Annotated in this window: 35 protein-coding genes and 1 pseudogene; 16 read left to right on the plus strand and 20 right to left on the minus strand. The window is 74.0% G+C overall.

All coding sequences use genetic code 11. The annotated features are described in order from the left end of the window. Window positions 1-164: 164 nt before the first annotated feature. From J5O08_RS20960 to J5O08_RS11335, 5 genes and pseudogenes are all read right to left on the minus strand, one after another. Window positions 165-296, minus strand: a pseudogene (locus tag J5O08_RS20960) (DivIVA domain-containing protein); the annotation flags it as partial. Between the two features lie 231 nt (window positions 297-527). Then, window positions 528-2,129 carry a flotillin family protein gene (locus J5O08_RS11320; protein ID WP_218706972.1) on the minus strand — a complete coding sequence of 534 codons (1,602 nt, stop codon included), beginning with the start codon at window positions 2,127-2,129 and terminating at the stop codon, window positions 528-530. 191 nt (window positions 2,130-2,320) lie between these two features. Beyond that, window positions 2,321-2,716 (minus strand): DUF779 domain-containing protein, encoded by a 396-nt coding sequence (locus J5O08_RS11325; RefSeq protein ID WP_217616511.1) that lies wholly within the window; start codon window positions 2,714-2,716, stop codon window positions 2,321-2,323. 53 nt (window positions 2,717-2,769) lie between these two features. Next, window positions 2,770-4,293: an aldehyde dehydrogenase family protein gene (locus J5O08_RS11330; protein WP_218706973.1), complete on the minus strand. Its 1,524-nt coding sequence runs from the start codon at window positions 4,291-4,293 to the stop codon at window positions 2,770-2,772. Window positions 4,294-4,446: 153 nt separating this feature from the next. Then, the gene (locus J5O08_RS11335) at window positions 4,447-5,805 is read right to left on the minus strand and encodes a transcriptional regulator (RefSeq protein ID WP_308281565.1); all 1,359 of its coding nucleotides are present in this window, start codon (window positions 5,803-5,805) and stop codon (window positions 4,447-4,449) included. A 330-nt stretch (window positions 5,806-6,135) separates the two neighbouring features. Here J5O08_RS11335 and J5O08_RS21630 point away from each other — a divergent pair, with 330 nt between their 5' ends. Both J5O08_RS21630 and J5O08_RS11345 read left to right on the plus strand, forming a co-directional pair. After that, the gene (locus tag J5O08_RS21630; protein ID WP_218706974.1) at window positions 6,136-7,281 is read left to right on the plus strand and encodes a GNAT family N-acetyltransferase; all 1,146 of its coding nucleotides are present in this window, start codon (window positions 6,136-6,138) and stop codon (window positions 7,279-7,281) included. Window positions 7,282-7,331: 50 nt separating this feature from the next. After that, entirely contained in the window at window positions 7,332-7,760 is a 429-nt protein-coding gene (locus J5O08_RS11345) for a hypothetical protein (protein ID WP_218706975.1), read from the plus strand. Between the two features lie 22 nt (window positions 7,761-7,782). Here J5O08_RS11345 and J5O08_RS11350 read toward each other — a convergent pair whose 3' ends face one another. Then, window positions 7,783-8,910 carry a helix-turn-helix transcriptional regulator gene (locus tag J5O08_RS11350; RefSeq protein WP_218706976.1) on the minus strand — a complete coding sequence of 376 codons (1,128 nt, stop codon included), beginning with the start codon at window positions 8,908-8,910 and terminating at the stop codon, window positions 7,783-7,785. A 137-nt stretch (window positions 8,911-9,047) separates the two neighbouring features. On the opposite strand from J5O08_RS11350, the gene J5O08_RS11355 reads away from it, so the two are divergent. Beyond that, complete coding sequence (locus J5O08_RS11355) at window positions 9,048-10,442, plus strand: FAD-binding oxidoreductase (protein ID WP_218706977.1); 1,395 nt, start codon at window positions 9,048-9,050, stop codon at window positions 10,440-10,442. Between the two features lie 68 nt (window positions 10,443-10,510). On the opposite strand, the gene J5O08_RS11360 is transcribed toward J5O08_RS11355, so the two are convergent. Beyond that, the gene (locus J5O08_RS11360; RefSeq protein ID WP_308281567.1) at window positions 10,511-10,933 is read right to left on the minus strand and encodes a DoxX family protein; all 423 of its coding nucleotides are present in this window, start codon (window positions 10,931-10,933) and stop codon (window positions 10,511-10,513) included. Window positions 10,934-10,986: 53 nt separating this feature from the next. On the opposite strand from J5O08_RS11360, the gene J5O08_RS11365 reads away from it, so the two are divergent. Next, window positions 10,987-11,256, plus strand: a complete 270-nt coding sequence (locus J5O08_RS11365; RefSeq protein ID WP_218706978.1) for an acylphosphatase — start codon at window positions 10,987-10,989, stop codon at window positions 11,254-11,256. Window positions 11,257-11,387: 131 nt separating this feature from the next. Here the strand turns inward: J5O08_RS11365 and J5O08_RS11370 are convergent, their stop codons facing one another. Further along, a complete protein-coding gene (locus J5O08_RS11370; protein ID WP_218706979.1) occupies window positions 11,388-12,419 on the minus strand; it encodes an NAD(P)-dependent alcohol dehydrogenase in 1,032 nt (343 codons plus the stop codon). A 146-nt stretch (window positions 12,420-12,565) separates the two neighbouring features. Here J5O08_RS11370 and J5O08_RS11375 point away from each other — a divergent pair, with 146 nt between their 5' ends. The 3 genes from J5O08_RS11375 (at window position 12,566) to J5O08_RS11385 (ending at window position 15,637) form a co-directional block, all read left to right on the plus strand. Further along, window positions 12,566-13,300 carry an alpha/beta fold hydrolase gene (locus tag J5O08_RS11375; RefSeq protein WP_218706980.1) on the plus strand — a complete coding sequence of 245 codons (735 nt, stop codon included), beginning with the start codon at window positions 12,566-12,568 and terminating at the stop codon, window positions 13,298-13,300. 277 nt (window positions 13,301-13,577) lie between these two features. After that, window positions 13,578-14,291, plus strand: a complete 714-nt coding sequence (locus J5O08_RS11380) for a LytTR family DNA-binding domain-containing protein (protein WP_210417376.1) — start codon at window positions 13,578-13,580, stop codon at window positions 14,289-14,291. A gap of 2 nt (window positions 14,292-14,293) precedes the next feature. Further along, the gene (locus J5O08_RS11385; RefSeq protein ID WP_218706981.1) at window positions 14,294-15,637 is read left to right on the plus strand and encodes an ATP-binding protein; all 1,344 of its coding nucleotides are present in this window, start codon (window positions 14,294-14,296) and stop codon (window positions 15,635-15,637) included. Between the two features lie 22 nt (window positions 15,638-15,659). Here J5O08_RS11385 and glf read toward each other — a convergent pair whose 3' ends face one another. Beyond that, window positions 15,660-16,844 (minus strand): UDP-galactopyranose mutase, encoded by a 1,185-nt coding sequence (gene glf, locus J5O08_RS11390; protein WP_218706982.1) that lies wholly within the window; start codon window positions 16,842-16,844, stop codon window positions 15,660-15,662. A gap of 478 nt (window positions 16,845-17,322) precedes the next feature. Here glf and J5O08_RS11395 point away from each other — a divergent pair, with 478 nt between their 5' ends. The 6 genes from J5O08_RS11395 (at window position 17,323) to J5O08_RS11420 (ending at window position 27,587) form a co-directional block, all read left to right on the plus strand. Next, window positions 17,323-19,719 carry a glycoside hydrolase family 3 N-terminal domain-containing protein gene (locus J5O08_RS11395; protein WP_218706983.1) on the plus strand — a complete coding sequence of 799 codons (2,397 nt, stop codon included), beginning with the start codon at window positions 17,323-17,325 and terminating at the stop codon, window positions 19,717-19,719. A 90-nt stretch (window positions 19,720-19,809) separates the two neighbouring features. After that, complete coding sequence (locus J5O08_RS11400; RefSeq protein WP_218706985.1) at window positions 19,810-20,235, plus strand: hypothetical protein; 426 nt, start codon at window positions 19,810-19,812, stop codon at window positions 20,233-20,235. Window positions 20,236-20,398: 163 nt separating this feature from the next. Next, window positions 20,399-23,392 carry a glycoside hydrolase family 3 C-terminal domain-containing protein gene (locus J5O08_RS11405; protein WP_308281568.1) on the plus strand — a complete coding sequence of 998 codons (2,994 nt, stop codon included), beginning with the start codon at window positions 20,399-20,401 and terminating at the stop codon, window positions 23,390-23,392. 112 nt (window positions 23,393-23,504) lie between these two features. Next, window positions 23,505-25,907: a glycoside hydrolase family 3 C-terminal domain-containing protein gene (locus J5O08_RS11410; protein WP_218706986.1), complete on the plus strand. Its 2,403-nt coding sequence runs from the start codon at window positions 23,505-23,507 to the stop codon at window positions 25,905-25,907. 25 nt (window positions 25,908-25,932) lie between these two features. Then, window positions 25,933-26,571: a hypothetical protein gene (locus tag J5O08_RS11415; protein WP_147794472.1), complete on the plus strand. Its 639-nt coding sequence runs from the start codon at window positions 25,933-25,935 to the stop codon at window positions 26,569-26,571. Then, window positions 26,568-27,587: a glycosyltransferase family 2 protein gene (locus J5O08_RS11420; RefSeq protein WP_218706988.1), complete on the plus strand. Its 1,020-nt coding sequence runs from the start codon at window positions 26,568-26,570 to the stop codon at window positions 27,585-27,587. Before J5O08_RS11415 ends, J5O08_RS11420 begins: the two co-directional genes overlap by 4 nt. A 7-nt stretch (window positions 27,588-27,594) precedes the next feature. Here the strand turns inward: J5O08_RS11420 and J5O08_RS11425 are convergent, their stop codons facing one another. Together J5O08_RS11425 and J5O08_RS11430 are read right to left on the minus strand one after the other, a co-directional pair. Continuing rightward, window positions 27,595-28,308, minus strand: coding sequence for a phosphoribosyltransferase (locus tag J5O08_RS11425; protein ID WP_218706990.1), 714 nt, complete (start codon window positions 28,306-28,308; stop codon window positions 27,595-27,597). Window positions 28,309-28,400: 92 nt separating this feature from the next. Further along, entirely contained in the window at window positions 28,401-29,177 is a 777-nt protein-coding gene (locus J5O08_RS11430) for an SDR family NAD(P)-dependent oxidoreductase (protein ID WP_217616914.1), read from the minus strand. A gap of 154 nt (window positions 29,178-29,331) precedes the next feature. Here J5O08_RS11430 and J5O08_RS11435 point away from each other — a divergent pair, with 154 nt between their 5' ends. Next, window positions 29,332-30,438, plus strand: a complete 1,107-nt coding sequence (locus tag J5O08_RS11435) for a GntR family transcriptional regulator (protein ID WP_218706992.1) — start codon at window positions 29,332-29,334, stop codon at window positions 30,436-30,438. 37 nt (window positions 30,439-30,475) lie between these two features. Here J5O08_RS11435 and J5O08_RS11440 read toward each other — a convergent pair whose 3' ends face one another. From J5O08_RS11440 to J5O08_RS11480, 9 genes are all read right to left on the minus strand, one after another. After that, on the minus strand, window positions 30,476-31,594 hold the full coding sequence (locus tag J5O08_RS11440) for a glycoside hydrolase family 76 protein (protein ID WP_218706994.1): 1,119 nt from the start codon (window positions 31,592-31,594) through the stop codon (window positions 30,476-30,478). An 82-nt stretch (window positions 31,595-31,676) separates the two neighbouring features. Continuing rightward, complete coding sequence (locus tag J5O08_RS11445; protein WP_218706996.1) at window positions 31,677-32,933, minus strand: ABC transporter substrate-binding protein; 1,257 nt, start codon at window positions 32,931-32,933, stop codon at window positions 31,677-31,679. Between the two features lie 61 nt (window positions 32,934-32,994). Beyond that, window positions 32,995-33,930, minus strand: a complete 936-nt coding sequence (locus J5O08_RS11450) for a carbohydrate ABC transporter permease (RefSeq protein WP_218706997.1) — start codon at window positions 33,928-33,930, stop codon at window positions 32,995-32,997. Then, window positions 33,927-34,919 carry a sugar ABC transporter permease gene (locus J5O08_RS11455; RefSeq protein ID WP_308281570.1) on the minus strand — a complete coding sequence of 331 codons (993 nt, stop codon included), beginning with the start codon at window positions 34,917-34,919 and terminating at the stop codon, window positions 33,927-33,929. The genes J5O08_RS11450 and J5O08_RS11455 overlap by 4 nt, the downstream gene beginning before the upstream one ends. After that, on the minus strand, window positions 34,916-36,238 hold the full coding sequence (locus tag J5O08_RS11460) for a glycoside hydrolase family 125 protein (protein ID WP_308281571.1): 1,323 nt from the start codon (window positions 36,236-36,238) through the stop codon (window positions 34,916-34,918). Before J5O08_RS11460 ends, J5O08_RS11455 begins: the two co-directional genes overlap by 4 nt. Window positions 36,239-36,690: 452 nt before the next feature. Further along, window positions 36,691-37,020 (minus strand): hypothetical protein, encoded by a 330-nt coding sequence (locus J5O08_RS11465; RefSeq protein WP_218706999.1) that lies wholly within the window; start codon window positions 37,018-37,020, stop codon window positions 36,691-36,693. Further along, window positions 37,001-37,642 (minus strand): signal peptidase I, encoded by a 642-nt coding sequence (locus J5O08_RS11470; protein ID WP_217616906.1) that lies wholly within the window; start codon window positions 37,640-37,642, stop codon window positions 37,001-37,003. Before J5O08_RS11470 ends, J5O08_RS11465 begins: the two co-directional genes overlap by 20 nt. Before the next feature lie 118 nt (window positions 37,643-37,760). Next, window positions 37,761-38,402 (minus strand): hypothetical protein, encoded by a 642-nt coding sequence (locus J5O08_RS11475; protein WP_218707000.1) that lies wholly within the window; start codon window positions 38,400-38,402, stop codon window positions 37,761-37,763. A gap of 83 nt (window positions 38,403-38,485) precedes the next feature. Then, entirely contained in the window at window positions 38,486-40,498 is a 2,013-nt protein-coding gene (locus J5O08_RS11480; protein ID WP_308281572.1) for an EAL domain-containing protein, read from the minus strand. A gap of 226 nt (window positions 40,499-40,724) precedes the next feature. Between J5O08_RS11480 and J5O08_RS11485 the strand changes: the two genes are divergently transcribed. Then, on the plus strand, window positions 40,725-41,393 hold the full coding sequence (locus J5O08_RS11485) for a PilZ domain-containing protein (RefSeq protein ID WP_218707001.1): 669 nt from the start codon (window positions 40,725-40,727) through the stop codon (window positions 41,391-41,393). A 76-nt stretch (window positions 41,394-41,469) separates the two neighbouring features. After that, window positions 41,470-42,745, plus strand: a 1,276-nt coding sequence (locus J5O08_RS11490) for a DEAD/DEAH box helicase (protein ID WP_218707002.1), incomplete at its 3' end; no start/stop codon positions are given.

A 42,745-nucleotide genomic window follows, 5' to 3' on the forward strand; every position in this document is an offset into this window, starting at 1 on the left:
GGCCCGTCGACCCGCGTCGAGTGGAGCGTTCTGCCCGACACGCCCCGGGCGTGTCGGGCAGAACGCTCCACCGAACCCCGGTCCCGGCGCGCGACGACGAACCGCCCGCCCCCGGGGTGCCGGGTGCGGGCGGTCGGCGCCGTGCGGGGTGGTCAGGCGCGGGCGCGGAGCGCGACGACCACCTCGTCGAGCAGGTCGTCGATCGCGTCCTGGTCGTAGCCCTCGCGGAACTTCGTCGCCTGGAACCGCTGGTTCAGCACGTCCTCCGGCGCGAGCGACCCGCCGGCCCCGTCCAGCGCGGCCGCGGCGCGCTCGGCGAACTCCTCGACCTCGCCCTGGTCGTAGCCCTCGCGGAACTTCGTCACCGGGGTCGCCGCGAGCCGGGCGCGCAGCTGCGCACCGGTGAGCTCGGCCCCCCGGCGCGGGGCTCCACCCCGGCTGCCGGCCGCGGTCCCCGACGTCGCCGAGAGCATCGGCGCGTCGGGGCCGCGGAGCAGCTTCGTCAGCCAGGACATCCCCGCGCCCCGTCAGTCCGCAGCGCCGTCGGCGCCAGCGGCAGGCCGGTCCGCCGGGGCGTGCACCGGGGCGACGGTCGCGTGGCTCTGGGCCGGGACGGCGTGCCCCGCCGCCGGGGCCGAGCCGCCGCCGAGCCCGCGGACCAGGTCGAGCAGGTCGATCCCCGTCTGCGCCTTGAGCATCGTCGCCAGCTCCTGCACGCCCGTCGACACCTGGCCGGGCAGCCGCGAGGCGCCGTCCTTGTCGATGATCGTGATGTCGTCGATCTTCCCGAGCGCGTCGGCGTACGGCTGGGCCACCTTCGGCAGCGCGTCGAGCACCATCTGCAGCCGCGCGGACTCCGGGAACGCCTGGTACGCGTCGGACTCCGCCTTGATCGCGGCGGCGCGGGCCTCGCCCTGGGCGCGCTCGGCGGCGGCCTCGGCCTCACCGCGCGCCTGGATCCCGTCGGCCTCGGCCCGGGCGATCGCCAGCGCACCCTCGGCGCGGCGCTGCTGCTCGATCAGCGCGGCCTCGGCGCGGGCGCGGGCGGCGGACGCCTCGGCGTCGGCCTGCGCGGTGGTGCGCTGCGCCTCGGCCTCGGCCTTGCGGATCGCCGAGGTCTTGAACGCCTCGGCCTCCTGCTCCGCGGCGTACTTGCGGGCGTCGGCCTCCTGGGCCGCCTCGTACTTGCGGGCCTCGGCGGGCTTGCGGACCTCGGTCTGCAGCTCCTGCTCGCGCAGGGCAGCGCGGCGCAGCGCCACCTGCTCCTGCTGGACCAGGACCTCCTGCTGCGCCTCGGCCTGCGCGCGCTCCTGCGCGGCGGCGGCGTCGGCCTGGGCGGTCGCGGTCTCCTGGGCGATCGTCGCGTTGCGGAGCGCCAGCGCCTTGTTCGACTCGGCGATCTGCACGGCGGCCTCGTTCGACCGCTCGGTGCTCTCCTGCCGGGCCTGCGCCTCGGCGATCTCGGCGTCACGGGCGACGGCCGCGGCGCGCGGGCGGCCGAGGTTGCGGATGTACTCGCCCGTGTCCTCGACGGTCTGGATCTCGAAGTTCTCCAGGATGAGGCCGCGCTCGGCCAGCATCGGCACCGCGATGTCCTTGACCTCCTTCGAGAACTCCTGGCGCTCGTAGAGGATCGATTCGACGGTCAGCGTGCCGGCGATCGTGCGGAGCACGCCGACGAGGACCTCGGAGGTCTGCTGCTCGATGACCTGCTCCTGGCTGCGGCCCGCGAACCGCTGCGCGGCCGCGCGCACCATGCGCTCGGTGCCGCCGACCTTGACGACCGCGATCGACCGCAACGTCACGCCGACGCCCGACTTCGTGGTGGCGTCCTCGGCGGCGACCGGGAAGCTCTGCGACGCCAGCGACAGCCGCACGACCTGCTCGAAGATCGGCTTGACGAACGTGCCGCCGCCGATCACGACCCGCTGGCCGGACAGGTCGGTGGTCTCGTCGCCCGTCTCCGGGTTGATGACGGGCTTGCCGCTCTTGCGGCCGGTGATGATCAGCGCCTCGTCGGGCGTGGCGATCTTGAACCGGACCTTGGCGTAGATCGCGCCGACGATCGCGACCGCGATCACGACGACGACGACCAGGACGACGATCAGGGCAGTTCCTGCGAGCTCCATGGGACTCCTCGGGCACGGCCGCGAGGGCCGGTCGGTCGGGTGGGCTGCCTCGACCCTAAGGGGACGCACAGCCCGCGGTCAGCCGTTTCGCTGACGCATCACCCCGCCGTCGCCGAGGTCGATGGTTCCGCGCCGGTGCCCGGTGTGTCGCCGCGGCGTGTCGCGCGGAACCGTCGACCTCGCGCCCGCGGCTACGCCGGCCCGACCCGGAGCGCCGCCTCCGCGTCGTCGGCCGCCCACTCCTCGTCCGTCAGCAGCCGGCTGCGGATCAGGAAGCGGACGCCCTCCGGGGCCTCCAGCGAGAAGCCCGCGCCCCGGCCCGGCACCACGTCGATCGTCAGGTGCGTGTGCCGCCAGTACGCGAACTGGCTGCGGCTCATCCACACCGGCACCGCGAAGTCGTCGTCGACCTCGAGGTCGCCCAGGTGCACGTCCGCGTCGCCGGTCAGGAACTCGCCCGCGGGGTAGCACATCGGCGACGACCCGTCGCAGCAGCCCCCGGACTGGTGGAACATCAGCTCCCCGTGCTGGTCCCGGAGCCGGCGCAGCATGTCGGCGGCGGCCGGGGTGTGGTCGACCCTGCTCATCGTGCCTCCCTGCCCGTGGGGCCCCGGGAGTCCGGGGCCCCACGGGGTCCCGGTCAGAAGAACCCGAGCTTCTGGCCCGAGTAGGACACCAGCAGGTTCTTGGTCTGCTGGTAGTGGTCGAGCATCATCTTGTGGTTCTCGCGGCCGACGCCCGAGCCCTTGTAGCCGCCGAACGCCGCCGCCGCGGGGTACGCGTGGTAGCAGTTCGTCCACACGCGGCCGGCCTCGATGTCCCGGCCCGCGCGGTAGGCGATCGCCGACTCCCGGGACCACACGCCCGCGCCCAGGCCGTACAGGGTGTCGTTGGCCGTGTGGATCGCGTCCGAGTAGTCGGAGAACGACGTCACCGCGACGACCGGGCCGAAGATCTCCTCCTGGAAGATCCGCATGGAGTTCTTGCCCTCGAAGATCGTCGGCGTCACGTAGTACCCGCCGGCGAGGTCGCCGTCGAGCTCGGCCCGCGTCCCGCCCGTGAGCACCTTGGCGCCCTCGGCCTTGCCGATGTCGATGTAGGACAGGATCTTCTCGAGCTGGTCGTTGGACGCCTGCGCGCCGATCATCGTCTCGGTGTCGAGCGGGTTGCCCTGCTTGACGGCCTCGGTGCGGGCGATGGCGTCGGCGAGGAACCCGTCGAAGATCGACTCCTGGATGAGCGCGCGCGACGGGCAGGTGCACACCTCGCCCTGGTTGAGGGCGAACATCGTGAAGCCCTCGAGCGCCTTGTCGTAGTAGTCGTCCTTCGCGCGGGCGACGTCCTCGAAGAAGATGTTCGGGCTCTTGCCGCCGAGCTCCAGGGTCACCGGGATGATGTTCTGGCTGGCGTACTGCATGATCAGCCGCCCGGTGGTGGTCTCGCCGGTGAACGCGATCTTCCGGATCCGCGGGCTGGACGCCAGCGGCTTGCCCGCCTCGACGCCGAACCCGTTGACCACGTTGACGACGCCCGGGGGCAGCAGGTCGGCGATCAGCTCCATCAGCAGCAGGATCGACGCGGGGGTCTGCTCGGCCGGCTTCATCACGACGGCGTTCCCCGCGGCCAGCGCGGGCGCGAGCTTCCAGGTCGCCATGAGCAGCGGGAAGTTCCACGGGATGATCTGCCCGACGACGCCCAGCGGCTCGTGGAAGTGGTACGCGATGGTGTCGGCGTCGATCTCGGAGATCGAGCCCTCCTGCGCGCGGACGGCCCCGGCGAAGTACCGGAAGTGGTCCACGGCCAGCGGCAGGTCGGCGGCCAGCGTCTCGCGGACCGGCTTGCCGTTCTCCCAGGTCTCGGCGACCGCCAGCATCTCGAGGTTCTCCTCGATCCGGTCGGCGATCTTGTTGAGGATGACCGCCCGCTCGGTCGCGGACGTCCGGCCCCAGGACCGGGCGGCGCCGTGCGCGGCGTCCAGCGCGCGGTCGATGTCGGCGGCGTCGCCGCGGGCGACCTCGGTGAAGGTGCGGCCCGTCACCGGCGACGGGTTCTCGAAGTAGCGGCCGGACGCGGGGGCGACGAACTCGCCGCCGATCCAGTGGTCGTAGCGCTCGCGGTAGGTGGCGGGGCTGCCGGGCTGCCCCGGCGCTGCGTAGACGGTCATGTGCGCCCTCCGTGCAGGCTGACCGGCCGTCCCGGGGTGGGGTCGCGGCCGGGCGCGCCGCCTCGTTGCGGCGCGTGCCCCGGACGCTAGGTCGGCGACGGTTGCAGGTGCGTTGCACCGCAGGTGGCGCGCCCGGCGCGGGCCCGCGTCCCGTCACCGCCAGGGGTGCCGCGCCGGCCCCGCGCCCAGCCGGCGCACCAGAAGGTCGAGGCGCCCGGCCGCGCGGGCGTGCGCCGCGGAGCCGGGCGGCGTCACGGCGACGAGCCGCTCCCACGCCTGCCAGTCCTCCCCGCCCTCCTCGCGGTCGAGCCAGCGCTCCAGCACGACCGGGTCGGTCGCGTGCAGCACTGCGGCCCGCACGTCGGAGGCCAGGGCGTCCCGCACCTGCTCGACGCCCGGCGCGCGCGACCGGGGCAGCACCGGCCCGGCGTACCGGTCGAGGGCGGCCCGCACATCGCCCGCGACCAGCGCCTCCCGGACGCCCGCGACGTCGGTGCCGAGCGGGTCGGCGAGCCGGTACGGCCGCGACCGGTCGACGAGCGGCCCGGCGACGCGGCGGAGCCGGGACACCTCCGCGCGCACCGCGACGTCCGACATGGCGTCGGGGTGCAGCAGGACGGCGAGCTCGTCGGCGTGCAGCCCGCGCGGATGCTCGGCGAGCAGGAGCAGCAGCTCGGCGTGCCGGAGCGACAGGTCGCGGGCGGGGGCGCCGGGGGTGTGCAGCACGCCGGAGCCGGGGCGGAGCACCTCGAGCCGGGCGGTGGTGGGCGCCGCGGGACCCCCGACCGGCCACCCCGCGACCACTGACGGTCCCGGCCACCCGGTCCCTCCCGCCGGTCCCGGCCCGCGCGCGAGGGCCCGGGCCCGCAGGTCCGCCTCCACGGCCGCGGCGGTGGCCCGCACCAGCGAGAGCATCAGCGCCGACGCCGCCGCGTCCCGACCGGTGACGTCGAGCGCGCCGAGCGCCCGGCCGGCCGGGTCCCGCAGCACCGCGGCGGTGCAGCTCCACGGCTGGACGGCCCGCGTGAAGTGCTCCGCGCCGAGCACCTGGACGTCGTGCCCGGTGGCGAGGGCCGTGCCAGGGGCGTTGGTCCCCGCGTGCGCCTCGTCCCACGCCGCGCCCTCGACGAACCCGACCCCCTCGACCGCCCGCCGCACGCGCGCGTCGCCCGCGACCCAGAGCAGCCGGCCGTCCGCGTCGGTCAGCGCGACCAGGAACCCCTCGGTGACCGCGGCGTCGAGGAGCAGCCCGCGCACCACCGGCAGCGCGTGCTGCAGCGGGTGCTCGGACCGGTAGGACCGCAGGTCGGCGTCGGTGAGCGCCACGGGCGGCGCCGGGCGCTCGGGGTCGACGCCGCTGCGCAGGCTGCGCCGCCACGAGTCGGCGACCACGGCCCGGACCCCGGTGACGGTCCCGGTGCTGAGGAACCGCTCGTGCGCGGCGTGCAGGGCGCGGCCGCCCGCGAGGGACCGCGCGCCCGGGCGGAGCAGGTCAGGTTCCTCGCCCGGCACGGCCCACCCCCTCGACGTCGTCGTCGCGGGGCCAGTGTGGCCCGCACGGCGCGGCGGCGCCAGGTCGTGCGGCGCTGCTCCGACCGGGTGTCCGCCGTTCGGGGGACCGCACTCGCCGCCGGTCCGCAGCCGCCCGCGGCCGCCCGGCCCCGCCGTGCCCGGTGAGCAGCGCGGTCGCGTCCGGCGCCCGTCCCGCGGCCCGCGGCGACGCCGATCCCAGCCGGTCGGTCGCCATTCGGATCACCCGGGAAACCCCCCAAAACGGGACAAACGCGCCCCTACGCTCGCGCTCGGACACGTCAGGACCGGGCGTGCCAGGGGGAGGACATCGTGCGGACCCGGCTGCTCGCGCTCGCCGACGTGACGGACGCGGAGGAGGAGGCCTGGCACCGCCTGGCCGACCACGCCGCCGAGCCGAACGTCTACCTCGACCCGCGGTTCCTGCTGCCGGCGCGCGACCGCGGGCGGGCGGCGGCGGACCTCCGGCTGCTCGTCGTCGACGACGGCCCCGAGTGGCTGGCGGCGCTCGCGGTGACGACCAAGCCGTTCGCGCCGCGGCTCCCGCTGCGCGCGGCGACGACGGGCGGGGCGTTCATGACCGGCCACGCCGACCGGCACCACCCGCTGCTCCGCGCCGGGCGCGAGGTCGAGTCGCTCCGCGCGCTGCTCCGCGGGGCGCGGTCGGCGGGGCTCCCGGGGCTGCTCCAGCTGCAGCACCTGCCGCTGGGCGGGGCGGTCGAGCGGGCGCTCGCCGAGATCGCGGCGGCCGACGGCACGCCGGTGCTGGAGCGCCGGCGGGTGGTCGCCGCGTTCGCGCCGCGCGCGGGCGTGGTGGTGCCGGAGGTGCCCGAGGGCCCGGGTCCGCTGGTCGACCCGCCGCTCGCCTGGGAGCACATGGCGACGGACGAGCGCCGGAACATGCGCCGCGGCGTGCGCGGGCTCGCCCGCGAGACCGGCGGCCCGCTGGAGCTGCACGACGTGACGGACGACCCGCGGGCCGACGACGACTTCCTCGCGCTGCAGGCGGCCGGCTGGAAGGGGGACTCCGGGCGGGGCGGTGCCGCGCTGGCGCTGGACCCCGTCGCCGAGCGCTGGTTCCGTGCGGTCGTCGGCGCGTTCCGGCGGGACAAGGACCTCCGGGTCGTCCGGCTCGCCGGCGGCGGGACGACGCTGTGGACCGGGTACGCCCTGCGGTCGGGCTCGGCCTGGTTCGGGTTCCTCGACGCCTACGCCGAGGCGCACCGGCGGTACAGCCCGGGGTCGATCGGGCGGGTGGCGAACATGACCTACCTGCTCGCCACCACCGACGCCCCGTTCTTCGACCCGGCGTTCGACTCCCGGTACGCGACCGGCGCGCGGATCTTCCCGGCGACCCGCACGCACGTCGACGTGCTCGTCGCGACCGGCGGCCCGGCGGCGCGCGGCGTGCTGCGCGCGGTCCCCGCGGCGCGCCGCCTGGGGCTGGTGCCGGACTGACGCCGGGCGCGCCGGCCCGACCGCGGGAGCGCGCGTGGGACGCTGGGCGGGTGAGACTCCGCCGCCCCACGGTCGCCGCCGACCTGCCCGCCGGCTTCCACGCCGCCGAGGCCCGCGCGCTCCAGGTCGCGCTGGTGGGCGTGCTGTCGGCCGTCGAGCGCGCCGCCGACGCGCCGGTGCCGGTCGACGTCGCCTTCGAGGCGGGCCGGGACGACGCGGTCGTCGTGCTGTGCCGGAACCGGGTGGTCGGCTTCGTGCCCGCCGCGTACGCCGACGGGCTGCGGGCGCAGGTGGCGGCGGCCGGCCGCCGCGCGCACCTCGTGGCACCGGGGCGGGTCGTCCGGGACGGCGGGCTGCGGCGGGTGTGGGTCGGCCCCGAGCCCGAGGGCGGGCTGCCGCCGGTGCCCGGCGGCCTGGACACGCTGCCCGAGCCGCAGCCGACGATCCTCGGCGTCCCGCTGCGGCGCGACGGGGTCTGACGCCGCGCCGCACGCGCCGCCCTCACGCCCCGGCGAAGAACCCGCCCGGCGCGATCCGGTCGCTGAGCCGCTGGGCGTAGTGGTCGAAGAACACCCGCGCGACGAGCTCCCGCCGGCTGCCGACGCCCGCCTTCTCGAACACCGCCTTGAGGTGGTCCTGCACCGTCCACGGCGACAGGTGCAGCGCGCGGCTGATCTCCTGCGTGCTCTCGCCCTGCAGCACCCCCGCCACGACCTCCTGCTCCCGGCCGGTCAGCCCGAGCGCGGCGACGACGAGCGGCACGATCTCCGGCGGCCGGGCCTCTTCGATCGTCACGACGACCTGCCGGGGCCGGCCGTCCGGCCCGCTGAGCGGCGCGGCGTGCACGACCAGCCACTCGCCCGCCGGGGTGCGCACCCGCAGGCGCGGGACGGTGCCCAGCCGCCCGGCGGCCAGCGCGCGCGCCGCGGCGGTGATCGCCGCGACGGGGTTGGGCAGCGCGCCCCAGCCGGCACCGCCGAGCTCCGCCAGCCGCACCTCCGCGGCGGGGCTGAGCCGGCTCACGGAGTCGTCCGCCTCGACCACGAGCACCGCGGGCCCGAGGATGGGAGTGGCACGCTCGTCGGCGGCACCCGCCACCACCGCCGTCACCAGGCCGGCGCGCACCCCGAGTGCGATCGCCGGCGCCATCCGCGCGAGGAACGCCGCCTCCGCCGGGCTGAACCCGCCCGCGGCACCGCTGCGGTACAGGGCGACCGCCGCCCACGGGGTGCCGTCGGCCAGCGCGGCGGCGCGCATCTCGTGGTCGAGCGCCCAGTGCGGGACGAACACCTCGCGGTGCCGGCTGCTCCGCCGCGGGTCGCCCCCGGTGTCCTCCGCGAGGATGCCCACGGGGTGCTCCCGCCGCGCGAGCGCGAGGAACAGGTTGACCTCGTCGGTCACGTACTCGTGCCGGAGGAACTCGGCGTCCATCTCGTCGCCGAGGTTCCGCTTGACGGACCCGGTCAGCAGGCCGGTGTCTGGGTCGACCGGGCCGATGCACGCGGCGTCGAACGGCACGGCCGCGCCGAGCAGCTCGGTCGCCTCCACGGCGAACGCGCGCCACCCCAGCCCGGAGCGGGCCAGCGCCTCGAGCCCGCGCTGCACGGGCTCCGTGCGGAGCGTCGTCATGCCCCCGATGGTGCTCCAGTCCGGATCGTCCGGAAAGCCCCATTTTCCCGGCGGGGACCGTGCGTGGGAGGACGGGGTCGCGACCACCCAGGTTCCTGGGATACCGCGGCCGTCCCGGCGCCGGGACGCTCGTCGGCATGGTCACGGAGATCACGGCCCCCGAGCCGCTCGGCACCACGCTCCTCGACGAGCTCCGCGCCGCCGTCACCGGCGCCGTGCTCGATCCCGGCGACCCGGAGTGGGACGTCGCACGCCTGCCGTGGAACCGGCTGGTCGACCAGCAGCCGCTCGCCCTCGTCGTCGCCGCGGACGCGTCCGACGTCGCGGCCACCGTGCGCTGGGCCGCGCGCCACGGCGTCACGGTCAGCGCCCAGCCCAACGGCCACGGCGCGAGCAGGGCCCTCGACGGCACCGTCGTCGTGCGGACCGCCGCCCTCGGCGACATCTGGGTGGACGCGGACGCCCGCGTCGCCCGGGTCGGCGCCGGGGTGAAGTGGGGCGACCTGCAGGCGGCGCTCGACGGCACCGGCCTGACCGCGCTCATCGGCTCCAACCCGGACGTCACGGTCGTCGGCTACAGCCTGAGCGGCGGGCTGTCCTGGTTCAGCCGCGCGTACGGTCCCGGCGCCCAGTCGATCCGCGCGGCCGAGGTCGTCGACGCCTCCGGGGCGCTGCGCTGGGTGCGGTCGGACGACCCCGCGGACGCGGACCTCCTCTGGGCGCTGCGCGGGGGCGGTGGGGAGTTCGCGCTCGTCACCGCGCTCGAGCTGGACCTGCACCCGGCGCCGCGGATCCACGGCGGCCTGCTCGGCTACCCGGCTGAGGCCGCGGGTCCGGTGCTCCGCGCGTTCCTCGAGCTCACGCGGTCCGCGCCGGAGGAGCTGACCGCCTGGTTCACGCTGATGCACCTGCCGGACGCGCCGTTCATCCCGGCGGAGCTGCGGGGGCAGTCGCTCGCGGTCGTCACCGCCACCTACCTGGGCGACGCCGCGGCCTGCGAGCGGCTGCTCGCGCCGCTGCGCGCCGCCGGGCCGGTGCTCCGGGACACCGTCCGGGCGGTGGCGCCGGGGGAGGTGGGGCTGCTCGCGGAGGAGCCCGTCGACCCGGTCCCGGCCGTCCTCGCCGGCACCCGGCTGCACGGCTTCGACGACGACGCGGCCGCCGAGCTGCTCCGTGTCGCCGGCGCGGGCAGCGGCACCCCGCTGCTCCAGGCGCAGCTCCGGCACGTCGGCGGCGCCCTCGCCCGGGAGCGGGTGCCCTCCGCGGCCGGCACCGCCGACGAGCCCTACCTGCTCACCGGCCTCACGATCGTGCCGAGCCCGGACCTGGCGCCGCTGGTGTCCGCGGCGCTCGACCAGCTGTTCACGACGTTCGCGCCGTGGAGCACGGGCACGGCGCCGCTGACGTTCCTCGACCGGGACGAGTCGATCCGGCGGGCCTACCCGGCCGCGACGGTCGACCGGCTGCGGGCGGTCAAGGCCGCGGTCGACCCCGCGGGGATCTTCCGGGGCAACCGCCCGGTCGACGCCTGACGCGCGCGGCGCGCGGGCCGGTCCCCGGCAGGGGGGTGGGCCGGCCCGCGCGCCCGCGCGTCCGGGGGTCAGCGGCCCGCCGACGCCGCCCAGCGGATCAGCGGCCACTGCAGCGGCAGCCGGGCGAGCGTGACGCCCGCCCGCACGGCGGCGCCGCGGCTCCGGTGCCGGGCCAGCCCGCGCACGCCGTCGACGGCCATCTGCACGTTCGCCGGGAACACGGCGGCGAGGAGCGCCGCGCTCGCAAGCCCCGCGACGCGCCGGGTGGCGGGGAGCGCCAGCCCCGCGGCGCACGCGAGCTCCGCGACGCCGGACGCGAGCACGAGGTCGCGCGGGCGGGGGAGCGCGCGCGGCACGGCCGGCTCGAACACGCGGGGCCGCACCAGGTGCACCACGCCCGAGACCAGGAACGCGGCGGCCACGACGCCGGCGCCGCGGGTGAGCGGGCGGGCGGGGGCCGGTGCGGCGGCGGTCGGCAGGCTGCGGGTCACGCGCCCATCCTCGCCGCGTGCGCGCCCGCGGGCACCCGGGCCAGACTGGGGCGATGACCGCACGGCGCTGGGTGGTGCACGGACAGGTGCAGGGGGTCGGCTACCGGGCCTCGATGGCCGCGGAGGCCCGGCGGCTCGGCGTCACCGGCTGGGTGCGGAACCGCGCCGACGGCACCGTCGAGGCGCTGGCCGAGGGGTCCGCCGACGCGGTGGCGGCGCTCGCGGCTTGGGCGCGCGAGGGTCCGCGGTTCGCCGACGTGACGCGCGTGGAGGAGCACGACGCACCCCCGGAGGGGTCGACGGCCTTCACGATCGCCGGCTGACCGCGGCCCGGGGCCTGCCGGCGCCGGCGCCGGCCCCGCCGGTTCGGTGCGTCTCGCCGGGTTCGGTACCCACGAGCACCGAACCGGGCGGGGAGCACCGAACCCGGCGGTGGGCCGGACGAGCGAGGCCGTCAGACGCCCGGGACGATCACCGCGCGCCCGCGGACCTGGCCGGCGTGCAGCCGCTCGTACGCCTCCGGCGCCTGGTCGAGCGTGAACTCCTCGACGTGGATCGTGATCGCGCCGCGCTTCGCGAGCTCGACGACCTCCATCAGCTCCGTGCGCGAGCCCCAGTTGATGGCCCGGCCGTTGACGTCGAGCGGCACCGTCGTCTGGCCGATGCGCACCGCGCCGGACGCCACGCCCACGACCACGACGTCGCCGCCGACGCGCACCATGCCGCCGGCCAGGTCGGCGGTCGGCTGGATGCCGACGAAGTCGAGGACGACGTCGGCGCCGAGCCCGCGGGTCAGGCCCTTGACCGACTCGATCGCGTCCGGGTTCGACAGGAAGGCGTGGTCCGCGCCGACCTCGCGGGCGAACGCGAGCTTGTCCTCGGCGACGTCGAGGACCACGACCGTGCTCTGGGTCAGCGCCTTGAGGATCTGGATCGCGACGTGGCCCAGGCCGCCCGAGCCGATGACGACGGCGGTCGTGCCCGGGGTCAGGCGGGGGAGCGCGGACTTCACGGCGCGGTACGGGGTGAGGCCGGCGTCCGTCAGCGAGACGTTGCGCACCGGGTCCAGGTCACCGAGCGGCACGAGGTGACGGGCGTCGTCGACGACCATGTACTCGGCCATGCCGCCGTCGGTGAAGATGCCGGGCGCGCGCATGCCCTGCTCGCAGTTCTGCTCCTCGCCCGACGCGCACGCGTAGCAGCGGCCGCAGCCCCACGGGCCGTACACCAGGACGCTCTCGCCGACCTCGACGCCGTGCACGCCCGCGCCGACCTGCTCGACGACGCCGGCGACCTCGTGGCCCAGGGTCAGCGGCAGCGGCTTGAACGAGTAGTCCTCCGCGGAGGCGCCCATGATGAACTCGTCCGAGTGGCAGGCGCCGGCGGCGGTGACGCGCAGCAGCACCTCCGACGGGCCGGGGGTGGGCTTGTCGACCTCGACGAGCTCGGGGCGGGCACCGATCGTGCGGTACTGCAGGGCCTTCATGGCAGCGACCTCTTCCTCCGGGACGACCCCCGGGTGCGTGGTAGGTGCATCCACCATACGCTTGAAGTATCAACTACCGAGTGGTCGAGATCCGCGGCACCCCGCGCACCGTCGCGTGTGTCACAGGTCACGTCTACGGTCGGAGCATGAACGTCGTCCTGATCCCGGGTTTCTGGCTCGACGCGTCCTCGTGGGCGCCGGTCTCCGCGGCCCTGGAGGCCGCCGGGCACACCCCGCACCCCGTCACACCGCTGGGCGCCGGCGGCGCGGCGGACGAGGTCGCGGGCATCACGATCGCCGACCAGGCGCGCGCGGTCGCGGAGCTGATCGACGGCATGGACGGCCCGTTCGTGGTCGTCGGCCACAGCGGTGGCGGCGCCGTCGCGCACGCCGTGGCCGACCTGCGGCCCGACCGCGTCGAGCAGGTGGTCTACGTCGACAGCGGCCCGCTCGGCGAGGGCGGCGTCGTCAACGACGAGCTGCCGGTGGTCGACGGCGTCGTGCCGCTGCCGGACTGGGGCGTGTTCGAGGAGGAGGAGCTGGAGGGGCTGACGGACGAGATCCGCGCCGACTTCCGCGCCCGCGCGCTCTCCGTCCCGCCGCTCGTGGCCAACGGCCCGCAGCGCCTGCACGACGAGCGCCGGTACGAGGTCCCCGTCACGGTCATCACCTCGACCATGCCCGAGGCGGTGCTGCGCGACCTCATGGCCAAGGACCACCCGTACGTCCGCGAGCTCGCGCGCATCCGGGACGTGACGGTCGTCGAGCTGCCGACCGGCCACTGGCCCCAGCTCAGCCGCCCGGACGACCTCGCGGCGGCCGTCGTCGCCGCGGTCCAGGGCGAGGCCGACGCCGAGGAGGCCATGGCCGTCTCGACGTGAGTTTGCTATGGCCGACTTTACTAAAGTCGGCCATAGCAAAGTCGGCCACAGCGAACTCGGCGCCAGTCACGGTCGACGGGATCGCCGAGCCGGACCCCTTCGTCTCACCCTCCTGCCAGCGTGGATGACACGTCAGGTGCGCGTCACCTACCATCGGCCGCGACCCGCCGGAGCCGCGGGCCGCGACAGGGGACCGCGGCACGCCACGCCGCTCCGGGACGGGCGGAAGGGCCCGCGTCGCCGCGGGCGTGGCAGGCGGACCCCGGAGAACGGCACCGTGATCAGGATCGGCATCGTCGAGGACGACGCGGCGAGCGCCGCGCTCCTCCTCGACCACCTGCGTCGGTACGAGCGGGACCACGGCGAGCAGTTCGACGTCACCCGGTTCGCCGACGGCGCCCAGGTCGTCGCGGGCTACCGGCCGGTGTTCGACATCCTGCTGCTGGACGTCGAGATGCCCGAGCTCGACGGGTTCAGCGCCGCCGAGAAGATCCGCCAGGTCGACCGGGACGTCGTCATCGTGTTCATCACGAACATGACCCAGTACGCGATCAAGGGCTACGAGGTCGACGCGCTGAGCTACGTCCTCAAGCCGGTGCCGTACTTCGCGTTCTCGCAGGAGATCAAGCGGTCGATCGCGCGGCTGCGCCGCCGGTCGGCCGACTACCTGCTGCTGACCGTCGACGGCGGCCTGGTGCGGGTCGCGACCGACGACATCGTGTTCCTGGAGTCGGCCAAGCACCGCACCACGGTGCACACGGTCGACGGCCGGTACTCGGTGGTCGGCCCGCTGAAGTCGCTGGAGGCGGAGCTCGAGGGCAAGAGCTTCTTCCGCAGCAACAGCGGGTACCTGGTGAACCTGCGGCACGTGCTCGGCGTGCAGGGCAGCAGCGCGCTGATGGTCGGCGGGCACGACCTGCTGATCAGCCGCCCGCGGAAGAAGGCGTTCCTCGCGGCGCTCACCGACTACCTCGGGGCGCGGCACGCGTGATCATGGAGACGCTCCCGGACATCCCGCGGGTCCTCACGGGCATCGCGGAGTGGGCGGCGTGCCTGCTGTACGTCCTGCTGCGCCGCCGGCGGCTCCCGGTCCGCCGCCTCGTGCTCGTCGCCGCGGCCGCGCTCGGGGTGCTGGTCGCGGTCCAGGAGCTCGCGGACCAGCTGCCGCTCGCGCTGTGGTCGCTGGGCATGGCCGCCGCGGTGGCGGCGATGTACACGTTCATCGTCACGGCCGCGCGGGTGTCGGCGCGGGACGCGGGGTACTTCGCCGCCCGCGCGCTAGTGCTCGCGGAGCTGGTCGCGGCGCTGCACTGGCAGATGCACTGCTTCTTCTTCCTGCCCGAGGGCCGGCCCGGGGTCGCCTGGCAGGTGGCGTTCGGCGTGGTCATGTACGTGGCGTCGTTCGTGCTGGTGTACCTGATCGAGACCCGGCACTTCCGCCCCGCCCAGCCGCTCGAGGTGTCGTTCGGCGAGCTCGCCTCGGCGGTGGCGATCGCGCTGGTGACGTTCTTCATGAGCAACATCAGCTTCCTCAACGCGAACACGCCGTTCAGCGGCCGGCTGGGGCTGGAGATCTTCTACATCCGCACGCTGGTGGACCTGTGCGGGTTCGTCGCGCTGTACGCGCAGCAGGGCCAGCGGCTCCAGCTCCGGGCGCGCGCGGACGTCAAGGCCGTCGACGAGATGCTGCGCCGCCAGCACGAGCAGTACCTGCAGTCGAAGCGCAGCATCGAGGTCGTCGACCGGAAGTACCACGACCTCAAGCACCAGATCGCGGTCCTCCGCGCGGAGAGCGACGAGGGCAAGCGGGCGTCCTACCTGGACGACCTGGAGGCCAGCGTGTCCGGGTACGCCGCGCAGGCGCGCACCGGCAACGGGGTGCTCGACGTCATCCTCACGTCCAAGAGCCTGGAGTGCGCCGAGAAGGGCGTCGACCTCACCTACGTCGCGGACGGCGCGACCATCGACTTCATGTCGGCGATGGACGTCTCCGCGGTGTTCGGCAACGCCCTGGACAACGCGATCGACGCGGTGATGGCGGTGCCGGAGCCGGAGAAGCGGCTGGTCAAGGTCGCGCTGTACGCCACCGGTGGCTTCGTGCTCGCGACGTTCGAGAACTACTTCTCGGGGACGCTGCGGACCGAGGACGGCGCCATCGTCACCCGGCGGGCCGACCGCGACCGGCACGGGTACGGGCTGAAGTCGATCCGGCACACGGCGGAGAAGTACGGCGGCTCGATGACCGTGAGCGCGGACGACAGCTGGTTCGCGCTGCGGATCCTGCTGCCGGTCCCGGCGACCAGCCGCACCGACGACCCCGGCGCGCTCGCGCGCTGACGCGCCGCGGGGGCCGCCGGGCTCAGCCCAGCGCCACCCGCGCCGCCAGCGCCGGCGCCGACCGCTCCAGCACGGCCCCGCTCGTCCACAGCGACAGCGCCGACGCGATCGCCATGTGCATGTCGAGGTACAGGTACGACCCGAGCCGCCCGCCGAAGTGCACGTCGGGCTCGTCCTCGGCGAGGTCGCGGTAGGCGCGCAGCCGCTCCCGGTCCTGCGGGGTGGCGACGGGGTAGTACGGCTCGTCGCCGGGCAGGGCGAACCGGGACCGCTCGCGCATGATCACGGTGCGGTCCTGCGCGTGCCGGTCCTCGCGCTCCGGGTGGTAGTGCCGGAACTCGTGCACCCGGGTGTGCGGGACGTCGAGGTCGGCGTAGTTCATGACGCTGGTGCCCTGGAAGTCGCGGACGGGCAGCACCTCGGTCTCCAGGTCGAGCGTGCGCCAGCCGAGCGGCCCGGCGTGCTCGTCGAAGTACCGGTCCACCGGCCCGGTGTAGACCACGGGCACCTGCCCGCGCACGGCGGACCGGCTGAACGGCTGGGACGCGTCGAAGAAGTCGGTGCCCAGCCGCACGTCGATCCGCGGGTGCGCGGCCATCGCCTCGAACCACGGGCCGTAGCCGTGGGCGGGCAGCCCCTCGTAGGTGTCGGCGAAGTACCGGTTCTCGTAGGTGTACCGGACGGGCAGCCGGGCGATGACGGACGCGGGCAGCTCGCGGGGGTCGGTCTGCCACTGCTTCGCGGTGTAGTCGCGGATGAACGCCTCGTACAGCGGCCGCCCGATCAGCGAGATCGCCTTGTCCTCGAGGTTCGTCGGGACGCCGCCCGCCAGACCCTCGGCGGCCTGCTCCGCGACGAGCGCCCGCGCCGCCTCCGGCCCCATCGCGGTGCCGAAGAACTGGTTGAGCGTCCCGAGGTTGATCGGCAGCGGGTACACGGTGCCCGCGTGCGTGGAGTAGACCCGGTGCCGGTAGCCGGTGAACGCGGTGAACCGCCGGACGTAGTCCCAGACCCGCTCGTTCGACGTGTGGAAGATGTGCGACCCGTACCGGTGCACCTCGATGCCGGTCTCCGCGTCGACGCTGCTCCAGGCGTTGCCCCCCAGGTGGTCCCGCCGGTCGATGACGGTGACCGACAGGCCGGCCTCGGCCGCGCGCTCGGCGACCGTCAGGCCGAACAGCCCGGCGCCGACGACGAGCAGGTCCATGCGGGTTCCTCGGGGGACGGGGCCGCGGTGCGGCCGGGTGGCGGGGCGAGCGCCCCGAGTGTAGGGCGCGCGCGAGGGCCCCGTGGCGACGGCCGACGACCCGTGCAGGTTGTGCACCGGAATCGACAGATCGTGCACGTGACGGGGTCGCGGCGCCCGGCGACCGGGTCGGGCCGGCACCCGGCCGACGCCCGGCCCACCGCCCCGGATGCACCCCGTCCCGAGACCGCTCCGTGATCCCCCTGTGACCTTGCTGACCGTTTGTGCTCCCGAACCGACAGTCTTTCGACGCCCCGGTCCCGCGGCCCCGTCGCGCTGGTCGACTGGGGCCCGCGACCGCAGGACGAGGACGTCGAGTCACGGGTCGCGATCGGTTCTCCAGGTGCGCTGTGGCGCGCACACGGGACGCCGGCACCGCCCGACGAGGGCGCGGCGCCGGCGGCGCGCGAGCAGAGCCGCGAGATGACAAGGAAGGTCGATGAAGACAACCATCACGGTGCGACGGCGCAACGGCGGGTACGTCAAGGGTGCGGCGGCGGTGGCGGGTCTCGCCCTGTTCGCCCTCACGGCGTGCTCCCCCTCCTCGTCGGACGAGGACACCCAAGCGGGCGACTCCTTCACCACCCGGGAGGTGACCGACGGCAAGACCGAGTTCGTCGTCGTCACGAACCCGGGCGACGGACCCGTGCTGTCCTACGGCAAGGACAGCGGCGTCGAGCTCCTCACCGAGGAGATCGACGGCAAGGAGTACGCCTTCAAGGACATGAACGGCAACGGCGAGCTCGACGTCTGGGAGGACTGGCGCGAGTCGTCGGAGGACCGCGCGGCGGACCTGGCGCAGCACCTGTCCAAGGAGCAGATCGCCGGCCTCATGCTGTTCAGCTCGCACGAGCGCTCCCCCGCGGACGGCCTGACCGACGCGCAGAAGGAGTACATGTCGGAGTCGCGGCTCCGCAACGTGCTCAACGCGGGCCCGAACGACGTCGAGGCCAACGTCACCTGGTCGAACCAGCTCCAGGAGTACGCCGAGGAGCTGGCGACCGAGGACGAGCCGTACGTCCCCGTGAACTTCTCCTCCGACCCGCGCTCGACGGCGGAGTCCGGCGGCAACTACAACGCGTCCGGCGACATCTCGCGCTGGCCGTCTCACCTGGGCCTGGCCGCGACGTTCGACACCGAGACGATGACGACCTTCGCCGAGGCGGTCTCCGCCGAGTACCGCGCGCTGGGCATCGGCACCGCGCTCAGCCCGCAGATCGACCTGGCGACCGACCCGCGCTGGCTGCGCGTCGACGGCACGTTCGGCGAGAACGTCGAGCTGGCGTCCGCCATGGCGACGGCCTACGTCGACGGCTTCCAGACGACGCCGGGCGAGGACGGCTGGGGCGACGAGTCGGTCAACGCGATGATCAAGCACTGGGCCGGCGACGGCCCGGGCGAGGGCGGTCGCGAGTCGCACACCGAGGCCGGCAAGTACGGCGTCTACCCGGGCGACAACTTCGACGCGCACGCCGAGGTGTTCCTGGGCGCGATGGACGCGGCCGCGGTGATGACCGCCTACTCCATCGCCCTGGACGGCGAGGGCCAGCCGCTCGGCGGCGGCGACCGCATGGGCAGCGCGTACGACTCGTACCGCACCGGCCTGCTGCGGGAGAACTTCACCGGCGTGGTCGTGACCGACTGGGCCGTGACCGCGGGCGGCAGCACCGACCCCGACGCGATGATCGGCACCTCCTGGGGCGCCGACGACATGACCGTCGAGGACCGGCACTACGCGATCCTGAAGAACGGCGTCGACATGTTCGGCGGCAACAACGCGGTCGAGCCCGTGCTCGCGGCGTACGACATGTGGCAGGCCGACTTCGAGGCCGGCGAGAACGACGTCGACGCGCAGACCCGCTTCGAGGAGTCGGGCACCCGGATCCTCAACATGCTGTTCCAGCCGGGCCTGTACGAGAGCGCCTACCTGGACCTGGACGAGTCGACGGACGTCGTCGCGAGCCAGGACAAGATGGACGCCGGCTACCAGGCGCAGCTCGACTCGGTCGTGATGCTGAAGAACGACGCCGACACCATCGCCGCCGCCGAGGCGGGCGACTGGGCCGACAAGACCGTGTACATCCCCCGCAACTTCGACACCGGCCAGGCCGGCCTGTTCGGCCCGGGCGAGTACTCCGAGGGCCCCGGCCTGACGGTCGAGATCGCGGAGGACTACTTCGCGAAGGTCGTCACCGACGAGGCCGTCGAGGACGCGGACGGCAAGGTCACGAGCTACACCGCCCCGGACCTGTCCGACGTGGACCTCGTGCTGGTCGGCATGGACAGCCCGAGCTCGGGCGCCGTGTTCGCCAACTCCGGCCACGACGAGACCACCGGTGAGTGGTACCCGCTCTCCCTGCAGTACCGCCCGTACACCGCGGACGGCGAGAACGTCCGGAAGGTCTCGATCTCCGGCGACCTCCTGGCCGACGGCACGCAGGAGAACCGGTCCTACTTCGGCAACACCTCGCGCACGTCGAACGAGTCGGACCTCGACGCGTTCGAGCGCGCCGTGGCCGCCGTCGAGGCGTCCGGCAAGGACATCCCGGTCATCACCGTCCTCAAGGCCAAGAACCCGACCGTCCCGGCCGAGTTCGAGGCGAAGTCCGACGCGATCCTCGTCGGCTTCGGGGTCAGCGACCAGGCGCTCATCGAGACCGCGATCGGCCTCAACGAGCCCCAGGGCCGCCTGCCGATCGGCTTCCCGGCCTCCATGGACGCGGTCGAGAAGCAGCTGGAGGACGTCCAGGAGGACACCGAGCCGTACGTCGACGCGGCCGGCAACTCCTACGCGTTCGGCTTCGGCCTCAACTACGCGGGCCCGATCGAGGGCTGACGCACCCACCGCCCGCGCAGGCGGCCCCGCCGTCAGGCGGACCCGGCCGCGGGGTGGGCCCGCGGCCAGCACCCACCAAGGAGCACAGAAGTGAAGCGCAACAAGGCCCTGACCTCCGCCCTCGGCGTCGTCGTCGCCCTCACCGGCGTCTTCGGCCTCACCGCCTGCGGCAGCGACGACGGCGGCAGCAGCAGCAGCAACGACTCGTCCTCGGGCGAGCAGGCGGCGTCCGAGTCGGACATCGCGGAGGACCTGGAGAACGCCCGCACCGCCGTCGCCGACGCGCTGGCCGAGGACGACTCCTGGGCCCAGATCATGCTCGCGAGCGACGTCTCGGCGCCGACCGTGAAGTACGGCCTGCTCGTGGTGCCCTACACCTTCTCGGAGGCGGCGTCCCGCATCCAGGGGACCGTCAACATCGACGGCGGCAAGTACACGATCGACGGGGACTCGGCCGAGACCGGCCAGACCTGGCAGATCGACCAGGACGGCACCATCACCGAGGTGACGGAGTAGTCCTCCGCCCGGCCCGTCGGGCCCCGTCACCGGGGCCGGGCGGGCCGGGCGACGCGGCGCGTGACAGTCCGTGCCGCGAAACCGACTGATCGTGCTGCCGTGCCGGACGGCCCCGATCGGCGCACCTAGCCTGATCGCCGGTCAGCACTCGAGGAGGAATGTTGTGAACGCCAGGGCGAAGAACGCCGATCGCGCGAAGAGGCCGATGTCGAACAAGAAGTACCTGTGGATCTGGGTGCCGGTGCTCTCGCTGGTCACCGTGATCGCGGTGGTCGCGAACGTCGCGCTCGTCGTCGCCGGCGGCTGGGTCGCCTCCCAGTTCGGCTCGGGCACGTACGAGTTCACGAACGCCGAGGAGTCGGCCGACTGGGACACCGAGTACTACAGCGCGGACTTCGACAGCATCGACGAGGTCGACGCCGCCGCGAAGGAGCTCGTGGAGGAGATCTCCGGCGCGGGCATCGTCCTGGCGAAGAACGAGGGCGCCGCGCTGCCCCTGGCGGCCGGGTCCAGCGTGACCATGCTCGGCCGCGCGGCCGCGGACCCCGTGTTCGGCGGCTCCGGCTCCGGCTCGGTGGACACCAACTCGGCCGTGAACGCGCGCCAGGGCCTGGAGAACGCCGGCTTCACCGTGAACGACGCCGTGTACGGCGCGATCGAGGCGTACGCCGCCGAGAACCCGCGCGGCTTCATCGAGATGGACCGCCCGGACATCTCCACCTACTTCATCGGCGAGATGCCGGTCGACGGCTACGAGGCTCAGTCCTCGTCCTTCGCCGAGTACTCCGACGCCGCGGTCGTCTACATCGGCCGCCCCGGCGGCGAGGGCGGCGACCTGACCCGCGACATGTCCGACTGGGACGACAACGCGGAGCCCGGCCAGCACCAGCTCGAGCTGAACAAGGACGAGAAGGACCTCATCGAGCTCGCCAAGGCGAGCTTCGACACGGTCGTGGTCGTCGTGAACTCCTCGACCACCATCGAGATGGGCGACCTGCAGGCGGACGCCGGGGTCGACGCGATCCTGCTCGCCGGCTCCCCGGGCGCCACCGGCCTGAACGCCGTCGGCACCATCCTGTCCGGCGAGGTCAACCCGTCCGGCCGCACCGCCGACCTGTGGGCCGCGGACTTCACCGCCGACCCCACCTTCGCGAACTTCGGCGGCTACCTCTACGACAACCTGTCGGTGTCGTACCCGGTGTCCGCGGTCGAGACCGCCACGTCGAACGCGACGGTCACCGACGAGGCGCCGTTCGTGAACTACGCCGAGGGCATCTACTTCGGCTACCGGTACTACGAGACCGCCGCGGCCGAGGGCTTCCTCGACTACGACGAGGCCGTCGTGTACCCCTTCGGCTACGGCCTGTCGTACACCGACTTCGCCTGGACCGTCACCGGCACCGAGACCGGTGACGTGGACGGCACCATCGCCGTGACCGTCGACGTCACCAACACCGGGACCGTCGCGGGCAAGGACGTCGTCGAGCTCTACTACACCGCGCCGTACACCCCGGGCGGCATCGAGAAGTCCGAGGTCGTCCTCGGCGACTTCGCCAAGACCGGCGTCATCGAGCCGGGCGCGAGCGAGTCCGTGACCCTGGAGCTCCCGGTCGAGGACATGGCGTCCTACGACTACGCGGACGCCGCCGCCTACGTGCTCGAGGCCGGCGACTACGCGATCTCGGTCCGCACCGACTCGCACACCGTCGCCGCCGGCACCGAGCCGATCACCTACACCGTCGACTCCGACGTCGTGTACTCCGGCGAGAACCACCGCTCCACCGACCTCGCCGAGGTCACCAACCAGTTCGACGACGTCTCGGCGCAGTTCAGCACCGAGCCCGAGGACGGCAAGATCCTGGCGATGTCCCGCGCGGACTTCGCCGGCACCTTCCCGACCGCGCCGACCGGTGACCAGCTGGTCGCGAGCGACGCCGTGGCCGAGGGCTTCGCCGCCTGGGACGTCGACGCCGAGGCGGACGCCTTCGAGGGCGACATGCCCACGACCGGCGCGAGCACCGACCTGTCGCTGATCGACATGCGCGGTCTGGCGAAGGACGACCCGCAGTGGGACGAGCTGCTCGACTCGCTGAGCGTCGGCGACATGACCGACATGCTGCTCAACGGCGCGTACCAGACCGCCGCCATCGGCTCGATCGGCAAGCCGCAGACCACCGAGCCCGACGGCCCGGCCGGCTTCTCCTCCTTCATCAACTCGTCGATCAACGGCGTGGCCTACCCGTCCGAGTTCCTCATCGCGCAGACGTGGGACGTGGACCTGGGCCGCGCGATGGGCGAGATGCTCGGCAACGAGGCGATGTTCAAGGACATCAACGGCTGGTACGCCCCGGCGGCCAACCTGCACCGCTCGCCGTTCGCGGGCCGCAACTTCGAGTACTACTCGGAGGACCCGTTCCTGTCCGGCCTGATGATGACCTCGGTCGCCAACGGCGCGGCGGAGAAGGGCGTGTACACCACGCTCAAGCACTTCGCGCTGAACGACCAGGAGACCAACCGGGTCAACAACGGCATCGCCACCTGGGCCACCGAGCAGACGATCCGCGAGATCTACCTCAAGCCGTTCGAGATGGCCGTCAAGAACATCTCGATGGAGGTCCCGTACCTCGCCGACGACGAGGGCACGATCGAGACGACCACGGTGGGCTCCACCGCGATCATGAGCTCGTTCAACCGCATCGGCGCCACCTGGGCCGGCGGCTCCGAGGCGCTGATGACGGACGTGCTGCGCGGGGAGTGGGGCTTCGAGGGCTTCGCCATCTCGGACTTCAACCTCTACCCGTACATGAACCCGAACCAGAGCATCAGCGCCGGCACCGACCTGACGCTCACCTTCCAGCCGTCGAAGTCGTTCGGGGACACCTCCTCGGCCAAGGCGGTCACGGACATCCGCGAGGCGACCCACAACATCCTGTTCACGGTCGCGAACTCCAACGCGGTGAACGGGCTGGCGCCGGGGGCCACGGTCTCCTACACCCCGCCCACCTGGGTCTACATCCAGATCGGCGCGTCGATCCTGGTCGGCCTGCTCGTCGTGGCCGGTGCGCTGATGGTCACCCGGCGCGTCCTCCGGCACCGGAAGACCGCCGAGCCGGCGGCGCCCCAGGGCGACGCCGAGCCGGTCTCCGCGGGGCACTGACCCGCTGAGCCGCCCCGCCGGGCCGGCAGTGCCCACCACTGCCGGCCCGGCGACCGGGGCCGCGGCCCCCGGCCCCGGACCACCCCCCCCCCGCACCACCGCCGAGGACGTCATGATCGAGAACCTGACCCTGCTGGAGAAGGCCGCCCTGCTCACCGGCAAGACGGTCTGGGAGACCCACGACCTGCCGCGGCACTCGGTGCGTTCGATCTGGCTGGCGGACGGCCCGCACGGCGTGCGCAAGCAGACCGGCGCCGCGGACCACCTCGGCATCGCCGAGTCGCAGCCGGCGACCTGCTTCCCGACGGCCGCGGCCGTGGCGAACACCTGGGACCCCGAGCTGGCCGAGGAGGTCGGCCGGGCGCTCGGCGCCGAGGCCGCCGCCCAGGACGTCGACGTGCTGCTCGGCCCGGGCCTGAACATCAAGCGGTCCCCGCTGGGCGGGCGCAACTTCGAGTACTTCTCCGAGGACCCGCTGCTGGCCGGGCGGATGGCCGCCGGGTACGTGCGCGGCATCCAGTCCGCCGGCGTCGCCGCCTGCCCCAAGCACTACGCCGCGAACTCCCAGGAGCTGCGCCGGATGGCGTCGGACTCCGTGGTCGACGAGCGGACGCTGCGGGAGATCTACCTGACCGCCTTCGGCATCGTCGTCGAGACCGCGCGGCCGCGGACGATCATGTCGTCCTACAACCTGGTGAACGGCACCTACGCCCACGAGGACCCGTTCCTGCTCGGCACCGTGCTGCGCGACGAGTGGGGCTTCGACGGCGCGGTCATCTCCGACTGGGGCGGCTCGAACGACATCGTCGCCGCGGCGGCCGCGGGCGGGACCCTCGAGATGCCGGCCGCGGGCCTCGACTCCGCGCGGCAGCTCGTCGCGGCCGTGCGGTCCGGCGCGCTCGCCGAGGCCGACCTGGACGCGCGCGCCGCCGAGGTGCTGCGGCTGGTGGCCGACGCCCGCGAGCCCGGCACGGCCCCGGCCGTCGACGACGCCGCGCACCACGCGCTGGCCCGCCGGGTCGCGGCCCGCTCCGCGGTGCTGCTCAAGAACGAGGACGCGATCCTGCCGCTCGCGGCCGGGACCCGGGTCGCCGTGATCGGCGACTTCGCGCGCACCCCGCGCTACCAGGGCGCCGGCTCCTCGGCCGTGAACCCGACCCGCCTGGACTCGGTCCTCGACGTGATCGGCGACTCCGGGCTGGAGATGACGTCGTTCGCGCCCGGCTTCCGGCGCAACGGCACCCCCGACGCCGCGCTGCGCGCCGAGGCCGTCGAGGCGGCCCGCGGCGCCGACGTCGCCCTGCTGTTCCTCGGCCTGGACGAGATCGCCGAGTCCGAGGGCCTGGACCGGTCGACCCTCACGCTGCACGCGGCGCAGACCGAGCTGCTCGAGGCCGTGCACGCCGCGAACCCGCGCACCGTCGTGGTGCTGGCCGCCGGTGGCGTCGTCGAGATGCCGTGGCTCGGCTCCGCGCAGGCGCTGGTGCACGGCTACCTGTCCGGCCAGGCCGGCGCGGGCGCGCTGCTCGACGTGCTGACCGGTGCCGCGAACCCGGCCGGGCGGCTCGCCGAGACCGTGCCGGTGCGGCTGTCCGACACCCCGACCGCGGACACGTTCCCCGGGCAGCAGCGGACCGCCGAGTACCGCGAGGGCCTGTTTGTCGGCTACCGGTACTACACGACCGCGGGCGTCCCGGTGACGTTCCCGTTCGGCTTCGGGCTGTCGTACACCTCGTTCGCGTACTCCGGTCTGACCGCGACGGCCGACGCGGCCACGGTGACCGTGACCAACACGGGCGCCGTCGCGGGCTCGGACGTGGTGCAGGTCTACGTGCGGCGCGAGACGCCGGGCGTGCACCGGCCGGACCGCACGCTCGCCGGGTTCGCCCGGGTCGAGCTCGCCCCGGGGGAGTCGACCACCGTGACCGTCCCCCTGGGCGACGCGGCGTTCCGGCACTTCGACGTGGGCACCGGGGCGTGGCAGGTCGAGCGCGGAACCTGGACCGTGCTCGCCGGTGCGAACGTCGCGGACCTGGCCGAGAAGGCCACCGTCGAGGTGGCGGGGACCGTCCCGCCGGTGGCGGAGGACCCGGTCCCAGTCCGGTACCGCACCGGCGACGTCCGGCACGTGCCCGACGCCGACTTCGCGGCGCTGCTCGGCCGGCCGGTCCCGCCGGCCTCCTGGTCCGGGCCGCTCGGCGTGAACGACGCGCTCGGCCGGATGCAGACCGCGCGCAGCCCGCTCGCGCGCCTGGCGTACCGCGTGCTCGCGCTGCTGCGCGACCGCGCCGACCGCAAGGGCAAGCCCGACCTCAACATCCTGTTCCTGCTCAACATGCCGTTCCGGGCCATCGGGAAGATGACCAACGGCATGGTCAGCGCCGAGATGGTGGACGGCATCGTCCGCATCGTCAACGGCCACTTCTTCGCCGGCGCCGGTGCCACGATCCGCGGGTTCCTCCGCAACCGCCGCGCCAACCGCGAGACCGCGCGCCAGCTGCGCGGCGACGCCTGACCTCCTGGAAGAGAGACCCGCTCGTATGTTCACCCGTCTCAAGGACGCCTGGGGCCGGTTCGCCACCAAGCGGCCGGGCGTCGCCCAGTTCGTCGTCTTCTTCGTGCTGAGCAACGGCATCACCGTGCTGCAGCTCGCGCTCATGCCGCTCATCAAGTGGCTGTTCGGCATGACGTCGCTGGTCGACACCTCGTTCCAGGTCTGGCCGATCGGGTCCAACCCGGACGGCTCGCAGTACTTCGTCTTCGACTACGCCGAGGGCGCCCTCCCGGGCGGCGGTGGCGGCCTGGCATACTTCCTGGCCGTGCAGATCACCCTGCTGATCGCCCAGGTCATCAACTTCTTCGCCCAGCGCAGCATCACGTTCAAGTCGAACTCGTCGGTCGCCAAGGCCGCGACCTGGTACGCCATCGCCTACGTGATCATCACGATCGCCGCGGCCGCGCTGCAGGGCCTGTACAAGGCGCCGATCTACGACCTGTTCATCGACACCTGGGGCCTCGGCGGCACCGGCGAGACGCTGGCCGACTTCGTCACGATGATCATCAACGCGGCGATCTCGTTCTGGGTGTTCTTCCCGATCTTCAAGGTCATCTTCAAGCAGGTCCCCGAGGACGCGGCTCCGGCCGCCGCCGCGGACGCCACGGAGGTCCGCTCGGCGTGAGCACCCCCGTCCTGACCGTCGTCGTCCCCGCGTACAACGCGGAGCCGTACCTCGCGCGCGCCCTCGACTCGCTGGTGGGGTCGGACGGCGTCGAGGTGCTGGTCGTGGACGACGGCTCGACGGACGGGACCGCGGCGCTCGCCCGGCAGTACGAGGCCGCGCACCCCGGCACCGTGCGGCTGATCTCGAAGCCGAACGGCGGCCACGGGTCGGCGATCAACGCCGGCCTGGCCGAGGCGCGCGGCGCGTACCTCAAGGTCGTGGACGCCGACGACTGGGTGGACGGCCCGGCGCTCGCGTCGGTGCTGGCCACCCTGCGCGGGTTCCTCGACGCCGGCCGGCCGGTCGACCTGCTGGTGTCGAACTTTGTGTACGAGAAGGTCGGCAAGCGCACCAAGACCGTCGTGCGCTACCAGGGCGCGCTGCCCGCGGGGCGGGTGCTGCACTGGGGGCAGACCCGGCGGTTCGCCAAGCGGCAGTACCTGATGATGCACGCGCTGACGTACCGGACCGCCGTGCTGCGCGAGGCGGGCCTGGTGCTGCCGGAGCACACGTTCTACGTCGACAACCTGTACGCGCTGGTGCCGCTCGCGCACGTGTCGACGCTGTACTACCTGGACGTCGACCTGTACCGGTACTTCATCGGGCGCTCGGACCAGTCGGTGCAGGAGGCGGTGATGATCCGGCGCATCGACCAGCAGCTGCGGGTCAACCGGCTGATGCTCGAGCACCTGTCGCGGGTGCGGGTCGCCGACCGGCGGCTGCGGGCCTACCGGCTGCACTACGTCGAGATCATCTGCGCCGTCTCGTCGATCCTGCTCATCCGCGCGGGCACGCGCGGGCACCTCGCCGAGAAGGACCGGCTGTGGTCCGAGCTGCGCGCGCAGGACCCGTGGCTGTACCGCAAGGTGCGCTGGTCGGTGCTGGGACAGATCTCCAACCTGCCCGGTCCCGCGGGGCGCCGGGTCTCGGTGCTCGCGTACCGGGTGGCGCAGCGGGCGATCGGGTTCAGCTGACCCGCACCTAGGCCGGCCGCGCCGCGCGGGCCGCCCGGAGCAGGCCCGCCACCTCGTCGTCGCGCGGCGGTGCGAAGTCCGCGTACTCCAGCCCCACCGCCTGGAACCGCGCCGGCGACCGGAGGCACACCAGCTCGTCGGCCTCGGCGGTCAGCACGGCGGCCGTGTCGGGCGGGCACACCGGCAGCGCCACGACGACCTGCCCCGCGCCGCCCCGGCGCAGCGCGGCCACGGCCGCGCGGACCGTCGACCCGGTCGCCGCCCCGTCGTCGACCACGACCACCGCCCGCCCCGCCACGGGCAGCGCGGGCAGGTCGCGCCGGAGGGCCGCCTCGCGCCGCCGCAGCTCGACGAGCTCCGCCGCGCGCACCGCGTCGAGCACCGCCGCCGGCACCCGGGCCGCGCGCAGCACCGGCTCGTGCCGCACCTCCACCACCTCGCCGCCCAGCCCGGCGAGCGCGCCCATCGCGAGCTCCGGCTGCCGCGGCAGGCCGAGCTTGCGCACCACCAGCACGTCGAGCGGCGCCCGGAGCGCCTCGGCGACCGGGACGGCGACGGGCACGCCGCCACGGGGGAGCGCGAGCACGACGACGCCCGGCCACCCGGGCGCGGGCAGGTCACGAGTGGGCCTGGCGGGAGCGGAGGCCCTAGCGGAGGCCGCGAGCCGCCCCGCGAGCGCGGCGCCCGCCTGCGCCCGGTCCGCGAACGGTTCCCGACCCATGGTCCTCCCGACGCTACGCGCCCCGGCGCCCGACCGGTGCGCGCCCGGCCCCGCGCTCGAGCGCCCCGACCTCACGCGCTCGTGCACGGCGGTCAGCGCTGCATGACCGAGCCGCACGTCAGGTCGAGGATCGCGCCGGTGACGGCGCCGGCCCGGTCCGACGCCGCGAAGGCCGCCGCGTCCGCCACCTGCTGGAGCGTCGGCATCCGGCCGAGGGCCGTGCCGTCGGTCATGAACCGCTCCGCCTCCCGTGCCGCCGGGGTCCGCTCGCCCCAGGTCTCCGGCAGCGCGTCCGGGCGCAGGCACACCACCCGGACCCCGTGCCGGCCGACCTCGCCCGCCAGCGAGCGGGTCAGCTCCTCGACCGCCGCGCACGCCACGCCGAACCCGCCGGTCGCGTGGAACCGCCGGTCCCGGCCCGCCAGCGCCGCCGCCGAGGTGGACAGCGTGAGGATCGCCCCCGAGCCCGCCTCCGTCATCCGGCGCGCCGCTGCGGTGGCGGTGCAGAACTGCGAGCGCAGGCCGGTCATCGCGGGCAGCAGGAAGTCGTCGACCGGCATCTCGCGCAGCGGCGTCCCCTGGAGGTCGCCGCGCAGGCTGGTCGCGTTCAGGCTGACGTCCAGCCTGCCGTGCTCGGCGACCACGGCGCCGACGTGCGCGTCCACGGCCTCGGGGTCCGCCGCGTCCACGACGGCGACCTCGACGTGCCCGCCGGCGCGCCGGACGTCGTCGGCGACCGCGTCCAGCGGGTCGCGCCGGCGGCCCACGAGCACCACGTGCGCGCCCTCCCGCGCGAACGTCCGGGCGGTCGCGCCGCCGACCGCGCCGGCCGCCCCGTAGACGACCGCGATCCTGTCCTCGAGCAGCATGCCCACCCCGTCCGTCGGGCGGGGCCGCTCCGTCGCGCCCCCGCTGCGCGCCAGTCTGCCGCGCCCGCACCACGCTGCGCGGCGCGTTGGGGCACGCGCGGCGGCACGCGCCGATAGATTCAATATGATCGAACGACATCGACGGAGGTCACGCGTGGTGCTCTACCGGCAGGTCTACGACGCGCTGCGCGATCGCATCGGGGACGGCACGTACGCGGTGGGCGACCGGCTGCCGTCCGAGGCCGAGCTGTCCCAGGAGTACGCGGTGAGCGCCATCACGGTGAAGCGCGCGCTCGACCTGCTGCGGGCCGACGGCCTGATCGTCCGGCGGCCGCGGCTCGGCACCTTCGTCACGAGCGCGCAGCCGACGACCCCGCAGGCCGCGGGCGCGGTGCCGGCCCGCCCGCTGATCGGGTGCGTGGTGACGAACTTCGACGACACGTTCGGCAGCCGCGTGCTCGAGGGCCTGCTGGCCGGCGCCGGGACCGACGACCACCTCGTGCTCATGCGGTCGTCGGGCGACGTCGACGTGGAGGACGCGAGCATCCGGTCGCTGCTCGACGCGGGCGTCTCGGGCCTCGTGCTGCAGCCGTCGTCGTCGGAGTACATCCCGCCGGCGGCGCTCGAGCTGGTGACGCGCCGATTTCCGCTGGTGATCCTGGACCGCGTGTACGACGGCATCCCGGTGTCGGCGGTGCGCTCGGACAACCTCGCGGGCGCGATCGCCGCGACGGCGCACCTCTTCGAGCTCGGCCACACCAGCGTCGGGTTCGTGAGCGCCGCCAGCCACGTGTCGACGAGCGAGGAGCGGCGCAACGGCTGGGTGCACGCCCACGCCGCGTTCCACCGGACGCTCGACGGCACGGCGGAGCTGCGGGAGATCGGGTCCACCGTGCCCGGCAGCACGGTCACCAAGGACGAGGACGTGGACCGCCTGGTGGAGTTCGTCCGCGCGCACCCGCACGTGACCGGCTACCTGGCGGCCGAGTACAACATCGCGCTCCTGCTGCGCGAGGCGTGCCGGCGGCTGGGGCTGGGCGTGCCGGACGACGTCTCGGTGGTGTGCTTCGACCATCCCGACGCGGCGTTCGACGACGGCCTGTTCCGGTTCACCCACGTGCGCCAGCAGCAGCGGGCGCTCGGCGAGCGCGCGATCGACGGCGTCCGACGGCAGCGCGCGGACCCCCGCACGGTCGACAAGGTGATGCTGCCGACGGAGCTGGTGCCGGGGGAGTCGACGGCGCCCCCGCCGACCCGCTGAGCGGACCGACGGGGGCGTGACGTGGAGCGGCGCGTCGTCAGCCGGCCGCGGCGACCCGGTCCGCGGGCGCACCCGCGGGCTCCGGGTAGCCGGCCTCGACCCGCCAGCGCTGCTCGAGCGCCATGATCGCGCTGAGCGCAGTCGAGTACGGGATCGGCTCGTCGGTCGGGCGGCTCCAGTCGTTACCCGGCCGCAGGACGCCGTCGTGCACGCCGTGCTCGACCAGGGCGTCGGTGCCGGCGCGGACGAACCCCTCGAGGGCGACCCGGTCCGGGGACCCGGCCGGTAGGTGCGGCAGCAGGGCGCCGAGGTAGCGGTAGTACACGCCCTTGAACAGCCCCTCGTCTCCGCCGTCGCCCTCGTCGCGGAACACGGCGCCGTCGCTCAGCTCGGCGACCGCGGTCCGCGCGGTGCGGGTCGCGCGGTCGAGCGCGGTCGCGTCGCCGGTGGCCCGCCACCACTCGACCAGGGCGCCGACGTAGAGACCCTGGTTGTAGGTGAACCGCCACTGCACGTCCACCCGGCCGTCGCCCTCGCGGTTGATGCCGTCCTCGACGAACCCGTCGGGGCCGACCAGCGTGCGCTCCAGCCAGGCGAGCGCCGTGCCCGCGTACTCCCGGAAGTCGCGGGTGCCCGGCGGCAGCGCCCGCTCCAGCCGCAGCGCGAGGATCACCAGCGGGCCGTTGGCCGGGGTGTTCTTGTAGGCGAGCTGCTGCTTGCGCCACGCCAGGCTGGTGCCCTGGTGGTCGTTCCAGCCGTGCTCGACCACGTGGTCCCAGATGGCCAGGGCGTCGTCGCGGTACCGCGGGTCGCCGCCGGCCTCGTGCAGCCGGAGCAGGGCGAGGCCGAACCACAGCATGTCGTCGAAGTAGTCGTTGAACAGCGACCCGCCGTTCCGCTCGACGACGTTGCGCGCGGTCTCGGCGGCGCGGTCGAGCCACGCGGGGTCGCCGGTGCGGGCCCAGGCGTCGACGCGGGCGTCCACCACGTGTGCGAGCCACCAGTAGTTGAAGGTGTCCGGGGTGCCGGTGCCGGCGGGGTGGCTGTTGTGCAGGTGCTGCGGCCAGGGCGCGCCGAACAGCTCGTCCAGGCTCCGCTGGGCGAGGTCGGCGAGGTCGGCGGACCGGCTCTGGCCGGGGTGGTCGGTCGTCGTCATGCGGGGTGTCCGTCCGGGTGTCGAGGGGTGGTCGGGCCCGGCCCGCGCCGCCGCGAGGGGCGACGCGGGCCGGGGTGCCGCGTCAGCGCGCGGCGGCGAGCAGGGCGTCGCCCTGCTCCTGGGCCTGGCGGAGCGCCTGCTCGGCCGAGAGCTCGCCGGCCATGAACTGCTCGAGGGCGGGCACCAGCGCCTTGCCCTCGACGTCCGAGAAGCCCTCGACGCTCGGCCGGACCTGGGCGTAGTCCATGGTCTCGATGAACGCGGCGTACCGGGGGTCCTCGGTGAAGAACGGGTCGTTCGCCGCCTCGACGTTCGCCGGGATCCAGCCCGAGATCTCGCCGAACGCGACGCCGTTCTCCGGCTGCGTCGTCCACCAGCGCATGAACTCCCAGGCGCCCTCGGGGTTCTTCGCGCCCTCCGGGATGACCAGGCCGAACCCGCCCATGTACGCGCCCGGACCGGCCGGCCCGCGGGGCGGCTGGACGACCGAGTAGTCGAGCCCGTCCACCTGGTCCAGCGTCGCCAGGGCCCACGGCCCGTCGAGCTTCATCGCGACGGTGCTCTCGGCGAACGGGTCGGTGCCGTCGCCGAACCCGAGCTCGTACACGCCCTCGTCCATCAGGTCCTGCCAGAGGGCGAGCACCTCCAGCCCCTCGGGGCTGTTGAAGGCCGTCTCGGTCTCGTCGTCGTTCAGCAGGGAGCCGCCGGCCTGGGTGAGGAACATGTTGAACAGGCCGGGGTCGCTCAGGTCGAAGCCCGCGCGCTCGAGCGTGCCGCCGTCCCGCTGGGTCAGCGCGACCGCGGCGGTGCGCAGCTCGTCCCAGGTGGTCGGCGCGGCGACGCCGGCCTCGTCGAGCGCCGTCTGGTTGACCAGCAGCGACCGGTTGTCGACCAGCAGCGGCAGGCCGTACAGGGCGCCGTCGACCTCCATCTCGCCGAGCGCGGGTGCGTAGAACGCGTCCAGGTCGACGCCGTCCGCGGCGACCATGTCGTCGATCGGTGCCAGGGCGCCCTTCGGGGCGTACAGCGACGTCTGGTAGCGGTCCCAGAGCACGACGTCCGGCACGGCGCCGCCGGCGAGGGCGGTCAGCAGCTTCTCCTCGACGAGGCCCTGGGACACGTACTCGACCTCGTAGTCGTCCTGCGAGGCGTTGAACGCGGCGGCCTGCTCCTCGAGCTGGGCGACCTGGTCGCCGGACCAGGAGCCCCAGAACACGACGGGCTCGGGGCCGTCGCCGGAGCCGGTCCCGCCGCCGTCGCCACCGCCGCTGCTGCAGGCGGTGACGGTGAGCAGGGACGCGAGCGCCAGGGCGACGCCGGTGGTGGTAGATCTCCTCATCGAGCTCTCCTCAGGGATGGGTCGGGGCGTGCGGGGGTCAGGGGACGGGCGGGGTGGGGGGTCACTTGCTGCCGACGTGGGCGACGCCCTCGATGATCCAGCGCTGCGCGACCAGGAAGACGAGGAGCACGGGCAGGCTGGCGACGACGGTCCCGGCCATCAGCGGGCCGAACGCGGTCTCGTAGTCGTTGACGAACGACGACAGCCCGACCTGGACGGTCATCATCGACGGGTCGTTCAGCACGATCAGCGGCCACAGGAAGTTGTTCCAGCCGGCCTGGAACGACAGGATCCCGAGCACCGCCAGGCCGGCGCGGGCCAGCGGGAAGTACACCTGCACGAAGATGCGGAACTCGCTCGCGCCGTCGATGCGCGCGGCCTCGCCGAGCTCGTCCGGCAGCGTCTCGAAGAACTGCTTCATGAAGAACACCGCGAACGCCCCGGCCGCGCCGGGCACGATCACCGCCGCGTAGGTGTTGAGCAGGCCGAGCCCGCCCTGGCCGAGCAGGTCGTTCCCGCCGGCCAGCGGGAAGTGCCGCAGGATCAGGAACGTCGGGATCATCGTGACGATGCCCGGGATCATCAGCGACGACAGGAAGAGCGCGAACACCCCGGCGCGGCCCCGGAACCGGAGCTTGGCCAGCGCGTAGCCGCCGAGCCCGCCGAAGAACACGTTCGTCACCGCGCCCCCGATCCCGAGGACGAGCGAGTTGACGAAGTACCGGCCGAACGGCACGTCCTGGAACACCCGCGCGAAGTTGTCCAGCGTCGGGTTGTCGGGGATCAGCGACAGCGCGCCGGACAGGATCTCGGTGGCCGGCTTGAACGCAGTGGCGAGGGTCCAGACCAGCGGCGCGACCATGACGACCGCCAGGACCGTGACGGCGACGTACCAGACCGCGGCCCCGAGGCGCCGGCGGCGGGAGCGCGGCCGCGGGCGGGATGTCGGCGGGGTCGGAGCGGCGGCGGGGGCCGGGCGCTCGGCGACGGCGGTCATCGGGCGGCCACCGTGCTCGGCACCGCGGCGGGCACGCGCCGTCTGCGGACGCGGCCGCTGTCGCCCGGCCGGTTCAGCCGCGCGTTGACCAGCGAGAACACCAGGATGATGAGGAACAGCACGAACGACAGCGCCGAGGCGTAGCCCATCTCCAGCGAGCCGAAGCCCTTGTTGTAGATGTAGTAGACCATCGTCACCGTCGAGTTCCCGGGGCCGCCCTTCGTGAGGACGTAGGCCTGGTCGAACACCTGGAACGCCCCGATGATCAGCAGCGTCGAGACGAGGAACGTGGTCCGGGTGAGCGACGGCAGGGTCACGTACCGGAACTGCTGCCACAGGTTCGCGCCGTCCAGGCGGGCCGCCTCGTAGAGGTCGCCGGGCACCCCCTGCAGGCCGCCCAGGAAGATGATCATGTTCGTGCCGAACCCGGCCCACACGCTCATCAGGACGATCGCGGTCATCGCCCACTGGGAGTCGTAGAGCCAGCGCGGGCCGTCGATGCCGAACCAGCCGAGCGCGACGTTGAGCAGACCCTTCTGCGGGTTGAGCAGCCAGTACCAGATGGTCGCGGTGGCGACCGTGGAGGAGACCACCGGGATGTAGAACAGGGTCCGGAACAGCCGGACGGCCCGGTACGAGCGGTTCAGAAGCAGCGCGGTCCCCAGGGCGACGACGAGCCCGAGCGGCACGTACATCAGCGTGTACCGGGCGGTGTTCCGCAGCGCCGTCCAGAAGAAGGTGTCGTCCCAGATGCGTGCGTAGTTCTCCCAGCCGACCCAGGCGGTGTCGCCGATGATCGCGTAGTCGGTGAGGCTGATGACCGCAGCCATGCCCATCGGCAGCAGCATGAACACGACGAACAGCCCGAGCGGCACGGCGAGGAACCACCAGCCCGCGCGGCGCATCTGGCGCGCCGTGGCGCTGACCGGCCGCTGCGCGGGAGCCCGCCGCGGCGCCCGCGCGGGCGCGGTGGCCACCGCCCCGGTCACGACGCGCTCCCGGCGACGGCGCGCGGGGCGGGCGTGGGGCGGGCGGCGGTGCGGAGCCCGGCGACCTCCAGCACGAGCTCGCAGAACATCGCGTCGGCCCAGGAGAACCACTCCCGGGTGAACCGGGTCGGGTCGTCCTTGTGGAACGACTCGTGCGTCGCCCCGGTGCCGGCGTCGGTGGCCAGCAGGGTGTCCAGCAGCCGCGCGCGCTCGGCGTCGTCGGTGCTGGTGAGGCCCTCGAGCGCGAGCGCGATCGGCCAGATGTGGTCCGGCGGGGTGTGCGGGCTGCCGAGGCCGCGCGCTGCGGTCCCCACGAGGTACGTGGGGTTGTCCGGGCTGAGCACGAACTCCCGGGTGGCCAGGTACAGCGGGTCCTCCGGGGAGCACCACCCGAGGTAGGGCAGCGACAGCAGGCTGGGCACGTTCGCGTCGTCCATCAGCAGCGCGCCGCCCAGCCCGTCGACCTCGTACGCGTAGATCGCGCCGTGTCCCGCGACCTCGACGACGCCGTGCTCGGCGATGCCGCGCTCCAGCTCGCTGCGCAGCGCGCGGGCCTCGGCGGCGAGGTCGGGGTCGCCGAGGACGTCGTCGGCCGCGTCGGCGACGTCCGCCAGCACGACGGACGCGAACGCGTTCCCCGGGACGAGGTACCCGTACCGGCAGGCGTCGTCGCTCGGGCGGAACCCGGACCAGGACATCCCGGTGACCGCGGTCGGCGTCCCGCGCCCGTCGCGGACCAGGGTGTCCGACGGCGGGCAGTCGTCCCGCTCGAACCGGTACGGCGAGCGGGCCTCGTGGTCCTGCTCGGTGCGCCACAGCGCGATCGTCGCCCGGGCGGCGGCGCGGTACCGCTCGTCGAGGTGGTCGGTGCGGCCGGTCACCCGCCGGATGTCCGCCGCGAGGTGCAGCGGCGCGCAGAGCGAGTCGATCTCGTACTTGCGCTCCCACACCCACGGCGACTGCTCCGTGCGGTCGCCCGCGTGCCCGGCGCCGTTCGGGCCGGCGTTGAACGCGTTCGCGTACGGGTCCCGGGCGACCTGGTCCAGCTGCCGCCGGTTCACCGCGACCAGCAGGTCGGCCACCTCGGCGTGGTCGCCCGCGACGTGCAGGTAGGGCGCGAGCTGGGCGCTCGAGTCCCGCAGCCACATCGCCGGGATGTCCCCGGTCACCACGAACGCCGTGCCGTCGGGCTGGGGCTGCACCGTGCGGCGCAGCGTGTCGCCGTAGGCGGCCTCGAACCGCTGCGCCGTGGTCGCGTCGGTGCGCTCCCGGACGGCGGTGCCGACCTCGCGGACGAGGTCCTCGATCCATCGAGCCACGTGCTCCTCCGTTGTCGTCATCGACCCGCCGCGCCGTCGCGGCGAGAGTGAGCATGTTGAATATATGTGACGCACGCACCGCGATGCAACGACGCTCTCGCGCGTGGTGCATGGCGTCGGCTGTGTCCGGTGAAGCGCCAGCGGACGACAGGAAAGGTCGATCTTGCCGCCACCGAGCGCTACGACGGATTGAATATACGTAGAACTCCAGGGCGAGCACGTGCGTCACAGGACCGCCGTCGACCACAAGTGACGGCGACGACCCGGGCCTCGACCCTCGGGTGGTGCCGCTCGAGCCCGAGCCGCCGCCGCGTCCGTGCCCGTGCACGGACGCCGAGATGGCAACTTTCGGCTGCGCCGTGCGTCCCGCGCTCAGCCGAGAGTTGCCATCTCGGCGACAGGTGTCGTGGAGTCCGTTGCGAGGGCCGCGGTCGCGCGCGCTCGGGCGCGAGTCAGGGGAGCGGGGTCGGCTCGTCCAGCCCGGCGGTCGGGGCGTCCGTCGGGGCCGGCGTCGCGCCGTCCGTCGGGGTGATCGTGATCGTGATGGTCACCGTCGCGGTCGAGCCGAACTGCGCCGACGCGAACCCTGCGGCCGGGCCGATGAGCGCGGCGCCGACCAGGAGCGTCGCCAGGACCAGCCGGCCCCAGCGGCCGAGCAGCGGCGCCTCGCCCGCGTCCGGCGCCGCGCCCGCCTCGCCTGCCGCGCCGGCAGCGCCCGCCGCGCCACCGGTCGCCTCCCGCGCCCCCGTCGCGGGGCGCCGGTCAGCCGAGGAGGAGCGCATCGTCGTGCCGCTCGCGCGCGGACGGTCGGCGTTCGCCGGCGGCGCGGCGCGCGCGCCGGTCGTCGAGCAGGGAGAGCACCTCGAGCGTGGCCAGCGCCGCGAGCGGCGGCACGAGCATCACGGCCCGCCCCTGCGCCGAGCCCGCCCAATCCAGCACCCACCCCCAGCGCGGGTAGACGTCGAGGATGATGCCGCGGACCTGGCTCAGCGGGGTGGCGTTCGGGTCGGGCTCGGTGTTGGCGTCGCCCTTGGTGTAGATGTACGGCCGGGTCAGGGCGTCGCCGGTCTCGGGGTCGTAGGCCTGGACCATGCGGCCGCTGGCGGCGTCCTGCTGGAGGACGGGCAGGTTGCGCAGCGCGATGATCCGGTGGGTCACGAGCTGGTCGCCGCCGGCGGGCCAGAACGTCGCGACCTGGCCGACGCGCAGCTGCGACGGGTCGTCGATCCGGCGCATGACCACGGCGTCGCCGGCGTCGAACGACCCCTGCTCGGGGCCGGACATCGAGCCGGAGGTGACGATGAGCAGGCGCTGGCCGTTGGCCTGGAACCACAGCGGGACCGCGAGCGAGGTGGCGTAGGCGAGGCCGCAGACGACGATGACGGTCCACAGGGCCGTGCGCACCGCGCGGCGGCCCCTCGACTGGGGGGTGGCGTGCCGCGGCCGCTCCGGGTGGGGTGCCCGGCGCTCGACCGTGGGGGCCGGCCTCCTGCTCATCTGCGTCTCAGCGCCTCCGGCGGGATCAGCGGTGCGGGTCGGTGGGGTCCTGCTCGGCGACGAACGTCAGCTGCAGGTCGGCCGACGCCTCCTGGTACTCGTTGCCGATCTCCTGCGGGACCGACACGCGGACGCACAGGTCCTCGGCCGCGGAGGAGAACAGCGACCGGTCGACCGGGACGATCTCGGTCGCGGTCGTCGCGAGGCCGGCGCCCGAGGAGCCGATCGGCGCGGCACCGGCGAGCCCGGCCTCGGTGCACTGCGCCGCGGGCACGGCGAAGACGTCGAGCGACAGCGTCGCCGCGAGGTTCTTGGCGTCGCTGGTGGCGGCGTACTGCACGCCGTAGACCAGGGCGAGCGAGCCCGCGTTGGTGACGGTGACCGGGCTGTAGATCTCGTCGCCGGGGGCGAGGTTGCCGGGCGGCAGCGCGAACGCGGCGTCCTCGCCGGCCTCGATGTCGACAGAGCCCGTGATGATGCCGGAGCGCCCGGCGTCGTCGTTGTCCGTGAAGATCGCGGAGGTCACCAGGGAGGTCATGCCGAGCGCGGCCATGCCGAGGATCCCGACGGTCGCGACCAGGCGGCGGCGCCGCGCCGGGTCCCGCCGCGGCGGCGGGGGCGTGATCATCTCGCGGAGCAGCTCGTCCATCCGGGTGGTCATCCTCACGGGTGATCGGAACGGGTGTTACCAGGGCCTATCGGACGAATGGTGACGCACCTTGAGGCGTTCTGCCCGTTTCTGGAGTGAAGTCACGTGACGGCGTGTCGCGAGGCGGGGTCACGGGGGAGGTCCTCGGGCCGCAGCCGGTCCGGCGCGACGGCCGGCGAGTAGAGGTAGCCCTGCGCCTGGTCGACCGTCAGCCGGCGCAGCAGCTCGGCGGTGGTGGCGTCCTCGACGCCCTCGGCGACCACCTGGAGCCCGAACGAGTGCGCCAGGTCGACCATCGCCTTGACGATGACCTCGGAGCCCTCGCCGCCGCGGGTGGTGAGGTCGGCGACGAACAGCCGGTCGATCTTCAGACCGTGGACGGGCAGGTCGCGCAGCTGGGAGATCGACGTGTTGCCGATGCCGAAGTCGTCGATCGAGACCCGGACGCCGGCGTCGCCGAGCCGCTGCAGCACGGGGACGACGCGCGACGGGTCGCTGACCAGGGCGGTCTCGGTGATCTCGGCCTCGAGCAGCTCCGCCGGGACGTCGTGCCGGGCGAGCAGGTCCTCGATGACCTCGACGACCGCGTGCGAGGTGACGTCGTGCGCGGACAGGTTCACCGCGACCGGGACGGGGTCGCCCTGGGTGCGCCACACGGCGAGCTGGGCGACCGCGACGCGCAGGGCGTACCGGGTGAGGTCGTGGATGAGGCCGGACTGCTCGGCGAGCGGGACGAACAGGTCGGGCGGCAGCATCCCGCGGGTGGGGTGCCGCCAGCGCATCAGGGCCTCGAGCCCGACGGTGCGGCCGGTGCGCAGGTCGATCTTCGGCTGGTAGTGCAGCTCCAGCTCGTCGTCGACGCCGAGCGCGCGGTGCAGGTCGCCGAGCAGGACGAGGCGGGCGGGGGAGGAGTCGTCCTCCTCCGGCGAGTACACGGACACCCCGAGCCGGTGCGTCTTGGCGGTGTACATCGCGACGTCGGCCATCCGCATGAGCGACGAGGCGTCGTCGGCGTGGTCGGGCAGGCAGGCGACGCCGATCGAGGTGTCGACGTGCAGGGCGAGGTCGCCGAGCATGAACGGCGGCACGAACAGCTGGCGCACCCGGCGGGCGGCGGCGTCGGCGTCGGCGACCGACCGGACGTCGGTGAGCACGATGGCGAACTCGTCGCCCCCGAGCCGCGCCACCATGTCGTGCTCGCGCAGCGCGCCGCGCAGCCGCTGGGCGACCTGCTCGAGCAGCTCGTCGCCGCGGTCGTGACCCAGCGAGTCGTTGATGTCCTTGAACCGGTCGACGTCGAGCAGCGCCAGCCCGACCGTCGTCCCGGCGGCCTCGGCCTCGGCGATCGACCGCTCGAGCTTGTCGCCCAGCATCCGGCGGTTGGGCAGCCCGGTGAGCGAGTCGATCAGCGCCAGCCGGGCGTTCTCCAGGGCGGAGGACTGCAGCCGGCGCGAGGCGTTCCACACCGTGCGGAACAGCAGCACCCAGAGCAGCGCCAGCCCGCCGACGACCACGAGGGTGACGGTGCGGGTGGCGCTGGTGACCGCGTCGGTCGTGCCCTGGTAGTCGAGCATCACCTCGGCCGCGCCGACCACGACGCCGTCGTGCCGCACCGGGACGTACACGTCGAGCAGCGTCGACTCCGAGCCGCCGAACTCCTCGCCGCGCACCTCGGTGACGACCCGCGCGTCGGGCTCGCGCTGCCGGACCGCGGCGTCGAGCCGCTCGCCGTCGGGGAACCCGGTGGCGTCGGCCTGCGAGTCGTACAGCAGCGTCGAGTCGACGGTCCACAGCCGCAGCCGGCGCAGCTCGCGGAAGCCGGCGACCTGCTCCGAGACCGCGGCGGCCTGCTCGGGCGCGAGCACGCCCACGGTGAACGCCTCCTCGGGCACGGACGACGAGGCGTACGACTCGATGCTGCGGGCCAGGGCGATCCCGTCACGCTGGGCCTGCTCGCGCATGACGTTGCCGGTGACCCACACGAGCGCGGCGCCGAGCGCGAGCATGGCGACGACACTGACGACGGCGAAGTACCGGGTCAGGGGCCAGCGCCGGGTCGGGGTAGCCAGCTCAGCCTCGAATGCTCGGAGGGTCGGGCCGGCGCGGGTCCGCACCGGTCTCGGGCCGAGGGTAAGGGCCCGTTGCCGGAAATGGCGAGAAGATCCGCGTTGTGGCGGTACGTCGGATTTGCCCGAGCTGCGGCGGACGGGTGCGCCGGCGGCGGGTGAGAAGCTGTCGCGACACGGATCCCCACCCGTTCGGAGCACGTGCGTGCGTCCTGCCTCGGGGTAACGTCGCCCCGCCCACGCCCTGATCACCCCCCCGGACGGATCTGCCTGCATGCACGAGCTCGCGCTCTGCTCAATCGAGCACGACGGCCACGCCGTTCTCAGCGGCTACGTCCGCACCTTCGAGGACGGTGTGCTCTGGGCGGGCTTCGAGGGGATCGTGCGGGGCGTGGCCGAGGGCGACGTCTACCTGCTCCGGGTGCTGGACGACGCCCGCGGCGAGTGCGTCTACCAGGGCGAGGTCGCACGGATCACGGCGGACACCGTCGGGTTCGTCGGGGTCGAGCTCCTGTCGACGCTGCAGAAGCGCGCCGTCGCGCGGGTGGCGGTGCACGTCGAGGTGCAGGGCTTCGCGCGGCTGGCGACGGTGCCGGACGAGCACGAGCACGAGCACGGAGCCGCCCCCGCAGCGGAGGCGGAGGCGGTCGACGGCGAGGCCGACGAGGTCCCGTTCGTCTTCACCGTCCTCGACGTCTCCGCGCACGGGATGCGTATGATGAGCCAGACCGAGCTGCCCCTGGGCAGCGAGGTGAGGTTCGTCTTCCCCGAGCTGTCCGCCGCGTTCTGGCTGCAGGCGGTCGTCGTCCGTGCCCAGCCCTCGCGCTCCGGGACGCACTACGGCTGCCGGTTCGTGGAGACCTCCGACCGGGAGACGGACGAGCTGTTCTCCTACGTCCTGCGCACGCAGGGCGCCCTGCGCCGCCAGCAGAAGCTCGCCTGACCGAGCCGCCGGCGCCGGTCGCCGCCCCGCGCGCAGCGGCCGCGGACCCCGACCACCGCCGGAAAGGCGCCCCTTCATGCCTCGCTTCACCGACCTCGGTGTGCCCGCCGCCCTCGCGCAGTCCCTCGCGCAGCGCGGGATCACCGACCCGTTCCCCATCCAGACGGCCACGCTGCCCGACACGCTCGCCGGGCGCGACGTGCTCGGCCGCGGCCGCACCGGCTCCGGCAAGACCCTCGCGTTCTCGCTGCCGGTCGTCACCCGGCTCGCCGACTCGAAGGCGCAGCGCGCCAAGGCCCGCCCGCGCGCGCTGATCCTCGCGCCGACCCGCGAGCTCGCCACCCAGATCCACGCCACCATCGAGCCGCTCGCCGCCACCGCGGGCCTGTCGTCGACCACCGTGTTCGGCGGCGTCGCGCAGAGCCGCCAGGTCAGCGCGCTCAACGCCGGCATCGACGTGCTCGTCGCGTGCCCCGGCCGACTCGAGGACCTCATCAAGCAGGGCCTGTGCTCGCTCGACGCGGTGGAGATCACCGTCCTCGACGAGGCGGACCACATGGCCGACCTCGGCTTCCTGCCGGTCGTGAAGCGGCTGCTCGACCGCACGCCGCGCGGCGGCCAGCGCCTGCTGTTCTCGGCGACGCTCGACAACGGCGTGGACACGCTGGTGAAGCGGTACCTCGACAAGCCGACGACGCACTCGGTCGACCCCGAGGTCGCGCCGGTGTCGACGATGACGCACCACGTGCTCGCGGTCGCCGACGCGGACGCCAAGAGGGAGGTCGTGCGCGAGCTCGCCTCCGGCACCGGCCGCCGCGTCCTGTTCACCCGCACCAAGCACCAGGCCAAGAAGCTCGCCAAGCAGCTCACCCAGGACGGCATCCCCGCCGTGGACCTGCAGGGCAACCTCGGCCAGGGCGCCCGCGAGCGGAACCTCGCGGCGTTCACCTCGGGCGAGGTCAAGGTCCTGGTCGCGACCGACATCGCGGCGCGCGGCATCCACGTCGACGACGTCGAGCTCGTCGTGCACGTCGACCCGCCGGCCGAGCACAAGGCGTACCTGCACCGCTCCGGCCGCACCGCCCGCGCGGGCTCCGGTGGCGACGTCGTCACCGTGATGCTGCCCGAGCAGGCCGGCGACGTCCGCGACCTCACCCGCAAGGCGAAGATCACCGTCACCCCGCAGCGCGTCGCGCCGGGCTCGCCGGTGATCGCGGCGCTGGTCGGCGAGGTGGCGGCGCACGTCGCGCCGGCGCCGGTCGCGGCGCCCGCGCAGCCGTCGCGGTCGCGGGGCGGTTCGGGCGGCCGGGGGACGTCGGGCGCCGCGGCGTCCGGCGGTGCCGGCGCGTCGG

This window comes from Cellulomonas sp. PS-H5, from assembly GCF_019265565.1.
Classification (GTDB): Bacteria; Actinomycetota; Actinomycetes; order Actinomycetales; family Cellulomonadaceae; genus Cellulomonas.

What these genes read in the sequence shown, in the direction of transcription:
- J5O08_RS11320 (WP_218706972.1), bottom strand. Translation starts at nt 2,129, where the DNA reads ATGGAGCTCGCAGGAACTGCCCTGATCGTCGTCCTGGTCGTCGTCGTC.
- J5O08_RS11325 (WP_217616511.1), bottom strand. Translation starts at nt 2,716, where the DNA reads ATGAGCAGGGTCGACCACACCCCGGCCGCCGCCGACATGCTGCGCCGG.
- J5O08_RS11330 (WP_218706973.1), bottom strand. Translation starts at nt 4,293, where the DNA reads ATGACCGTCTACGCAGCGCCGGGGCAGCCCGGCAGCCCCGCCACCTAC.
- J5O08_RS11350 (WP_218706976.1), bottom strand. Translation starts at nt 8,910, where the DNA reads ATGACGACGCTCCGCACGGAGCCCGTGCAGCGCGGGCTCGAGGCGCTG.
- J5O08_RS11355 (WP_218706977.1), top strand. Translation starts at nt 9,048, where the DNA reads ATGGTCACGGAGATCACGGCCCCCGAGCCGCTCGGCACCACGCTCCTC.
- J5O08_RS11365 (WP_218706978.1), top strand. Translation starts at nt 10,987, where the DNA reads ATGACCGCACGGCGCTGGGTGGTGCACGGACAGGTGCAGGGGGTCGGC.
- J5O08_RS11370 (WP_218706979.1), bottom strand. Translation starts at nt 12,419, where the DNA reads ATGAAGGCCCTGCAGTACCGCACGATCGGTGCCCGCCCCGAGCTCGTC.
- J5O08_RS11375 (WP_218706980.1), top strand. Translation starts at nt 12,566, where the DNA reads ATGAACGTCGTCCTGATCCCGGGTTTCTGGCTCGACGCGTCCTCGTGG.
- J5O08_RS11385 (WP_218706981.1), top strand. Translation starts at nt 14,294, where the DNA reads ATGGAGACGCTCCCGGACATCCCGCGGGTCCTCACGGGCATCGCGGAG.
- glf (WP_218706982.1), bottom strand. Translation starts at nt 16,844, where the DNA reads ATGGACCTGCTCGTCGTCGGCGCCGGGCTGTTCGGCCTGACGGTCGCC.
- J5O08_RS11395 (WP_218706983.1), top strand. Translation starts at nt 17,323, where the DNA reads ATGAAGACAACCATCACGGTGCGACGGCGCAACGGCGGGTACGTCAAG.
- J5O08_RS11410 (WP_218706986.1), top strand. Translation starts at nt 23,505, where the DNA reads ATGATCGAGAACCTGACCCTGCTGGAGAAGGCCGCCCTGCTCACCGGC.
- J5O08_RS11415 (WP_147794472.1), top strand. Translation starts at nt 25,933, where the DNA reads ATGTTCACCCGTCTCAAGGACGCCTGGGGCCGGTTCGCCACCAAGCGG.
- J5O08_RS11425 (WP_218706990.1), bottom strand. Translation starts at nt 28,308, where the DNA reads ATGGGTCGGGAACCGTTCGCGGACCGGGCGCAGGCGGGCGCCGCGCTC.
- J5O08_RS11430 (WP_217616914.1), bottom strand. Translation starts at nt 29,177, where the DNA reads ATGCTGCTCGAGGACAGGATCGCGGTCGTCTACGGGGCGGCCGGCGCG.
- J5O08_RS11440 (WP_218706994.1), bottom strand. Translation starts at nt 31,594, where the DNA reads ATGACGACGACCGACCACCCCGGCCAGAGCCGGTCCGCCGACCTCGCC.
- J5O08_RS11445 (WP_218706996.1), bottom strand. Translation starts at nt 32,933, where the DNA reads ATGAGGAGATCTACCACCACCGGCGTCGCCCTGGCGCTCGCGTCCCTG.
- J5O08_RS11450 (WP_218706997.1), bottom strand. Translation starts at nt 33,930, where the DNA reads ATGACCGCCGTCGCCGAGCGCCCGGCCCCCGCCGCCGCTCCGACCCCG.
- J5O08_RS11465 (WP_218706999.1), bottom strand. Translation starts at nt 37,020, where the DNA reads ATGCGCTCCTCCTCGGCTGACCGGCGCCCCGCGACGGGGGCGCGGGAG.
- J5O08_RS11485 (WP_218707001.1), top strand. Translation starts at nt 40,725, where the DNA reads ATGCACGAGCTCGCGCTCTGCTCAATCGAGCACGACGGCCACGCCGTT.